This is a genomic window from Kastovskya adunca, from assembly GCF_059505785.1.
The window spans coordinates 20,509-78,179 of record NZ_JCACLG010000032.1 but is presented as its reverse complement, the minus strand read 5'-3'; the positions used below and the strand labels follow the sequence as shown (position 1 = coordinate 78,179).

The window sequence follows — 57,671 nt, the reverse complement described above, 5'->3', positions numbered from 1 at the left end:
AAGCAACCGGTACAAGCCTATTTACAAGGCAATCCTAAGGGAACGGTTGTCTTAAAAGCGGATAAAAAATTGCCCTATGAAGACGTTGTGCGACTTTTAGGAACCCTACAGGATATCGGCGGCGATCGCGTTTCTCTAGCCATCAACTAAAAAGGGTCAAAACGCACCTAGTAAGGGAATGACAATGTGGCTTGCCCCTAGGAGAGAATCAACGTTCTCACGTCTTGTGCGTAAGTCCTGATGGCGCTGAGGAGGTGAAGGGGGATTTGCAGAATAAAGTTATGGTTATCGGTGTAACTAGGGGCATTAGCTTCGCTGGCGTTCCCTAGTGAGCCGCAGGCGTTACCCAGGAAAATCAACATTGAATCGGAAAGTCACTAAACTTTTATGATATGGAACGATCTTCCTTGAGAATGACCTTTAGCGTTTGAAAAAGCGGCAAAATGACACCGCAGGTAAGCTCACAGGGGTGATAGTCCATGAAAATCGATCGCATTCACTTCTACGTAGAAGACGCCAGAGCCTCCCAAGACTGGTTTATCAACTGTATGGGTTTTCAAGCTCATGCCTCTGGTGCCAGCTACCATACCCAAACTAGGGTGGTAAAAAGTGGCTCAGTCTACATTGTTTTATCGTCTCCTCTGACGGCGGCAAGCCCTGTGGCTCAATTTTTACGTCGGTATCCTCCTGGTGTTGCGGATGTAGCGTTTCTCGTTGCCGATTTAGACTCTGTTCTAAAAAAGGCAATTACGAAGGGGGCAAAAGTCTTGCAGCCTGTTGAGCAACGACAGTTTGCTGACGGGAGCATGAAGTGGGTGAAAATCGCGGCTTGGGGTTCTCTGACTCATACCTTGGTTGAGCGTTGCGGCGTGGCTCCCCTGCTCCCCGACATCAATCTAGCCCCAGAGGATAACGCCGAGATTGCTGATACTTACAACGGTATCGATCATGTGGTGCTGAATGTCGCTGCTGGGGACTTAGAACGGGCGTTGTCTTGGTATGAAGGGACGTTAGGGTTTGAACGTCAACAATCCTTTGCGATTGAGACGGAGCAGTCGGGGTTACGCTCTCAGGTGCTGGTGCATCCTCGGAGTGGGATGCAGTTTCCCATTAATGAACCCACGTCAATAAATTCTCAAATTCAAGAGTTTCTCGATTTTAATCATGGCCCAGGAATCCAGCATATTGCGTTGCAGACGCCGCAAATTGTGCAGGCGATCGCGCGACTGCGGCAAGGTGGTCTATGCTTTCTGCCGATTCCCCAAACCTACTACACGCAATTGCAAGATCGGCATCGGGGGCTGTGTTTATCGCCAGAGGAATTAGAAGCGATCGCTATCCAAGAAATCTTAGTGGACTGGCAAGAGGATGCCTCAGATTCCCTACTGCTGCAAATCTTTACACAGCCAATTTTTGAGCAACCCACCTTTTTCTTTGAATTGATCGAGCGTCGCGCCCAAGCTCAGGGATTTGGAGAAGGTAATTTCCGCGCCCTATTTGAAGCAATTGAACGGGAACAACATAAGCGGGGAAGTTTGAAGTAGTAAATACCAGGGAGTAACAGCAGCGAGGAGAGTCCCTTCCTGAACTGGCAATTATCCCTGCATATAGGCAGGTGAGAATAAATTCAGTAAAGTGTTAAATAAACTTAATACTCGCAACCATTTTCGCCCTAAATAATGTTAAGAATTATCACAGATTTCGATGGCCCTATCTTAGACGTTTCGGAGCGCTACTACCGTGTCTATGAGTTTTGTCTAGAAAAAATACAACACCCAAACCAGCCTCTGACAAAGCTCTCGAAAGAGGAGTTTTGGCGAATGAAGCGTGCCTGCATTCCCGAATCCAAAATTGGGATGAAGTCAGGTTTGGATCAGGCACAAGGGCAAGAATTTGCCCAATTACGGCGTAAAACCATCCATACGCAGCCTTATCTGGTCTACGACCAACTGGCACCGGGAGTGTCGGAGGCATTAGAAAAAGTGCATCAAAACCCTAATCTAGACTTGGTGGTCTTGACGATGCGCCGGGTGTGGCAACTTTACTCTGCCTTTAACAGCTACAACTTAGAGCGCTTTTTCCCCAATGACCGCTGCTACTGCCTAGAAAACGACTATGTCAAAACCCGCGACATCGACGATAAGACAAGGTTGATGGAACGAGCGATCGCGGAATTACCTCCCGCCTCCGATATCTGGATGGTCGGAGATACCGAAGCGGATATGATTGCCGCCAAAAACCATGGGATTAAGGCAATTGGTGTGCTGTCTGGAATTCGCGATCGCGCCCATCTCAGCCGCTACGAACCTGAGGCAATCGTCAACAACCTCAGCGAAGCGATTGACCTTATCCTCTCTCCCAGCCTGTCTCACGTTGGAGAGGAATGCCTGCGCTAGGCGTTACTGGTGGGGCGGTATGGCGAGTGCCAGCGGCGAGCCTTGCTCCTTATCCCTACAAACTTCAGCGCAGAAAACTACTAATTAGCCAGAGAATCACAAATGTCACCAGGCTGGCAAACGTCTCCACCGTTAAATTGAAATTAGTAAGCTGTGTCTGCAACGCGCCGCCTAAAACGCTTCCGATTCCTATACCCACTACCAATCCAGCCAACGTCAGCAAAAGAGCGCGACCAAATTGCCGTTCTTTGCGATTGAGAAAGTAAATATTAAACCCAAAGCCTAAAGCGATCGCCAACGGCAAAATGGCTTCATCAGGGGCAGGATAAAAAATAGCTAAAGCGCTCAAAAGTAAGAACGCACCAGCCGACCAGAGGATGTCTTCCAAGGACGGAGTATCGACAAACCGTCGCAGCCAAGCTGGAGACTGGTTAGCCGCTGTCTGAGGAACACTCGGTGGTGTTTGAGACAACCGTTCGGGAAAACGAATCCGTTCTGGAACTTTAATTTTGCCTTCTTGCCGCATCCGCAGGCGCTCCATAATGATTGCATCATAAGCAGCTTCCACGGATTCCATAAGCTTTTGGTCGTCACGATGCTGTTGCATCAAACGTTTGCGAGCATCCTGAATTTCATCAAAGGAAGCATCTTCCGTAACTCCAAGCTTTTCGTAGTGATTTTGGTCACTCATCCCAAACCTCCTTTGACCTGCCTTCTTTTCACTGGTACTACAGCGGCTCTACACTGGTGGTGTGACATCTAGTGGTAACGTCCCTTACGATGCTGATATCGGCAGTAAAGTAAATAGAACAGTCGTTACCGATTGACATTACGACTCTCCTGCAAGCTAGTTTAGCTTGATCCTTAAACACACCGCTCTCCTGAATTAAACACTTTCACGCTCAAACTCTCTTTCATAGGGTTATAAAGGGTTATCTTCATAAAAAATTTACGAACGAGATCTCACCTGAGTATGATGTCAGTAGCTATTGGCATCGCTTAGTTCTTTGTCGATAATTGATTAGATGCTGATTACACCATTGGTGTCAACAATCTCCTCGTTCCATCAATGCTCCAGTTCTTCTTGAAAAGTTTATGACCATGGCTCCTGCCAAAATTCTTGTTGTGGATGACGATCCGGCGATCCGTAATTTAATCTTTCGCTTTTTAAGCCAAAAGAGCTATCAAATGGAATCGGCTCAGGATGGAAAGACTGCTCTGGCAATGTTTGAGCAATTCAACCCCGATCTAGTCATTCTGGATGTAAATTTGCCGGACGCCACCGGCTATGCCCTTTGCGAAGAGATGCAGAGCCGCACTGACGTGTTTGTGCTCATGCTCACCAGCCGAGCTGATGCTGCTGACAAAATAAAGGGATTTTCTCAAGGAGCGGATGACTACATTACTAAACCGTTCGATTTACAAGAACTGGAATATCGAGTAGGAGCGATTTTAAAGCGTCAGCGGATTGTCACTACCGCCGAACAACAGCGGATAGTCTTCAATCAACTAGTCATCGATCCAGGGCGTCGGGAAGTTACCCTCAACAACGAACTTGTGTTGTTGACAGCTTTAGAATTTGACTTGCTGCATTTTCTTGCCAGTCATCCCGGTCGAGTTTTGCGTCGCTCTGAGTTGATTCAACAGGTTTGGGAATACGACTATGTGGGAGATCAGCGGGTGGTTGATGTCCACATCGGGCAAATTCGCAAAAAGATTGAACTCGATTCCAGTCAGCCTTCCTTAATTCAAACGGTGCGGGGTGTTGGCTACAAGTTTGAGGCTCCCCAAGTTAAGCAGCCCAGCAATAAGTCTGAATCCTAAATCGCCAAAGTAACCCTCAGCCTAATAGGAACTAGGCTCAGGGTTGTTTGATTGGCTTCTTCTTAGGAAAATAGCAAGGGACTGGGGAGCAGGGGCGCAGGGGCGCAGGGGCGCAGGCTTCGACGTGAGACTTCGGCGTGAGGCTTCGACGGTGAGCTCAGCCGAACCGCGCTCAGTCGAACGCTCAGCCGAACGGGCGCAGGGGAGAGGAAGAGAACCAATAACCTCTTTCATCCTTCATACTTCACCCTTCATACTTCATCCTTCATACTTCACCCTTCATCCTCCACCCTTCACCCCTGATTACAAAATCTTCCTAGTTGCCAATTCCTAGCCTTGTCCAGAAGAAGTCGCTGTGTGATTGTTGGAATCAGCGGTTGTCGGCTCCGATGTGGCAGTATCTGACGCTTGGGGTAAGGAATTTGCCTGAACGCTTTGTTTTATCTGTTCAGCTTCTCGCTGAAACTCGTTCTCAAAATCCTTAGACGCGTCCTGAAATCCTTTGATTGCCTTACCAAGACTGCGACCAACTTCCGGCAGCTTTTTCGGGCCAAACACCAGTAGAGCAATGACTAAAATCAGTGCCATCTCTGGCAGACCAATCCCAAAAACGTTCATGGGTTCCTCTTGCAAACGTACAAATTCAGTATAAGACCTACAAAAAAACCCAGGACTTGACTTGCCTGGGACATCTCGCTGTTTTTTCAAAGAATGATGATGGATGCGATCGCTTACTGACCTAAGCTCGTCCAATCGACATCAATACCCCGAAGCAGCAAAGAGGAATTGTAGAGCTGCAAGATAATGAGAAGAAATACAAAAAATAGCAGCATGAAGACTGCCATCAGTGGGGTTGTACCCCAGCCCGGGGCAACTTTACCATACTCAGAATTGAGTGGTTTGAGGATCTCTCCCAGCCTAGTCCGTTGTGCCATGAGTCACCTATGATGAATCTAAATAGATTTTTTGTAATGTTCCGTAATATTATAGGGGGAACAGAACTCATAATTGAGCTAAATCATGGAACCCGCAACAGTTCTTAGCATTTGTATCGGCGCTTTCGTTGTCGCTATTACAGGCTTTTCGATCTATACCGCTTTTGGCCCCCCTTCTACGCAGCTGAGCGATCCGTTTGAAGATCACGAAGATTAATCTATCTCAAAAATCATCCGTTACTCCTTCAGTCATTCGTCTTCATCTTCATCAAGTGACGTTTCTTCCTGGCTCAATCGTCCAGGAAGAGCGGCAATGATAGCATCCAATACTTTGGCAACGGGAATCACTTCTAAACCAACCTCCGGTAAGGTCTGACCTTTAGGGACAATTGCCCGCTTGAAGCCTAGTTTGGCGGCTTCTTTGAGGCGCAGTTCCATCTGAGAGACTAATCGGACTTGTCCGCCTAGACCGACTTCCCCAATTAATACAGTGCGAGGATCGACAATGCGATCGCGAAAACTAGCAACCACAGCCACCGCAATCCCCAAATCGGCAGCGGGTTCCTCCACACCCAAACCTCCAGCCGACGCCACATAAGCATCCAGCTTCGACAAGGGAATCCCCACCCGCTTTTCTAACACTGCTAAAATTTGCTGCAAGCGGCTGTAATCAACACCAGTAGTGGCGCGGCGCGGGGCACCATAACTAGCCGGACTCACCAAGGCTTGCAGCTCCACCACAATCGGGCGCGTCCCTTCACACGCCACCACCGTCGCCGTGCCGGGGTTCATTTCCTCCCGGCTGCCTAGGAATAGCTCTGAGGGATTTGACACCTCCTGCAAGCCCTTATCGACCATTTCAAAAATGCCGATTTCGTGGGTTGCCCCAAAGCGATTTTTTACCGAACGCAACAGGCGATGAGAGGCAAAGCGATCGCCTTCAAAATACAGTACTGTATCGACCAAATGTTCTAATACCCGTGGCCCCGCGATCGCCCCTTCTTTTGTAACGTGACCGACAATGAGCAAGGTAATATTCGCCCGCTTTGCCACCTGCATCAGGGCTGAGGTACATTCCCGCACCTGTGCCACCGAACCGGGAGCAGAAGTCAAAGCCGCAAAGTATAGCGTCTGAATACTATCAATCACAGCGACTTGGGGTTTGAGCGACTCCAATTCCCGTAGGATCTCTTCTAAATCAGTTTCTGCCAGAACATAGAGATTAGAGTCAGGGTCTTGGCTGGCTGCTTCAGTTTGAGTGGCATTACCGTTTCCTTCCTTGCTTTTAGCCGCAGACTTTGCCTGCTTTTTCCCGTTCCCATTCGAGGTTTCCTCCTCAACTTGTTCCAGCCCCACTCCTAACCGAGCCGCTCGCAGTTTCACCTGCTGCCCCGATTCTTCAGCAGAGACATAGAGGATGCGGTGTTTGTAGGCAAGGAGATTGGCTACCTGTAGCAGCAGTGTAGACTTACCAATACCAGGATCGCCCCCAATCAGGACTAATGAGCCAGGAACAATTCCTCCTCCCAATACCCGGTCTAATTCTCCGTAACCTGACGGAAAACGGATCTGACCCTTATTAGAGATTTCTGAAAACTTCAGGGAAGACCTCGGCTGGGCGGGGGAGTTGTGAGTTGGGGTGGAACTGCTGTGAGTATTGGATTGCCAACCTCCCCGGCTGAGGCTCAAGGAATTAGTCGGAGCGGCGACCTGCTCTTCCAGGGTGTTCCAACTGTCACAGCCAGGACATTTACCTGACCATTGGGGGAATTCTGATCCACACTCGGTACAAACGTATAAAGTTTTAGGCTTAGGCATTCTGATAAAAATGTTAAAAAGTATTAATAATGGTCAACAATCAAACAAATATTAAAAAAAAATGCAATTAAGCGTCGGATAGGAAGTTTCACCCTTCAAAAACCTTCGCACAGCGTAATATCTTATATAGATAAGCTACTGATAAATTAATAATTTGCTATTTCAGTATTAGGAGTCTTGGGTCCGTTGGAAACTCATAAAGAAAAAATCCTCGTAGTCGATGATGAAGCCAGCATTCGCCGGATCTTGGAAACTCGCCTCTCCATGATTGGCTACGATGTCGTCACGGCTGCTGATGGTGAAGAAGCCCTTGATACCTTTCATCTCACTGAACCTGACTTGGTGGTTCTAGATGTGATGATGCCCAAGCTTGATGGCTATGGCGTCTGTCAGGAACTGCGGAAGGAGTCGGATGTGCCTATTATTATGCTAACGGCTCTAGGCGATGTTGCCGACCGGATTACAGGTCTAGAGTTAGGAGCTGATGACTATGTTGTCAAACCCTTTTCGCCGAAGGAGTTGGAAGCACGGATTCGCTCAGTATTGCGACGGGTTGACAAAGTCGGTGCATCAGGAATCCCCAGTTCTGGCGTCATCCATGTTAGCAGCATCAAGATTGATACCAACAAGCGTCAGGTTTATAAGGGAGATGAACGTATCCGTCTCACCGGGATGGAATTTAGTCTCTTGGAGCTGCTAGTCAGCCGCTCTGGAGAACCTTTCTCCCGTTCAGAGATTTTGCAGGAAGTCTGGGGCTATACGCCAGAGCGTCACGTCGATACCCGCGTTGTAGATGTCCACATTTCGCGACTACGGGCAAAGTTGGAAGAAGATCCTAGCAACCCTGAGCTGATTCTTACAGCACGCGGTACGGGTTATCTGTTTCAGCGGATTATTGAGCCTGGAGAGGAATAAATTCGTTGTGAGCTGTGAATGATGAGTTGAAGAAAACGTTCAGCTTTAGCGGGTTTCTTCCGACTCAGCACTTCATTACTCAGGATCAAGACAATGAAGAAACCGGATCAAAATTATGTATTGCGGCAATTACCCTTTGTGGTGGGTGGGTTGGTAGGCGTACTGCTGCTAATCAATCGTTTGTTGACATCCCAACTCACAGAATCTCAGTCGCGTTCTGATGCGCTGGGGGTAATTGCTAGCGCTGTGCTAATTTTGACGGGTTTGTTGTGGCAGCAGGTGCAGTCGCGATCGCCTGATGCTGTTATTCTCATCGGCGAAGAGGGCTTGGAGCTGGCACCAGATTTGCCGGATGAGGTAAAAACTGAACTCGCTTGGGCATCACACCTGTTGCTCACAAATACCGTAACGCGATCGCTCGTTGTTGTATATCAGGACAAAGTACTATTGCGGCGCGGGATTTTGGGCAAAAATCCAGAAGTCAAACCGGGTGCAATCTTGAAACGGGTACTGGAAAAACAAAAGCCTGTTTACCTAGTGGACTTGAAGGTTTACCCCGGACGGATTGAATTTGATTACTTGCCAGAAAATACCCAAGGTGTTATTTGTCAACCCCTGGGGATGCAGGGAGCGATAGTTTTGGGAGCCAATGCCCCCCGCAGTTATACAAAACAAGACGAGAATTGGATTGAGGGAATTGCTGAGAAACTTGCAGATACCCTCAGTCGTTACAAAACTGAAATTGCACCTGCGGAGATTTGATGTCTTTAATAATTCTCTATTGGGTATTAGTTGCCGTCATGCTGTTCGGCGTTGTCGGAGCAGTCGTACCAGGATTACCGGGTTCTGGTTTGATTTTGGCAGCAATCATCGTTTGGGGAGTCTTTAACGGGTTTTCCGGCGTTGAGGTGGCACTAGGCGTTACCCTTCTGGTACTACTGCTGAGTGTCGGGGTTGATTTTTTAGCCGCTAGTTGGGGCGCACAACAGGCAGGTGCCAGTAAGTGGGGACAGATTGGGGCAATTGTTGGTTTATTTCTGGGTTTTTTCGGTCTTTTGCCCGCTTTGCCTTTTGGGGGGCCGTTATTAGGAATCTTTTTTGGACCGATTGTTGGCGCATTTATTGGCGAGTTCTTCTATCGGAAAGACTTAGAGCTTGAACCGCGAGTGAAGTTGGCAACTAAAGCAAGTATCGGCATTGTGGTGGGTTCCCTAATCGGGAATTTAATTCAAGGAGTATTAGCGATCGCGGCGGTAGTTGTCTTTATCTTTACCACTTGGCCCCTAGGCACTGTGAGTTAGCTAGATTTAGATCTCCGACTTCTTGAAGAAGTCAGGGATCTAAGCAGCAAGTTTTATGCCTACCCTACGTTTAATTAGATCCTGCGACTAAGAAACGTAAACTTGGCGATAGTAAGTTTGATACTCCTCAGATAGCAGGGGTTCCCACCAATCGCGGTGAGTGAGATACCAGGCAACAGTTTTGCGTAACCCTTCTGCAATCGTGACAGAAGGAGTCCAACCTAGCTCCGTTTTGATTTTAGTCGCATCAATTGCATAGCGGCGATCGTGTCCTGGTCGGTCTTTAACAAACGTAATTAATTTCTCACAAGGACGCACAGGTAAATCCGGGGCTAACTCATCCATTAGCTGGCAAATCATCTGGACTAAATCAATATTTTTAACCTCATTGTTGCCGCCAATATTGTAAGTTTCGCCAGGTGCGCCATTGTGAATCACCACATCTAAAGCACTGCAATGGTCGCCCACATAAAGCCAATCCCGCACATTCTGACCATCGCCATAAACAGGTAGTTGTTTGCCGATTAAAGCATTGATGCACATCAGCGGAATCAGCTTTTCTGGAAACTGATAAGAGCCGTAATTATTAGAGCAATTAGTAATAATTGTCGGGAGTTTGTAGGTGTGGTGGTAGGCGCGGACTAAGTGGTCGCTACCTGCTTTTGATGCCGAGTAGGGGCTGTTGGGAGCGTAGGGTGTAGTTTCAGTAAAGGCAGGGTCATTGGGTGCGAGACTGCCGTAAACTTCATCCGTGGAGACGTGGAGGAACACTCCGGAAGAGTTGCAAGTTTCGTAGTGTTGGCGGAAGGCTTCTAAAAGTGCAAACGTGCCAACAATATTGGTTTGAACAAAAGCCTCAGGGCCGAGAATCGAGCGGTCAACATGGGATTCAGCGGCAAAATGGGCGACTGTATCGATATGTTCTGATTGTAAGAGAGAGTCGATCAGGGCGCGATCGCATATATCTCCCTGCACAAACCGAAAATTCTCTCGTTCCTCCAACCCCACTAGATTGCGACGATTCCCCGCATAGGTGAGCGCATCCAACACCACCACCCAGTTATCCGGATAACGTTGGCACCAGTAATGAACAAAATTCGAGCCAATAAACCCTGCCCCACCCGTCACTAATAATCGCCGACTTTCTCTCATAAAACTCTCTTAACTCCGCGTTCTCTGTTCCTGGTGTGTTTTATTAACTCTACTCCTTGAATAATGCCTGTAAGTTTTAGGCATAAACAAAGCGAGCAAAACATCAAGGCTTCATTATCTAGTTAGTGGTGTTTCCAGTAACAGTTTCTTAGTGAAAAAGGGATAGGGGAGCAGAGGAGAGTAGTACTTTGCCAAATGTCTCTTTAATTTCCCCTTGGCTTCCCCATTGTTCCTTGTTAAGACGAGAACACAAGGAACTGCGTTATGTCGTGTGCAGACAAACCCTATCCTTATTCTTCAGTTGAATCCTCAGTCTTCGCTGAGTCTGGAGACTCAGGAGAGTTCTGTAGCTCAGGAGAGTTCTGCGGCTCAGGGGCATTTATTGGTGCCGGAGCGTTCCGTGGTGCTGGAGAGTTCTGTGGTTCAGGAGCGTTTCTTGGTGCTGGAGAGTTCCTGGGTGCTGGAGAGTTCTGTGGTTCAGGAGCGTTTCTTGGTGCTGGAGAGTTCCTGGGTTCAGGAGAGTTCCTGGGTTCAGGAGAGTTCCTGGGTTCAGGAGCGTTCCTTGGTGCTGGAGCGTTCCTTGGTGCTGGAGCGTTCCTTGGTGCTGGAGCGTTCCTTGGTTCAGGAGAATTCCGTGGTGCCGGAGAGTTCCTTGGTTCAGGAGAATTCCGTGGTTCAGGAGAATTCCTTGGTGCCGGAGAGTTCCGTGGCTCAGGAGAATTCCTTGGTGCCGGAGATTCAGGAGTGTCTTGTGCCTCACGGGTGTCTTCGGAAATGCTGATAGCAGGACAAACTTCCTTGTTGTACTTAAAATCAACACTTACCCGATAGGCTTGTGGCTCGCCCGTTTTATTGTCAAAACTACGAGAATTAATTTGCTGACGAGCTTGGTCATTGAGAAGGGGATACTTTGAACTCCGGATTAAATCCACCTCACCAATCGGTTTCCCATTGGCACCCACCATCACACCATAGACAGCCGTACCTTCTAACTTCTTGAGGCAGGCAGTTTTGGGGTAGTTGCCAACAAAACTTACAAATTCGGGTTTTGCTTGTTCTACTTTTACCGCCCAAGCTACATAATTTCTCTGGGCTTCCTCTCGGCTGGTATTGCTGGTGTCTTCTCTAAGACCTTCTCTTAGCTGCCGTTGTTCTGCACGCAGTGCGTCTACCTTGGACTGCCGATACTGAGCAACCGTCATGGGAGTTTGAGACGGTGATGGTGATGGACTGGCGTTATCAGAGGGCGAGGGAGTTAGGGAACGACTAGCACTATCAGAGGGCGAGGGAGTTAAGAAAGGAATCGCATTATCAGAAGGCGGGGGAGCCAGGACAGGAGTCCGGCTAGGGAAAACGAAGGGAGTAACCGTCCCTTGGGAACCACGCGAGAGGTTGGAAGGAGGAGACTGAGGGGGCGAAAAATCAGGAGGCAGGGACGGCAGTCTGCCAGGAGACACAGATGGCAACGAGTTAAAGGACAGTGGCGGTAAATTCCTTGATGATGACCGCGCTTGAGGTAGTCGGCTTGACTGACGAGGCAGACTAGAGAAACTTGGAGTCTGACGCCGAGCTAGGCTTTGGCGGGGAATGCGAGTGGAAGTGGAGGGTATGGAGAACTCGCTTCTGCGGGGTGGAGGGAGGATGGACAAGTCGTAGAGACCGGAGTCCTTCGGCAGTGGTGGCAAGGAGGCAGAAAAAGACGGCGGCAAGGACGGCAAAGTCGGATTCTGATTCGGTGTAGGAAGTGTCGGCAGTGCTAAGGGGGGAGGGGCTGCTTGCGGTAAGCGGCTTTGTTCTGTGGGGGATAACTCTAGCAGTTGCACTGTGCGCCGTGCTCCGGGGTCTTCTTTTGAAAAGAGAGGCAACGTGGGCAGTGCCAGTGCTAAAAGCCCATGGATGCCGACAGAAGCTATGGCAGCAATACCACTCGGCTCACGTAATTTTGCAGGAATGCTCTTGAAGAAGGAAGCGTAGGACATAGCAGGTACGATAAGCTTTGTTGCTGGTAACCCGAAAAAAATCAAGTCAAGAGGTTTAATGCGATCGCGTTATGATGCATTTCAAACTTTTAATGATAGTCTCAGCCGTTCTAGAACGGACTGATATAGTTGCCAATTTTTTAGCTGGCTGGTGCTGAAATAACACTGATAGAAAAGCCGTTGAGCGATATCAAGAAAAGTTAAGGACAAGCGTCTGAGTTACTTGCACAATCAACAGAGAAAAGTAGGGTAGTTTCAAGTGAGGGCGATCGCGTAAGTTGGAGTAGATGACCTGATTGGGTAAAGTCGCCCGCTCCACCACAAAGGCGGTTTCTAATAGCTGATGCTTCTGCAACACTTCCCACACCTGCTCGTAAACCGAACTTACCTTCATTAGTACCACTACATCTGCCCAATCCAGAGCTGTTTCCAATTCTGCAACCGCATACAGTGCTGGCAGCACCACCAACCGCTGAGAACGCACCGTCAACGGCACCCCCAAAGCCGCTACGGCTGCCATTGGAGAACACACCCCCGGCACTGCTTGCACCACACACTCCGGATGCAACTCTTGCAGGGTCTGCGCCAAATAAGTAAATGTACTGTAAAAACTGACATCCCCTTCACAGGCAAACGCTACATCTTGCCCTTGCTGGAGATAGTGCCAAACTTCCTCAGCTGCCACCCGCCATGCCTGAGTCAGCAGCTCCTCATCCTGCACATAGGGAAACATTAACGGCAGTTGCTGCTGTTCCTCTCTCAGCCACGGCATAACAATACACTGCGCTACCCCTGGTTTCCCCTGAATACCCGCCGGGAAAGCCACAATCGGCACGCGCTGGAGCAAGCGCAAACCTTTGAGAGTAATTAACTCCGGGTCGCCCGGCCCCACACTAATTCCAAATAAAGTTCCAATTTGCACAACTTTGATTCAAATTCTCCCCAACGTAACCGAACAGACCGCAATCGGTAGTCTGACTCAAAAACAGAAATTAAATGCTAAGACCTTTAATTTTAATTGGCACAAGTGCTTAGTTTAGAGAGATGAGGAGAAGCGATAACCCCTAACCTCTCATACTTCATCCTTTCTCCCCTACTCACCGACTCAGCACTCACCGACTCAGGACTCCCTTCACTCTTCATTCCCCACTTGCGATCGCTAGGTCGGTGCGTAATGCTGGGTTTAAAACGCAACGTAGAAATCAATGTTACCGATCGTCATCTTACCGGGCTACTTTGCCGGAGCGACTGAATATTTAGAGTTAGAAAAATCTCTGAGGGAGCGAGGCTTTCCCACCACCACAGTACCCCTACGACGTGGCGATTGGTTTCCTACGGTTGGCGGACGCTCAATGGTGCCGATTTTGCGGCAAATCGATCGCACTGTGCAACACATGCTTTCATCTCACAACGCCTCGCAAGTGAACTTAATCGCCCACTCCGCAGGCGGTTGGATTGCCCGGATTTACCTAGGAGAAAAACCCTATGACATCCACGGCGACATGTCTGAGGAGGGATTGTGGAATTCTCGTTCTCGCGTTGCCAAGCTAGTCACCTTGGGAACTCCCCATATAAGCCAGGAACGCTGGACAAAACGCAATCTCAATTTTGTCAATAATAACTATCCAGGGGCATTTTATCCCGACGTACAGTATGTCTGTGTTGCGGGTAAAGCGATTTTCGGAAAGCAACGTCCAGGTCACTGGTTAGCCTACAACAGTTACCGTTTAACCTGTGGCGTGGGTAACTGCTGGGGAGATGGCATCACGCCCATTGTAGCCGCCCATTTAGACGGAGCAATTAATCTTACCTTAGATGATGTCTTACACTCTCCTAGACGCACTGGAATTTGGTACGGTTCGGATGCTCCTTTGCAGGAGTGGGTGTCTTATTTGGCATAAAGGGTGAAGAGAGTCCTGAGTCGGCAAGAAAGTATGAAGGGTGAAGTATGAAGGGTGAAGTATGAAGGGTGAGGTATGAAGGGTGAGGTATGAAGGGTGAAGTATGAAGGGTGAAATAGGCGATTGGAGTAATGGCTAATCGTCATCGATTTTTCTCTCCCTCGCACCCCTGCACCCCTGCACCCCTGCACCCCTGCTCCCCATCACCTCTTCCTTAGTGAATAGGCTTTAAGAACCATGGTCTTTCTAGATACCTTCGTTAGCTTGTAAAGAGATGTAAACAAAACTTTACAAATCAAAGGCTATGAATAGCGCACGCTACAGATTTATTCTGCAACGCCTGGCAACGATTCTATCAGTCTCGATTCTGGCTCTGAGTGTTACAGCAGGGGTGACTGGTATTCTGATTGCTTTTTTCTACGAGCCGACAGCAGGAGGGGCGTATGAGTCTCTGCGACGTATCAGTGAAGAAATTCCAAGTGGCGGGTTGATTCGGGATGTTCACAACATCGCCGGAAATTGGGTAATTGGTATTGCTCTAATTCAGATGGTGGTGATGTTTTTGGGGCGTCAGTTCCGTACCAGTTGGTTAATTGCCTGGATTAGCGGCATTGTACTCATCTTGAATGCGATCGCATTAGGTTGGACAGCCATGCTTCTGAGCTGGACTCAGGAAGGCTACTGGCGCTTAAAAATTGAGTTGGGCACCATCGAAGAACTACCTGTGATTGGGAATCAGCTTCGAGACATCCTTACAGGTGGAGGTGGTGTCGGGACAACCAGCGTAGAACACTTCTACACGCTGCATAGTTACATTTTGTCAGTCGGCGCGATCGCCCTCGCCATCATCCATTTAGGAGGACTCGTCTTGCAAGAAACCGCAGCCAAACGGCTTCAGAGCAACCTAGCAGCAATCCTTGCAGCTTCAGAGTCATTAGATCAACAAAATGCCACCAGTACAGACCGCAATTTTACAGGTAGTAAAACTCACTAACATCATTGCCCCAGGTTTCAACCCTGTGGGCAAAGAGTTGTTCAAGAGACAATTTCCTCAATTGCTGCATCAGAGATAGGACAAGAAATCGGAACTTCTTCCACTTCCGGCAACTTTTCTAAGGCAAGGCGCGATGAGGTATTTCCTCCAGATAAGCGTTTTAACAACTTTGGTCTGGGATCGTGAAGCAGGTAAATAATTTGATCCCCTATCTGCCAATCTTCAGTTGCAGGGACTACTTGAAATCGTGAGTCCCGTTCCACCAGCAAGGGTAGAAGTTCTCCTGAACGAATCAAGGCGCGTAAATGGGCTTGTTGGAAGGCAAATCCTGGCTCTCTAAGCGATGTTGTACCCAGTTTTACTTGCCCATCAGAAAGATATTGGTTCCAGGCTTTAATTGGCAGTTGGGGAATGAAAGCTTGACCGACTTTTGTCTTATTTAGGGCAGGACTGGCTTGGCGATCGCGAGGAAATACTGCCAGCACTCGCGGCGTCTGAAACTCCTCAGCCGCCCGTTGCGCTAACACAAGATTCACCTCACCATTATTAGTCATTGCCAGGAAAGTCCCCATCGACTCCAATCCGGCTTCTTCCAACACATCAATATCTAATCCGCTACTTTGAAAAACCCGTAGATTTTCCTTTTCGGCTTGCTTACAAGCTTCCGGATCGGTGTCGATGAGTACAGCTGTCTCGCCTCGTTCTTGGAATAAGCGAGCAATCAGACGGCTCAAGGGATTACACCCAATAATCACCGCCCCGCTTGCTTTTTCCTCTGGATTGAGTTGCAACCATTTCGCCACCCAACGCGCTGTTAATCCTTGGATAAATACCGTCATCATAATGGTGAGGAAGACCAACGCTTTAATCGAATCACCACCATTGATACCCCGGTCAGTCAGGATAATAGCAAACAGGGACGCCACAGAAGCACTGACAATTCCTTTGGGAGCCACCCAAGACAAAAACAGCTTTTGCCGTAAATTCATCCCACTATTCCACGTACACAAACTGATGCTGATGGGTCGCACCACAAACATCAGCGTGAATACGGTGAACACACTGCCGCGACCCAATGCGAAAATACTCGCAATAGATAAATCCGCCGACAGCAAAATGAACAGAACCGAGACACCGAGAACAGTCAACTGACCTTTAAATCGACGCAGTAAACGCTCTTCGGGAATCGCAGAGCCTCTCAGGACAATACCCGCCACCACCGTCGCCATCAGCCCAGATTCACTGCGAATCATCTGAGCTAACCCAAACAACCCCCACAACCCTGCCAGAACCACTAAATTTTTCAGGTCTTCTGACAAAAATTTGGCACGCTTGAGAAAGAAACCCAATAACCAGCCACCACTGATACCGATTCCTACTCCCAGCCCCAGTCGGATCAGCAGACCACTAGCCGCCACGATCGGCCCAGCGTCGCTGTTGACAATCGTGTCCAGCACAACGACGGCTAGAATCGCTCCTACCGGATCGATTAAGACGCCTTCTCCCTCTAAAAGGGTGGCAACTTGGCTATCGACCTTCACTTGTTTGAGCAAGGGACTAATGACGGTGGGGCCCGTGACAACCACCAAAGAGGCGTAGAGAAAGGCAATTGACCAGGGAAATTCTCCCAACCAGTGGGCTGCCATTCCTCCGCCCAGTAGGGTGATCAGCGTTCCTATGGTCACGAGATTGCGGAGGCTGCCGGAAACCTTACCCAACGCTCGCAGTTCTAGGTTAAGTCCACCCTCAAACAAAATTACTGCCACAGCAAGAGCAACAATTACCTCCAAGCCTGTTCCTAAGAGTTGGGGGTGTAAAATACCGAGTCCATCGGGCCCTAACAAAACGCCAAATAGCAATAAAAAGACGATGCTAGGCACTTGTAGGTATTCGGCGATGACTTGGGCACTGATGCCTGCAAGAACGGCGATTACTATCTGCAAGGTCAGTTCAAACGATCCTTCCATATGCGTTATGGTCGCAAGTGAGCAAGTCCAATCTCATACCTCAACTTTTTTGCCCAGAGGCAAGGTTTGTTAAGTAAACGGTACAGATGAGGTGGATGATTTGACATTAAAAAGGCGTTATGCCTGTCTCCTAAATAGGGTACAACGTTCAACCAGTTTAGGCATTCATACTAGCCTTATCAGAATAGGCGAAGAACAATCTCTCGATATACTTTTATCTAACTTGTTTAATTAACTGTTATCAGAACCTCTCTCCATCCGCTTCAATGTGAAGGCTAATTCAAGCGCCGACAAAATTGTTTGAGGTTCATTTGTGTCAAATTTTTCATAAGCCTGAGTTAATTTGCTGAATGCCGAGTGATAATTAGCCTGAGGAAGATTTTTTTGATATTGAAGCGGCAGGCGTTGGCGATCGCTCTCCAAGGGCAGCAAGTTGCTTGAGTTTATTCCGGGTATTCTAGCACTTGCTTTTTTGAGGAACAGTCCACTGCACAACAATTGCTAGTTAGGCTCCCTGCACTACAATCGCGTCAGCGCCAGCATTACCGCAGGCTATATTGGTTGAAAATGTTTGGTGTGAAACTGACTCCAAATCTCGGACTACTTTTCACTTCACCGCATCACTTTTTATTAAAACAAATCCCGTCCAAGCTACGATGACGCTACAAGGTGAGGGAATTTCTCCTTCATAATTGGTTAATGGCAGCGAGCAACTGCTAGTCGGGTGAGTTGAAGACTAAGCTAAGCCGCCCTTGACAGCAAGTAGCATTCTGGATTGTTGGTAAAGATGGATGAATCGTCAAACATTTGCATGGGGTCGCGCTGGAAATCAAATTCGTCAAACGGAACGTTGGATTGATGGGCTGTGGATTGGCGGATTATTCCTAGCGGCGTTGCTGCTAATGGGAATTAATCTGGGGACTCCACCACTGGGAGATTGGCAAGAAGCAACAGTGGCGTTAGTCGCTCGTGAAATCTGGCGGACTCCAGACCTATCTTGGCAGTGGCTTTACCTCACTCTTAATGGTGTTCCCTATTTTGAACACCCGCCACTGTTGCACTGGCTAATTGCTTGGAGTTATGAGATTGGCGGTGTCAATGAGTGGACAACACGCTTGCCAGGGGCGCTCCTCAGTGCGATTTCGGTGCCATTGCTTTATAAGGTTGGGCGAGAAATTTTCCCCTCCCGTCTGAGCGCCATTTTTTCGGGCTTGGTTTATCTGACGTTGTTGTCTTTTGTTCGTTATGGCAGGATGGCAATGCCAGAGGGCGCGATGCTGTGCTTTGGGTTGTTGACGGTTTGGTGTGTGTTGCGATCGCGTCGTGACTTACGCTTTTGCCTAGGGGCAGGATTCGGCTTGGCACTCCTGAGCCTGAGTAAAGGAATTGTCGCGTTGTTCTGGCTGGCGATGGTGCTGGGTTTTCTGGCTTGGGATACCCCGCGACTGCTCACCTCTGGCTTTTTTTGGAGTGGCTTGATTTTGGGAGGTATGCCAGCGATCGCGTGGTACGCTGCCCAATGGTTCCAATACGGTCAGGAATTTTTCAAAGAAGCGGTCGTTAACCACTCTCTGCGGCGCATTTGGGATTCTGTAGAGGATCGCCGCGCTCTGCCCTGGTATTACCTAGGAGAAATCCTTCTGTATGCAGCCCCTTGGTTGATCTTTTTCCCCTATGGATTACGGCTGGCGTGGGAGGAGCGCAATTGGAGCTGGGGAAAGCTAGTCCTTGTCTGGGCGGTGAGTTTCTTTGTTGCGATCTCGTTGATGGTAACTAAACTACCCTGGTATATCCTGCCCGTTTATCCTCCCTTGGCACTTGCGGCTGGTGCCAAACTTGCAGAAACCTGGAATCTGCCGAGTTATCAAACTTATCCTCGCGTCTGGCGCACGGGTTTAATGCTGCTAGCCCTGTGTGGTGTTGCCGGAAGCGTTTATTTTGGCGTCTTGGACTCAGCAGATCGGTCTTTATCGCTAATTTTTGGCTGCACTGCCTTAACAATGCTCACTGCCGCCTTTTTGGTTGCCCGTCGGGACTCGCAATTTATTTTGGTCTTGTTTTGGGGCATGTACGTCTCGTTGCTGCTGTTTATGACCTCTCCCCACTGGCTGTGGAAATCTCAGCAGTCTTACCCTGTTAAACAGGTGGCGGGACTGGTTTTGCAAGGTACACCTACGGGAGCGACTGTTTATACGTCTTTTGCCTATGAGCGTCCTTCCCTGAATTTTTATAGCGATCGCACAGTCACTCCCGCCTCCAATTCCGAACTGAAACAGTACTGGCAAGACACAGAACCTTACTTCCTCCTGAATATCACCTCTCTTGAACAACTGCACCTAGAATCAGTCAGACGAGTTGGTACTGCCTCAGACTGGGTATTAGTGACAAAAGAGACTCAGCCAGGAAGCTAAAGCGTCACAGTGGGAGTTGGGGGGATGAGGGGAAGGATGAAGGATGAAGGATGAAGTATGAAAAAAGTCCTGAGTCCTGAGTCCTGAGTCCTGAGTCCTGAGTCGGGGAGAAAGTATGAAGTATGTTCGGCGAAGCCGTTGCCGGAGGCTAGGGTGAAGTATGAAGTTAGGGGTTATCGATTCTCCCCTGCTCCCCTGCTCCCCTGCTCCCCTGCTCCTCGCCAACTCAGCACTATTCCCAATACAACCAGCAAAATAACGCAGATGATTTTGAGCATCATCCGCGTTTATCTAACTGGTTTTGTAGTTTTCAAAGCCAACTAATAGATAACGATAAGCAGGAAGTTGGGAGACTACAGAGCCTTAGCATCTAAATGGTTTTCACCGACTTATTTCAGGGGGCTAAGTGAGCAGCAATTAAGCGATTCATTAGCTGACACCGTTGCTAGTCTTCTCTCCCTCACTCCATACACCGCTGCGTTGATTGGATAGTTTGTCTTTTGACAAAGGGCGTGAATCAGACTTCCGCTAAAACTTCGCCTTTTTCATCCAGTTGCTTAAGATGAATGTGCTTTCTTCCTAGGGTGATTTCAAACTCATCCCCCGGATTTAAGCCCATCTGTTTAGTGTAAGCCGAGCCAATAAGCAGATTACCGTTGGATTGCACGCTAATTCGATAACTGGCGCTGCGCCCTCCACGTCCGTTGCCGTTAATTTTGCTATCTAACTCAATTCCCTCAGCATCAATTAAGGCATTGAGGAATTTCATCATATTAACGCGGTCTACTCCGTTTTTAGTGACGGTGTAGTAGCCGCAAGCTCTGGCTTTTTCCTCTTTACTGAGGTTTTCCAGCTCTTTGACTTTCTTGATCAGTGCTTCACCCTCTAACGGGTCCATTTTTTTCTTTTTAGCCATCAACTTGAATCGAAAATTAGAGAATTATATGTGGCAAGCGCGTTTGTCTTTGGCTGATAGAAGCAAAGATCACAAAATCGATGTTTAATATCAGCACATAGAACTATACAACTATATTATACAAAGAGCGTCAACTCGATTTATTTAAGTAAAGTTTCTAATATGCGCTCAACTTCTATGGACTCACAACAGATGATATTACTGATTTGCTGCATCACTGTCAGAAAAAAGTGATATAGACTTCTGCTGACACATTGAGTTAGCGTTATATTCAGACGACAGATAAATATAAGTCATTGAGATTGACACGATTACCAACCTTCTTTAAGGAAAATTACGGTAAGCCTTCAACACTTCTCCGGGAAAAGTACCAGTAAAGCCAATGTTGCTTATTTATATAGACTGTAGTTATACCAACCCTAGCTAAACAATCACTGAGAACAGCAATTTACTCAACAGGATGAAGCTTACAACTCGCGGACACTACAGCGTCAAAGCCTTGCTAGATCTAAGCCTTCAACCAAAGTTTGGGCCAACATCTGTAAATGCGATCGCTACTCGACAAGATTTACCTGCACCTTACTTAGAAAAGCTACTGATTGAGATGCGTCGGGCGGGTTTAGTACGCTCAGTACGTGGTGCCAGTGGTGGTTATCAATTAGCGCGATCGCCTGTACAAATTTCCCTCGGACAAATATTAGAAGCCGTCGGGGAAACCATTGAACCGCTCCCTCGACACACTCCAGATGCGGCTCAAGCTGAAGATTGGGTAACCTTTACTCTCTGGCATCGGTTGCACCAAAAACTGAAAGAAGCGTTGTACAGTATTACCCTTGCCGACCTCTACTACGATGCTCGGAGTTGGCAAGCTGCCCAAGGGGAAGAAACAAGCTTTGTTGTTTAGTTAGTTGTTATACCATTTCTGGATGTGATGGTTGATGGCGGCTTGTTAATTGCCAGGACTGCCATTAGCTCAGGATTAAAGCAAGTCCCTTTTTTAAGGAATATTTAGGGGATCTAAACAGGGGTTTATCCGTTTGCAGTACGTCAGTCCTAAGTCATTAGCCAACCCAATCATTTTTCCGGCGTCAAAGGAAATTTTGTGAGCGCCATTACTGTTTTAGCGATCGCGGCGGGCTTAGATTACATCATTGGCGATCCCTGGGGATGGTTGCATCCGGTGCAGGTGATGGGTGGAATAATTTCTCGCTACACAGCGTTTAGCCTCAATCACTGGCAAGGGCGCTACAGACGCCGAGTAGCAGGGATTGTATTAGGTGTCGGCTTAATCAGCGGGAGTGGGGTAGTAGGCTGGTTAATCGTGCAAGCAGCAAGCTGGATTCACCCGCTATTTGGCATGGCGATCGCAACTATCTTACTAGCCAGTTGTTTTGCGGGGCGGAGTCTAAGATTTGCCGCTATGGAGGTACTGCAACCATTGACAGCAGGACAAATTTCTGAAGCCCGCTCCATCCTCAGTCGCTATGTCGGTCGAGATACCGAAAACTTATCAGCCTCAGAAATCCTCCGGGCAGTCTTAGAAACAGTAACAGAAAACGCCACTGATGGCGTGATGGCACCGCTGTTTTATGCCATTGTCGGAGCCTTTGTCCCCCCAATTGGTAGCGTTCCCCTTGCCCTCGCCTACAAAGCAGCAAGCACCTTAGATTCAATGGTGGGCTACCGCCAGGAACCTTACACCGATTTAGGCTGGTTTAGTGCCAAGTTTGAAGATGTTCTCACCTGGTTACCTTGCCGCCTAACCGTCCTCACCTTAGCCCTGTTTTCAGGAAACCCCATCCAAGTTTGGCGTCTGTGCTGCCGAGATGCCCCGAAAGACCCCAGCCCAAATTCTGGTTGGAGCGAGTGCGCCTATGTAGCTGTCTTGGGAGTGCAGGTAGGGGGAATGAACTGGTATAACGGGGTCGCCAAAGAAAAACCCCTCCTAGGAGATGATCAGTCGGCAATTACTCCCCTGAAAATTTACCAAGCCTTGCGGCTAACGCGGTATTGTTTTTTACTTTGGCTGGGAGTAGCGTTAGCGATCGCCCTTTTAGGCTTTCTGTAATTTCTACCTAGTAGTATTTCGGAGTACCTTTCCATCCCCCTATAACCCAAATGGGTGAATTCATTGGGTGATGTTGTTTACCTTTGTCAAAGGATATAAATGAAAAGTAGCTCCAGCGTTTTCATAGTTTTCCTTACGGAATATACGGAAGAAAATTTCTTCAGTTTGCGGAATTCATTGAGAACGTTTTGAAGCTAACTTTCACAATCAAGCAACGCCTCAGAGCTTTAGCTTCTTGACCAAATGCCAACAGCTACAGTCTCCACAGCCGCACTTCTAGAGTATTTGATCTTCTTAAACGTCATCTCGTTTCTTTAGATGACAAACAATCTTTCCAACAATTTTTAGGACGAAAACCCATGGACACTCTCGGCTACCTTCATCTTTCTTCCGCTTACGAAAATTCCGAAACTATTAACGTTCCTGCCCAAAATCTAAAACTATTTACCAACCTGAGCCGGAAAAATCTTTCTAGCTCTGCCTGGATTCGTGTCATGTCAGTGGCTCTTGCCCTCAGTATCATGAGTGTAACCAGTAATGCACTGGCGATTCAAAGAGGCGACAAGGGAACCTCGGTCACAAACTTGCAACAGAATCTGATCACAGCAGGTTACTACAACGGCCCTGTCACAGGCTTCTATGGCTCCCTCACCCAATCTGCCGTAGTGAAATTCCAACGCGCTAATGGACTCACGCCCGATGGCATTGCAGGTAGCAGAACCCTGGCAGCTTTAGAAAATCGTGGTGGAGCCACACCCATACCGAGTAATCCTGCTCAGGGTTCCCTGCGGCGTGGTAGTAACAGTCAAGCCGTGGCGAATCTGCAAAGAAGCTTGAAAGCATCAGGCTACTATAACGGGCCTGTCACAGGCTTCTATGGCAGCCTAACCGAGGCAGCCGTAAGAAATTTCCAGGCATCGCAAGGACTACGGGTAGATGGTATTGCTGGAGCTAGCACCCTTACCGCTCTCCGAGATCTTCCCAGCGGTGGCGGTAGCGGCGGTGTCGGTGGAACTTTCCCCGGCAGCCTGCGACGCGGTAGCAGCGGGCCCGATGTCGTCAATATCCAAAATCGGATGCGTACCCTCGGAATTTATGATGGACCTGTCACAGGCTTCTATGGCAGCCAAACCGAAGCAGCGGTGAGAAATTTGCAACTCAGAAATGGTTTACCTGTTGATGGCATCGTTGGACGCAACACATTTAACTTACTCTACTAATTTGACTGAGTTGTAAGTTAGTACTTTAGATCCCTGACTTCTTCAAAAAGTTGGGGATCTTGCTTTATAAGTGGGCGAGTAATCACTTCCTTCTCAAGAGCTAATTCGACAAGATATAGACTAGACAGATCTATAGCTGACATATTGCCTCCATGCCTGCCAACGTCGTTGAAATTCTCTCAGCAGAAGAACTCCGCCGCACCATCACCCGTCTTGCTTCTCAGATTGTTGAACAATCGGGCAATCTTTCAAAGCTAGTACTGTTGGGCATTTACACCAGAGGTGTACCCCTAGCACAGTTACTAGGGCGACAAATTGAAGTCTTAGAGCAAGTACAAGTCCCAGTGGGGGCGCTAGACATTACCTTTTATCGCGACGATTTAGATCAAATTAGTATTCGGACGCCCGCGAAAACCGAGATTCCCTTCGACCTCTCTGGGAAAACGGTTGTGTTAGTAGACGATGTGATTTTTAAAGGACGAACTATCCGCGCGGCGTTAAATGCCGTGACAGAATATGGCAGACCAGAGGTGATTCGGTTAGCCGTTTTGGTGGATAGAGGACATCGCGAGTTACCCATTCGTCCAGACTTTACAGGTAAGAAGTTACCCACCGCCAAGGAAGAGCAGGTGAAGGTTTATCTGCAAGATGTGGATGGACGAGATGCGGTGGAGTTGACCAAAGAGCTGAGTTTAGAGTTGTGAGTAACGTGATTAGGAAACGATTTGCCACTCTATTAGGAGACGTTCTCAAGGGTGGGACAATCAAGATTGTCAAGTTAACCTGCGAGAGCTAATGAGAGAAACCCAGACGCGGAAGGCAGACCACCTGAGGATTTGTCTGGATGAAGATGTACAATTTCACGCCAATACAAATGGATTGGAGCGTTACCGATTTACCCACTGTTGTTTGCCAGAACTGAACCGCAGTGAGATTAACCTCACAACAACGTTCTTAGGGAAAAAATTAGGCGCACCGCTATTAATTTCCTCGATGACTGGCGGTACGGAACAAGCGCAGATGATCAACTATCGCCTAGGGGAGGTGGCGCAACGCTATCAGCTAGCAATGGGGGTGGGTTCTCAGCGGGTAGTGGTGGAAAATCCCCAAGTGGCGGAAACTTTTGCTGTGCGATCGCTTGCCCCTGATATCCTCTTATTTGCTAATCTCGGTGCGGTGCAACTCAACTACCAATACGGCATTGATGAGTGTTTGCGCGTTGTCGATCTTCTGGAAGCGGATGCTTTGATTTTGCACCTCAACCCTTTACAAGAGTGCATTCAACCTCAAGGTGATACAAACTTCCGAGGTTTGCTAAATAAGATCGCTCACTTATGCCAGCAGTTACCCGTACCCGTGATTGCGAAGGAAGTGGGCAACGGTATTTCCGCACCGATGGCACAAAAGCTGATCGAGGCTGGAGTCACAGCAATTGATGTGGCGGGTGCGGGAGGCACTTCTTGGGCAAAGGTGGAAAGCGAACGGGCATTAAATGTCCAGCAGCGCCGATTGGGGCTAACCTTTGCCGACTGGGGTTTACCGACAGCCGAGTGCATTACTAGTATTCGTGCGATCGCTCCTACAGTTCCCTTGATTGCGTCGGGCGGCTTACGGAACGGCATGGATGTGGCAAAGGCGATCGCGTTAGGATCTGATTTAGCTGGGCTAGCTTTACCGTTCCTTCAAGCCGCCTCTGAATCGACAAATGCCGTTGACGCGCTAGTACAGCTCCTGATCGCTGAAATTACTACCGTTCTCTTCTGCACAGGCAACGCTACTCTGTCGCAGCTTAAACATAGCAAAGCTCTCCAGCGACTAGGATAAAAGTACCGGGTTTTAAGAAATCAACTTTCTTTCCGTAGCCATCACAGGGTTTGGTGAAGCGATGGAGATAGTGAAGGTTCTGATTGTTGAGACCAATTCACTAAATCTCTCTTCCCAATCCCTAATCCCTACTCCCTAATCCCCCTCCCATGCGTCAATTCCTCAAACAAACCTTTGCTAGCCTGGTTGGTAGTCTTGCGGGTCTAATATTATTCTTCGGTTTAGGAACCAGTGGATTAATTTTTTTAATCATCGCGGTGGCGTCTCGTGATGATGGCCCGCAGGTGAAAGACAAGTCAGTGCTGGTTTTCGATTTAGCCATGACGATCACTGACACCGACCCCACTCTCAGTACTACAGAGGCGATTGGGGAGGTTCTCGGCGGGAGCAATGAAAGCCGTATCGCCTTACTTACCCTTCTAGACACCATCGATAAGGCAACAAAAGACCCGCGCATTACTGCTCTCTATCTGGATGGTACTCAGACCTCCACAGGCCCGACGGCAGGTTTGGCAACGTTGAAGGAAGTGCGGGGAGCCTTGGCACGTTTCCAAGCCGCAGGCAAACAAATTATTGCCTACGATGTCGATTTGGGAGAACAGGAATACTATCTCACCTCCCTGGCAGATAAAGTCATTCTCAACCCCGCCGGAGCAATAGAATTCAATGGATTTAGCTCCCAACCTCTATTTTTCGCTGGGGCTTTAGAAAAGTTTGGCATTGGGGTACAAATCATCCGCGTTGGGCAGTACAAGGCGGCGGTTGAACCCTTCACTCTCAAACAAATGAGTCCCGAAAATCGGCAGCAGATGGAGAAGCTGTTGGGGAGTCTTTGGTATGAGTTTATTGCTACCGTTGGCAAGAGTCGTGAATTAACCCCAACTCAACTACAGGAAATTACCAATAATCAAGGGTTATTATTGGCAGACGAAGCTCTTGAGAAAGGTCTAGTAGACCAGCTTTCCTACCAAGACGAGGTAGTGACAGAACTCAAAGCGCTCTCCGGTCGTCAGGAGGAAAACGAGTCCTTCCGGCAAATTAGTTTAGCTTCTTATTCCAGAGTTTCTAGTCAGCAAAGCGAGATTGGCGTTTCTGACAACAAAATAGCTGTTGTTTACGCCGAAGGTGAAATTGTCAGCGGTAAAGGCGGCGTCAACCAAGTAGGGGGCGAGAGCCTTGCCAGACAACTGCGGAAGCTACGGCAGGATAAAGCGGTGAAGGCGGTGGTGCTGCGCGTCAATAGCCCTGGTGGAAGCGCCACGGCATCAGAGGTGATTGAGCGGGAAGTACGGCTAACTCAAAAAGAGAAGCCAGTGATTGTTTCCATGGGGGATTTCGCGGCTTCTGGAGGCTATTGGATTGTGACGGGGGCAGATTATGTATTTGCCGAACCCAACACGGTTACAGGTTCAATTGGTGTTTTTGGTCTGCTGCCCAATGTACAGGAACTGGCGAATAATAACGGCATTACCTGGGATGTAGTGAAAACTGGACGCTACGCCGATAGTCAAACTGTATCGCGCCCGAAGACGCCCCAAGAATTAGCGATCGCTCAAAAAGCCGTCAACAAAATTTATGACCAGTTCCTAGAAAAGGTGGCAAATGCCCGGAAGCTACCGAAACAACAGGTTGCCCAAATCGCTCAAGGACGAGTTTGGTCGGGTCGAGATGCCCAGAAAATCGGCTTGGTCGATGAACTGGGGGGATTTGAGCAAGCCGTGCAGTACGCAGCAAAACAAGCCAAGTTGGGCGATGACTGGGAACTGCAAAAATCTTCAAAATCTGGCGGTTTTGAATCACGGTTTTTAAAACGGTTGGCGGGTGAGGAAAGTACGCAAGCGAAGCCAGAGATTGACCCCATAACCGCAGAATTTGAGAAATTCAAGGCAGATTTAGCCGTTTTACAAACGATGAATGACCCCAGAGGGGTTTATGCTCGTTTACCTTTCAATTGGCGTATGGAGTAGGAGAAAGGCGTTGGAGGTATGGCATAAGGAGCCGGGAACCGAGAGTTTTAGGCTTCGTCAGCTAGGAAAATCAAATTTACTTCTAGCTACCCAAACCTCCGCCGCTCAATACGGCTTAGGAATCGAGTTTGCCAGAGTTATAGAAACTTTTCTGGTAAAAACGACTTTTTGAGCAAAAGTTTTTTCAAAAACTGTGACTTTTTATCTCAATATGGGTAGTCTAGATAAAAGCCTTGCTCAAACCTACAAAAGTTGTCATCTACCTATGGTTAGAAAAAGCAACCGTCTTATCGTCCTGATTACCGCCTGTAGTGCTGCTGGCGCTATTATTGGAGGCACCTCTAACTGGATAGACAGCCATACATGTCTGCAAGCTGCCCAGGTTACTACGAAGTGTCTAACTCAAGATCCGTTAGTTAGCACGATTCAAGGGATGAGTATTGGCTTGGTTGCTGGCGCTGGGGCGGCAGTTGGTGCTAGCCGTCAGGTGAAGCAGAGAGACTAGCCTAGCGGTTGGTTTTGAGTGGTTAGAAGCATTTCTCGACGGATTGGTAGCTCCCGTTTCAATGATATTGCAGGAATCTCTCACAACCAACAACATTTGATTAGGATTGAGTGAGAAACCCGTATCTTTGCTAAACTTCAGCTTACGGGCTGGTATTTCCTGGAACGTCATGACTACTCCTATTGCTACCCTTCCGCTGAGAGCGATCGCACAACGCACTCGCACCCATGCACGGCAATTAGCTGTGCTATCTACGGCTGAAAAAAACCAGGCGATTGAAGCGATCGCCCAAGCGTTAGAAATTTCGGCACCAGATATCCTGGCAGCCAATGCCGCCGATTGCGAAGTCGCGGCAGCAGAGGGAATTCCCAAGCCACTGCAAGCAAGGCTGAAGCTAGATGAGACCAAACTAAAAAGCGCGATCGCCGGGGTTCGCAATGTCGGCAAACTTGACGATCCTGTTGGCAAGATACAAATTCACCGAGAACTGGATGAAGGGCTGATCCTCAAGCGGATTAGCTGTCCTTTAGGAGTCCTCGGTGTAATTTTTGAAGCCCGCCCCGACGCGTTAATTCAAATTACTTCTCTGGCGATCAAATCGGGCAACGGCGTGATTCTCAAAGGTGGGAAAGAAGCGGCACGCTCTTGTGACGCCTTAGTCCGTGCCATTCATGCAGGACTCAAAGAAACCGCCGTCGATCCAGCCGTCGTGCAACTGCTGACCACCAGAGAAGAAACCCTGGAGTTGCTGAAGCTAGATGAATCGGTGGATTTAATTATCCCCAGAGGTTCCAACTCCTTTGTCCGCTTTGTACAGGAAAATACTCGCATCCCAGTACTCGGTCATGCAGATGGAATTTGTCATCTTTACGTTGACGCTGCGGCTGATCTGCAAAAGGCAACAGACATTACTGTAGATGCCAAAACTCAGTATCCCGCCGCCTGTAATGCGATTGAAACCTTACTTGTCCACGAAGCCATTGCCCCAGCCTTTCTCCCTCTAGTTGCTACCGCCTTACAAAAGCGCGACGTGGAATTGCGAGGGGATCAGGCAAGCGTAAAAATTCTTAATATCGCGGCGGCTACCGATGCTGACTGGTCTACCGAGTACAGCGATTTGATTCTTGCTATCAAAGTTGTGGACTCCCTAGACACTGCCATTGACCACATCAACACCTATGGTTCCCGGCATACGGAGGCGATTGTCACCGAAGACCCAGCCGTTGCTGACACCTATTTGTCTCAAGTTGATGCCGCGAATGTCTTCCACAACTGTTCCACTCGCTTTGCCGATGGTTTTCGCTATGGCTTTGGTGCAGAAGTGGGTATCAGTACCCAAAAAATGCCGCCCCGTGGCCCGGTTGGGCTAGAAGGTCTGATCACCTATAAGTATCAACTGCAAGGGAATGCTCATATTGCCGCTACCTACACGGGCGAGCAGGCAAAACCCTTTACTCATCGAGATCTGTAGTTTAAATCCTATCCCTTTTTATTACTTAAGAACCAGTCAGGCTTAGGTGTCTGACTAATACCATCCTTAAGAATTGGGGAGTAAGGAAAAAAGCGATCGCTACCCTTACAGGCAAAGAGAGTCAAGTACATTTAGCTGTAGGGAGGGCATTGCCCACCCTACTCCCTCGGACGTCAGTCTCTATTCAACTGCCAAGAGCGATAAAGCTTAATAGCGGCTAGAGAAGTTATTATTACTCCGTCCACCACCACCAGCGCGATCTTCACGCGGCTTGGCTTTATTAACTCTCATCTTGCGTCCCATCCATTCTGCGCCGTCTAGTGCATCAATGGCAGCCGTTTCTTCATCATCGCTGCTCATTTCCACAAAACCGAATCCACGCATACGTCCGGTTTCCCGGTCAGTTGGTAGTTGTACGCGTTTTACAGAGCCGTATTCTGCAAAAACTGCGCTCAACTCTTCTTGGGTGACGTCGTAAGAGAGGTTCCCTACATAAATTGACATAGATAGACTGTCTCCAAAATCAGAGGCACGTAGTAATTGAGATTTCGGAGAGAAGCCTGCCAATACTAAGAGGGGGAATCCTTTTAATACTAGGCACAAACACTACCACCGAATCTGTTCTTTCGTTAAATTAACACAGCATTTAATTTCCCAATCCAGGGTAAAAAAATTGTTATAAAAATTAACATAGAGTCAAAAACAGACATCTTTGACCCCAAAAAAGTCACTTTTACTGATGATTTGAAAAGAGCGATCGCCCTCTTCTAGAGCCTCGATGTAATGGAAGCCAACACACCCTAAAATAAGGGAAGCCGACGACAGACTAACTTTTCCAGAAAAATCTGTTTTTAGCAAACATATCGTTAACAAATAATCTAGAATGAGGCATTTTCAACGACTAGCGGCAATCCTATTGTTGGTACTACTGCTGGTGAGCGTTCCCTTATCAGCACAAGCGGCAAGTTCTTCTTCCATTTCTCGTTCAGCAGACAGCAACCAACTCAGCGCCAAGGATTTTTCTAATCAAGACTTAGAAAAAACAGAGTTTACCAATGCCAGTTTGGAGATGACAGACTTCAGTAACGCTAACTTGCGGGGTGCCGTATTTAACAGTACTACCCTCAATCAGGCAAACCTGCACGGAGCAGACTTTACCTACGGAATCGCTTATTTAGTGGACTTCACGGGAGCCGACTTAAGCGATGCAGTCTTTGAAGAAGCAATGCTGCTACGTTCTCGTTTTGATAATGTAAACATCACCGGAACTGACTTTAGCAATGCAGTTTTAGATGGGTTGCAAGTGAAAAAACTCTGTTCCCAAGCAACGGGAGTCAATTTGAAAACCGGAGTGTCAACGAGGGAGTCATTGGGTTGTCGGTAATGGATTTTATTCAACTTACAGGAATTCGCAGCTACGGCTATACAGGCTACCTGCAGGAAGAACAAGTCTTGGGACAGTGGTTTGAAGTGGATCTTACCCTGTGGTTGGATTTATCACATCCTGGTCAAAGTGACAATATTGAAGATACTCTTGACTATCGCAGGGCGATAGAAATAGTCAAGCATTTGGTTAAGACCTCAAAATTTGCCCTCGTTGAAAAATTAGCCAGTACGATCGCCGAAGCAATTTTGAAATTAGACAAAGTGCAGCAAGTCCAAGTCCGCCTTAGTAAACCGGCTGCCCCCATCCCTGACTTCGAGGGTAAGATTACTCTCGAGATCACCAGAAGTAATCTCCAATCCGGTGAGTTGCATTAGTTACTCAGAAAATTTATTAATTGCTACAGGACTCGATCAGGGTCAATCTCGTTGGTTCTCAACAACCCTGCTAGCCGTCTGACCAAAAATAATGGGATACAAGCCCCGTCCTTCGACAGGAGTTCGGCGAGGCTCACTCGAGCCGCTCAGGAACACCTTCTAGGACGGCTTTTCTTGATTTTTGATGTATTTAATTAGCACTTCAATAGGGGCACCTCCAACAGACACAGCAAAATAACTAGGACTCCACAAGGCTGTTTTGCTTTGCGGTTTTTTAAACCCTGCTTGCCCATAGCGTCTACTTGAAACACCCTTCAGTGCGTTTACGATCTTCGACACAGAAAGTTTTGGAGGGTATTCGATCAGCGCGTGGACGTGTTCATCCTCCCCATTAATTTCTAAAATGTTAAAGTTCATCTGTGTTGCTACATGGTGAAATACTTTTTCGATCAATTTCATTTCCTCCCCACCAAAAATCTCATCTCTGTATTTAGTTACACAAACCAAGTGAATCTTAAGGTCTGTAACGCTATGTCTTTCTCTCCGAAATTGAGTAGTCATTTTTTGGAGACCAATATATAATCAAGAGCAAGATCAAGATACAGACCAATTTTAACATGACAGATGAAAGCAAGATACCAGTATCGTTTTTACCCAACAGACCAACAGCAGCAGAGCTTGGCTCGGTTGTTCGGCTGCGTTCGTGTTGTGTACAACGATGCTCTTGCAATCTGTAAACAATCTGAAAAGAAACCTAAATCTGCTGAACTTCAAAAGATTGTTATCACTCAGGCAAAAAAGACCGAGCAAAGAGCTTGGCTAGGTGAGGTATCAAATATACCTCTGCAACAGTCTGTAGCTGACTTAGAGATAGCTTTCAAGAACTTTTTTGATTCTTGCAAAGGAAAAAGGAAAGGTCGCAAAGTTGGCTATCCCAAATTCAAAAAGCGCACATCCAGTCAAGCGGCAAGACTTACTCGTGGTGGGTTTTCTTTGAAAGGGGAAGGTGTTTATCTAGCCAAGATTGGGATTGTTAAACCAGTTTGGTCTAGAGATCTGCCGTCAGAACCTAGCTCAGTCACGATAATTAAAGACTGCGCTAACCGTTACTTTCTGAGCTTTGTGGTAGAAGTAGAACCGGTTCAAGCTGATACCAAAAACCAAAGCATCGGCATAGACCTAGGGATTAAAACTTTTGCTGTGATCAGTAACGGTGAAAGGGCTGTGAGTCCCAGCTGCAAGGCGCTAGACTTTAGAGTGCGTAAGCTTCAGCGCCAGTTACCCCGTCAGCAAAAAGATTCAAGCAGGAGGCATAAAACTAGGATTCGGATAGCCAAGATTCACAACAAAATTGCAGATACCCGCAAAGACTTTTTGCACAAATTGTCAACCAAAATCGTTAGTGAAAACCAAACTATCGTTTTGGAAGATTTGAATGTGTCAGGGATGGTTAAAAATCGTAAACTTTCTAGGGTAATTAGTCAGCAAGGCTGGAGAGATTTCCGGATTTTGGTTGAAGCAAAGTCTGAAAAATATGGGCGCAAGTTCGTAGTCATCAGCAGATGGGAGCCAACTAACCAAGTCTGCTCTGATTGTGGCTACAAATGGGGCAAGATTGATTTGTCAATACGCTCGGTACTTTGCCGGAATTGCGGTACAGAACACGACAGGGATGAGAACGCATCAAAAAATATAGAAATGGTCGGCATGGGGCATCGGCACGACCTTAAATGTACGTTGAGGAACTGTAAGACTACTTCGGTAGCACGATCCAATGAAGCGTAAAGAATCACCGTGGACTTCGGCGTGAGCGCGGTTCCTGAGCCTGCCGAAGGGCAGTCGAACGCTCAGTGTTCCACCTGCCGAAGGGCAGTCGAACGCTTCAGCCCGGTGAGTATGTCAAACTAATTCCTCTTTAAAGTGAGAAGGGATCAGCATTCGTTAAATTCCTCAAATGTTTGAGGAATTTAACTGAATTTGCTTGGCAGCATCTCTAAGGATATGTAGAAAGGACAATAACTCGTGACTTATCGGATTTTGAGTTTGGATGGCGGTGGGATTCGGGGTGTGATTGCGGCACGAATTCTCATAGAAATCGAACGGCAGATCGATCAGCCTTTAAATGAGTATTTTGACTTGATTGCGGGAACCTCTACGGGGGCAATTTTAGCCGGGGCGATCGCTATTGGGCGCAAAAGTCAGGACATTCTCAATCTCTACCGGACAAAAGGGCAACGCATCTTTCCCTACAACAGTCGTCTGAATCTGCAGCGGTTAGGGTTGGTGAAGCAATACGGATTGTCAGCTCCCAAGTACTCCGATCAAGGATTGATCGCCGTTCTCAAAGAAGAATTGGGCCACAGACCCTTAGCCGATATCGGGCAATCACCCCGTTTGTTAATTACGTCCTATGACACAATCAAGCGCGAACCGCTGATTTTTAAAAGCTGGCAACAATATAAAGATACCGTGAAGACTCCGTTGTGGGAGGCTTGTACCGCTTCAGCCTCAGCTCCTAGCTATTTTCCTGCCCATCTTTTGCAAACAGAGGAGAGACGCTACTCACTCATTGATGGCGGTGTAGGAGCAAATAATCCTTCTGCCTGTGCCGTTGCAGAAGCCCTGCGGCTCGATTATCCCATTAAAGAGATCAGTATGCTCTCCATTGGAACGGGCAGTTCTAGTCGTTCTCTTCCCTGGGAAAAAGTACGGGGGTGGGGAATTTTGCAATGGGCATGGAATGGGCGCATCGTTGAAGTTTCCTTTGATGCTCCCTCTGATATCCACAACTACATTACCCGCGAAGTGATGAGTGATCCAGATGCAGACGGGGAAGAATGCTCCCGTTACCTGCGTATGCAACCAGAAATCACCAACGATAAAATGGATGACGCTAGCCCTGAAAACATTGCCAATTTAGAGCAGATTGCTGAAGATTACCTGGCTCGCAATCAACACTTGGTTAAGCAGTTTCTTGAGAAGAGTTGTTGAAGCAACTGAAGGCGAGATCAGATCTTTGACTTATTGAAGAAGTCGGAGATCTGAGCCACTCTAGCCGTTGTAATCTGTGATATATGACTCCCAAAGCACGTAAACAATTTGGTCAACACTGGCTGCGGAGTGAGAAGGCTCTAAATCAAATCATCGCCGCTGCCAAGTTGCAAGAAGGCGATCGCATTTTAGAAATCGGCCCCGGTACAGGCATTCTCACACGCCAGTTATTACCCCTGGTTCAGTCAGTGGTAGCGGTAGAAATTGACCGTGACTTGTGCGAACTCTTAGCCAAAAAGCTCGGTCAGCGTGAGAACTTCTTGCTTTTACAAGGCGACTTCCTGGAAATGGACTTGAATGCCCAGCTTGCCCACTTTCCCACCTTCCAAAAACCGAACAAAGTTGTCGCCAATATTCCCTATAACATCACAGGCCCAATTTTAGAGAAACTGCTGGGAACGATTAGCCAACCGAACCCGAAACCTTTTGACTCTATCGTGCTGCTTGTCCAAAAAGAAGTGGCAGAACGCTTGTATGCTCAATCCGGTTCTAAGGCATTTGGGGCATTATCTGTGCGGGTGCAATATCTGGCAGAGGTAGAGTTTATTTGCAACGTCCCAGCAAAAGCCTTTTCTCCACCCCCCAAAGTTGATTCTATGGTTGTGCGGCTGCGTCCGCGAGACACTGACCCCCCTGCCCATGATATTAAATACCTAGAAACCCTGATAAAACTTGGCTTTTCTAGCAAGCGCAAAATGTTGCGGAATAATTTGAGATCTGTAATCGATCGCGATCGCCTCACCGATTTGCTGGAAGAATTAGAAGTAAACCCCCAAGTCCGCGCCGAAGACCTAAGCGTTGCCAAGTGGGTAGAGTTGAGTAATTTGCTAAGGAATGATGCACGCCGTTAACGAGCATTTCCCTTCATACTTCATCCTTCACCCTTCATCCTTCATCCTGCCAACATGCGCTCTTACTCCCTGATTGCCCCAGCCAAAATTAATTTGTATCTAGAAATCATTGGCGATCGCCCAGATGGTTATCACGAACTTGTGATGATTCTCCAAAGCATCAACTTAGCTGATCATATTGAGTTGCGCTCAATTAGTACCGACACCATCCGCGTCCATTGCAATCATCCTCAAGTCCCCTTAGATCAAAGCAATCTCGCCTATCGTGCCGCTGAATTAATTACCTTAGAATATCCCAACGCTTTTGCTCAGTATGGCGGCGTCGAAATCACCATCAACAAAAAAATCCCTGTCGCGGCGGGGCTAGCCGGGGGGTCTTCTAATGCAGCGGCTGTCTTAGTCGGGCTAAATATGCTCTGGCAACTCGGACTTACTCAGCCAGAATTACAGGATTTAGCCGCCCAACTTGGTTCCGATGTTCCCTTTTGCATTTCAGGGGGGGCAGCTATTGCTACAGGTAGAGGAGAACAACTGTCTTACCTCCCCACGATGGATTCTCTTTATGTAGTGTTAGGAAAATATCGTAGCATTGCTGTTTCCACTGCCTGGGCTTACCAAACCTATCGTTCTGAGTTTGGTAGCGAGTATGTCTACGATGCTAAAACTCTGGAATCCCGCGCCTCTAAGGTGCATTCGAGTCCCTTAGTGAACGCAATCTTTCACAAAGATAGTCAGCAAATCGGGCAGTTACTCCGCAACGATTTAGAGCGGGTAGTATTACCAGTCGAGCCAAAGGTGGCGCAGTTACGCGAGGTATTCGCGAGTACTGATGTTTTAGGTACGATGATGTCAGGATCAGGGCCAACTATTTTTGCCCTCACTGAATCTGAAGCCCAAGCGCATCAAGTCCAGCAAGCTGTAAGAGCAGCCATTCCCGATCCCGATTTAGAGTTGTGGGCGGCTAAATTTTCCAATCACGGCGTTCAGCTCAACTCTAAAACTAAGCACCTATAAGCGTTGATGCCTCCAAGTCCTCAATTAAGGATGGCTATAGTGACTAATGACTAATTCCAACGAAAAAACTTCCCCAACGGAAACTTCCCCCTCCCTACCGAGTCCTCTGCAATGTCTAACAGCAGCACTAATTTCTGCGGCATTTGCGATCGGTGGCTACTATCTCACCTCGGCTATTTTTCAAAGCTTTGCAGCTAAACCGATTACTTCAACTAATCCAACGGCGATCAATATTGCAGCGGCGGTGCGGACTCTGGTTGTTGGCGTCAGTAGCCTAGCTACCTTTGTTTTTGGGTTTGTCGCTCTAGGTTTAGTGGCGTTAGCGATTCAAGTAACCATTCAACAATTGAGAAATCGTAACAACTCACCCTCTGATACTTAGTAAGAAGCAAACATTGAGCTAAACCTTGCTCGAGTTTCACTACCTCCGCTTCCCTGGTTGATTTACCAGATTGTTGATAAATCAAGGACAAAACCCGGTAGAAGTGGGTCGCCACTGAGGGTAGAGGGATTATCTAGACACTCGACCTTTTGTTGAGGACGATAGATGTAAACTTCGCGATTTTTGCGGTCAATTAGCCAACCAAGCGATGCGCCATTATCGATGTATTCTTGGAGTTTATCTTTGAGGGGTTGGAGGCGATCGCTGGGAGAACGTAACTCCACGACGAAATCAGGACAAATGGGAGCAAATTTCGCTCGTTGTTCTGGGGGAATATTCTCCCATCGCTTTAGTTTAATCCAGGCAGCATCCGAGGATTTAGTTGCACCATTGGGGAGAGTAAATCCAGCAGAGGAGTCGAAACCGATTCCTGTCCCATCTTGTCGCGTCCAAATTCCCAGTTGCACGATTAAATCAAAGTTACGGTTTCCGGTTTCTGACCCTGTGGGGGGCATAATAATTAATTCTCCCTTGGCGGTGCGCTCGATGCGTAAGTTTCGGTTGAGTTGACAAAATTCAAAGAATTGGTCATCTGTCATCTCAATGGCTGGAGACATTTTTAGCACTAAAGGGGTAATTTCACTCGGTGCAGTCGCTTGTGTCATTGTCTTTCACCTTGGGAGTTAAGTTCGTGGGTTGCGTCCCTACAAAAGACTAGTTTTTTCGTCAGACCAAACTTTACATTCTTTCCCTAACTTTTCATGGTTTCTATAAACAACTGACAGCGAAACAATGTTAGTGATATAGCAGGGCAGTAGTCGCTCTTTGTTAGTGCCTTAGGGGTAAAGCGGTGAACTAAGTGGGTGGAATAGATTGGTAGTTCAAGGTCAACTGTTACTGCCAGTTATTTTGCCAGGGTTTCCTGGCTGAAGTGTAGCGAGCGACCGCCTCCATCTATCTGCATGACTACGATTTTTCATTATTTACTCCTCCCAAATCATGAACCGCGAACGTAAAAAACTTGGCTTGGCTGATACTGAGAGCGTTGAACTGATCGAGCAACTTTTAGCGATTGGTACTGCCCTTTCTAGTAGTAGCGATTTGGAGGAATTGCTTTGCCTAATTTTATCCAAAAGTCGGGAAATTACTAATAGCGATGCGGGAAGCGTTTATTTAGTTGATCGTAGTGAGGCGATCCCAAAGTTAGGCTTTAAAATTGCTCAGAATGATTCTTTACCTGAAGTCGGCTTTCAGAAATTTGAAGTGTCTCTGAATCCCAAAAGTCTAGCAGGGTACGTGGCGATAACTGGTGAAAGTTTAAATCTGCCGGATGCCTACAACTTGCTGCCGGGAGTACCTTATCAGTTTGATCGCCGCTTCGATCAAACTATTCCTTATCGTACTTGCTCGGTGTTGGTGTTGCCGATGCAAGACCAAGAAGGAGAAGTGATCGGGGTATTGCAGCTGATCAATCGCAAGATTAAACCGGATGTGGTGATTACTCCCGAAAATGCTTTAGCCGTGACTCAGCCTTATTCCCAATGGGAAGAGCGGATCGTGCGATCGCTTTCCTCTCAAGCGGCAATTTCCATTGAACGCAACCAACTGCAAGGTGCAATTGAAAACCTCTTTGAAGGCTTCGTCAGAGCCTCTGTTCAGATCATTGAAGTCCGCGATCCGACAACATTCGGGCATTCAGAACGAGTAGCTGACTTAACGGTGCGCCTTAGTGAAGAAGTGAGTAGTGTCAGTTCCGGAGCATTGCGGGCAATTCAATTTAGCGATCGCCAAATTCAAGAAATTCGCTACGCCGCCTTATTGCACGACTTTGGCAAAGTTTGCGTTCCCGAAGCCATTCTTAGTAAGCGTAAAAAACTCTATCCCCAACAACTAGAAGTTATCCGTCACCGTTTTGCTCTAGCACAGCGCACCTTAGAAATGGAAGCCGTGCAAGCTAAGTACCAATACTTATTGAGTACGGCTAACCATCAACACTTGGATAACGTGCTGAGTAACTGTCCTCACTGTCAGCACATGCAACAGCACGACACCCAGTTGGTACAAGCGATCGAGACACTGGATCGCTACTGGCAATTACTCCTGCAACTAAACGAACCAGAAGCCATCGAAACCAAACAATTCCAAGCCTTATCTGAAGAGGCATTGTCAGAACTAACGGCACTCTCTCAATACACCTACCGGAACATCGATGGCAAACTCAATCCGCTCATCACCCCTAGTGAGATAGCGCAATTGATGCTCCCAAAAGGGAACTTAACCCCCAAAGAGCGCTTAGGTATTGAAGCCCACGTCAAATACACCTACAACTTTCTCCAGCGGATTCCCTGGACAAAACACCTGAAAAACGTCCCCGCGATCGCGGGAGCGCATCACGAAAAACTTGATGGTAGTGGCTATCCTCAAGGCTTAAAGCAGCCGGATATCCCGGTTCAAACGCAAATTTTGACGATTGCAGATATTTATGACGCTCTCACGGCTAGCGATCGCCCCTACAAACGTCGTTTACCTGTCGATACCGTCCTGCAAATTCTCAGGGGAGAAGCTGCCAAAAACAAGATTAACACCGACTTAGTAGAGCTATTCGAGCAGCGCCAAGTCTTCACCGTTTTGGGACACGCCTTACCCATTGACAACCACTCCGCCGCCTAAACTCCTCTCTTGCTCCTTTGCGCCCTCTGCGTCAAAAATGAATCAAAGTTGTAGGAAAAATTAGCTCAACCCAGATTTGGATCAATCGCCAATTTCTATAGCGCTTCATCTGGATCAATTCCCCTAGCTCTCAATAGCTCTGCCAACCGCTCGGCACGTTGATGTTCCTGTTCGGCGCGTTGACGTTCTTGTTCGGCGCGTTGATGTTCTTGTTCGGCGCGTTGACGTTCCTGTTCGGCGCGTTGACGTTCCTGTTCGGCGCGTTCGTCGCCTGTCAGTAACAGATTGCCACTGCGATCGCACCAGCGCAGCCAGGTATAGTGCTTGCCTTCAAAGCTTCCCTCCCACAAAGTAACCCCAAGTTCGATCTGCTCCATCCAACAATCATCTAACAACCTGTAGGAGGTTCCCTGTAGCTGGTGGACTCGCAGCACGACATCGTCTAAAAACTGTAGCGGATCAAACACTATGTAGTAGGCAACTCCCGCACGAGCATAGTCTCTCAATTTGCTGCCTAGTTCGTTTCCTACGGTGTTGGAGACAATCTCAATCGCCACTTCCGGTGGCTTACCAAAGTGCCAGACAAAGTAGGAGCGATTTTGTTTTTGACTCCAATCTTCAGGAACAGAGACTTCTAGGCTGAGAAGAACATCCGGTACGAGCGGCGGTTGCTTGATGCCATAGAACAAGCCGACATTGGCTGTAGCTAAAAAGGGTACGTCCCCTGATCGGGAACTATAAAGGCAAGCCGTCAAGAGCCGCTGCTGTTTCTCTGAAATTAGGTTGTCCACAGGAGTGTCATCTTCCGTGACTAGATGACTGATATCGGGAGCAGGAACTTCCACCCACTCTTGTTCGGCTTGTGGGAAAATCTCGTTACCTGTTGTTACAGATTGTGACATGGACTGGGGTGCAATTAGAAACAGGAAAGAGTGCGTCTTCTCGTATGGTAGCTAGTTTAAATTGATTTAAATCAGCTTAAAAAGAAGGCGAGGCATTTACATCCCTTGTCATTACGGTGCCCCACACTCGGCAATTGTAGAGAGCTTGACGATAATAGGTAACAGTAAATACATCAATTGAAAAAGATTCAAGCACGGCACCGGATATATAGAAACTTATGAGTACCAACGCTACGATCGCAGATAATCCTTTACTCGTTGGTAAAGGACTACCGCCCTTTGAGGCGATCGCGCCGGAGCAGGTTGTTCCTGCCTTTGAAAAACGGCTCCCCGAACTCGACTCTGAACTGGAAAAACTAGAGTCTACCGTCACGCCAACTTGGAGCGGATTAGTAGAACCTCTCCAACAACTAGAAGAGCGCCTAACCTGGAGTTGGGGCATTGTCAGCCATTTGATGGGGGTGAAAAACAGCCCAGAATTGCGGTCAGCTCACGAAACGGTACAGCCTCAGGTTGTGAAGTTCTCCAATAAACTCAGCCAAAGCAAACCGCTCTATGAAGCGTTTAAGGCACTCCGAGACAGCGAAGAGTGGAACAGCTTAGAGTTGGCTCAAAAGCGGATTGTTGAAGCCGCGCTTCGTGATGCCGAATTGTCTGGTGTTGGCTTAGAAGGTGAAAAACGGGAACGATTCAACGCCATTCAACTAGAACTCGCTGAACTTTCCACAAAGTTTGGTAACCACATCCTCGATGCGACGAAAGCCTTTAACCTGACGCTTACCAGTAAAGACGAAGTGGACGGTTTACCCCCCAGCTTGCTGAGTCTGGCAGCTCAAGCCGCGCGGGCAGAAGGGGCAGAAAATGCCACCGCAGAAAATGGCCCTTGGCGGATCACGCTGGATTATCCTAGCTACGTTCCCTTTATGCAGCACAGTACCCGTCGCGACTTGCGCGAAAAGCTGTACAAAGCCTTCCTTAGCCGTGCTTCCAGTGGGGAATTGGATAACAAGCCGTTGATTGAGCGGATTTTGGAGCTGCGGAAGGAAAAAGCGGCACTGCTAGGGTTCAACAGTTACGCGGAGTTGAGTCTAGCGCGGAAGATGGCTCCTGATGTTGAGGCAGTGGAGGCACTTTTAGAGGAGCTGCGAAGTGCTAGCTATGAGGCGGCGGTTAAGGATTTAGAAGCCTTAAAAGCGTTTGCGGCGTCGAAGAATGCAGAAGAAGCTAGCGACTTGAAGCACTGGGATATCAGCTTCTGGGCAGAACGCCAACGGGAAGAGAAGTTTGCCTTTAATGATGAAGAGTTGCGTCCTTACTTCCCGCTTCCTCAAGTGTTGGATGGCTTGTTTGGTTTGGTGAAGCGACTCTTTGGCGTCACCGTGACGGCGGCGGATGGACAAGCCCCCGTCTGGCATCAGGATGTGCGGTACTTCCAGATTGCGGATGAAACCGGGGAAGCGATCGCCTACTTCTATTTAGACCCCTACAGCCGCCCAGCCGAAAAGCGCGGTGGTGCTTGGATGGATGACTGTGTCGGTCGTGCCAAAATGACCGTTGAGGGTAAGACCACAACGCGCCTACCTGTGGCATATCTGATCTGTAACCAAACGCCTCCCGTCGATGGTAATCCGAGTTTAATGACCTTCTCAGAAGTGGAGACGCTTTTCCACGAATTCGGTCATGGCTTGCAGCATATGCTGACGAAGGTGGATTATGTTGGCGCATCTGGCATCAACAATGTTGAATGGGATGCGGTAGAATTGCCCAGCCAATTTATGGAAAACTGGTGCTACGACCGAGCAACCCTCTTCGGCATGGCGAAGCATTACGAAACCGGGGAACCCTTGCCAGAGCATTATTACCAAAAGCTCCTCGCTGCCCGGAATTACATGAGTGGTAGCGGCATGTTGCGACAGTTGCACTTTAGCTTTGTAGACATCGAGTTGCACCACCGCTATCAACCGGGGGGCAAGGAAACGGCGGCAGATGTACGAAATCGCCTCGCCAAAACCACAACCGTGTTGCCACCTTTACCCGAAGATGCCTTTTTGTGTGCCTTTGGTCACATTTTCGCCGGAGGTTATGCGGCAGGTTACTACAGCTACAAGTGGGCTGAGGTTCTCAGTGCCGATGCGTTTGCCGCCTTTGAAGATGCAGGCTTGGAGAATGAGGAAGCGATCGCCTCTACAGGCAAGCGCTACCGGGATACAGTACTTGCCCTCGGTGGCAGTCTGCACCCGATGGAGGTATTTAAGTCCTTCCGGGGACGCGAACCCAGCACAGAACCCTTACTGCGTCATAGTGGATTAGCCGTAGCCGCGTCTTAATTCGTTAATGCTTTTAACCCCTCGCTACTGCGGGGGGATTTTTTTTATAGAACCTAGCAGCCTTCGAGACCTCACAGCAACTCTTTTCTGATTGTTTGCAGTCTAAATTCCCCAGCATTCCGCTACATAGCGGTCTAATGGTGAAATTGTGCGGCGGCAGATAACCTCGAATGCCCATCAGTAAACTCCGTTCGTCCGCACCAACGCAGTGTTAGCCTGCGTCATCTGCCAAAACTTTATTATGGATATAAACAAACTGATATGCTGCCACCTCCTCCACTGACTGATGATCATTCTGGCGTTCAAATCCAGGTGAATTTAATTTATTCCCATACACCTTTTTGAGAGTTTCTATTAATAACTCAGCATCAACAACAGAAACAATTGCATCATAAGTGTTTCGTTTAAGTGTACCTTTGGAAGGTAGTCCTACACGATAAGGTGGTTCCATACCCATTGACCAAACTGTTGGAATATAGCATTTGATAAAATCAACAGCACTATTAGGATCTTGCTCAAAGCAACTTCTCAGATAGTTATTAGTCTCTTCTTTTGAAGACCAAGACGCCCAAAAGCTAAGTAACTCACGGGTACTTTCAGGAGAGTTAAGATAAATAGCTTTTTCTTGAGCTACATCCCTAATTCTATGGATAACCACTTCTGCAAGGACACTAATATCAGATTCAGAAAATAGATCTTCGCTATCTTCCTTTTCATCATCTTTCTTACTTGCCCGTATCCATTTAAAACATTCAGGCGCAAAGCAAATGGGGTTTGCAATTTGCAGAACCTGTTTGGCAAGAATGAGCCTCTTATCTGATTCATCAATCTTTTGGATCAAGTGGCTAACCAAAATTCCCGCTCTACTAAAGGCACTCTCAAAAGAGTACAGTGTTTCAGGTTTCGGAAAATAACTTCCCATTTCTGCTAAAGCTAGAGCCAAGTTTTGAGAAGCCAAATTTGATAATTGATAAATTTTTCTGAAAATTTCAGCAAGAAATGAGTCTGTACTTGAACTTTGATAGTTTGTAATTCTTTTAATTTCATTGCTGATGCTGCTGCCATCAGCTTGCTCCAGTTGATTCAAGAAAACCAGTAAATTTTGATCTGAAATGTCATCTTCAGGAATACTATACGCAAAATATCTTTTAAAATACTTTAAAGATGCTATACGTTTTTGCTGAGTCCACTCTATTTGCCAATCTGAGCCATGATGAATATTTCCTAGTACTCCAGTAAGGTGAGGAAATAACTCTTTTAATAAATTTTTTGCATATATCTGAGCTTCTTGGCTTAAATCAGAAATACTTTGCTCAATATACTCAATTACCATATTCTTGACTTGTTCAAAATTTCCACCTTGGTCTAAAACTTGACCAAGGAAATAGCTCGGCTTATCTTTTATAGAACTGTACAATTTAGGATAAAAGACCTTAACTCCTTCAATAAGTAATAAGTCAACTATGTTTACCTCCCCCTTAAGAAGAGGAATAGAGAAAGTGATAGTATTACCATATCTCTGGGCTACTCTTGGTGTCTTCAGTTGAATTGCTAATCCTTCCGAAAAGCATTTAATAAATCTTCTAACATCCTCTTCGGTCAACTCTAAACTGATATTTTTTAGAGCTTCATCAACACACTCAAAACAAAATTTCTGCAAAGAACCATAGCTTACCTGTGGCAGAGTCAACGGTACTTGAATAATTTTTTCTAGAAAGCTACGTCCTGCTTCTAAATCTCCAGAACCGTATTTCTCGGAAATTGCTGATGCAACTTTCTCTTCGTCAAAAGCCAAAAGGTAAGTAGTATTCTTAAAGCCAGCAGAAAGCTTCACAAGCTTAAAGATACTTTGTATTTCAGATTTGTCTAGTCTATCAATATCGTCTATGAATATTACAAGTCGTTTATTTTCTTCTTCAAGTATCTTCTCAATACGCTTTTTATTTTCTTCTAGCTTGACTTGAGAAAAAAGATTGCCTAACTTTTCAAAAATTTGACCAGAGCCTCGAACAGCCCCAGTGGGATCAGCCAAAGATAAAGGTGCAAGAATCTCCCCAGATTTTGCAAGCCATCCTCCAATATCTTCCGCTCTCGTCGTCAACTTTCGCTTTAAAGCATCTGCTAATGTCTGGAAAAAACTTAAAAGTAGCTTTTCTTCATCTCTAAAGAACCAAGGATTAAAACGAACACAAACAATATTTGAATCCTTTTCAAGAATCTTTTCTATGAAGTTAAAAACAGTTGTCTTGCCTTCACCCCAAGCACCATAAATACCAATCACAATGCTGCTTGAATCATGCCTTGATGATATGACTTCAGCGATCCGCTGAGAAAACGGGAATCGATTAAACTTGTCCAGGTAGGGATCTAATACTGGATTATCTGGAAACATCATCACTCTTGTAATTCACCAAGAATAATTCTAGCTCTCGAAAATTGCTCTAGAGGCTGACTAGCACTTTGGGACTGTTCCTCACTAGTAACCTAAGCCATCCAACTATGTATTCAATGTCAGAAGTGAGGGATAACACCCTAGTTCTAAGGAATGAAACAGAAACTTTGCTGCATAGGTGTGACGGGAGTCCTCTCGTGGAAGAAAGATAGACATCCCACCATCTTTCATGCAACGGCTCTACTATCTTTGAAATACAACTTGGTATTAGGAGGCTGCCGACTCATGAGCGATCGCATTCTGAAAGTTGTCACCTACGCCGATGAGCTAGACGCCATTCAAAGGGTGCGGAAGACGGTGTTCCAACAAGAGCAAGGAGTCGATCCCGCCCTAGAATTTGACGGTCAAGATGAGGCAGCTCAACACATTGTTTTGTATTTAGACGGGCAGCCTGTGGGCACCGCACGCCTGCGGTATATTAGCGATCGCCTCGTCAAAATTGAGCGAGTTGCGGTAGTAGCCGACTACCGAGGACGCGGTTTAGGTAGACAAATCATGGAAACAGCCCTCTGTGTTTTGCGATCGCAGCCAGTGTCAGTGGTGAAAATCCACGCTCAACTTACGGTGCAACCATTCTACGAAAAACTAGGGTTTGTCCCCCAAGGGGAAGTGTTTGAAGAAGCAGGTATCCCCCACATCGAAATGCGTAAATCCTTAGCCAAGGCTCCTTAAACAGCTTTTTTTATATCGATTGCGACCGGGTAGGCAGCATTCTTGTCCACCGTGATCACTCGTGGAGCTTGAGTGTGCTGAGCCTTGAGAATATTGCAAAAAACTGTGCCTATCCTTGCCCTCCCGCTCCGCACTCATCATAAAATCCCAGGAGTAGGCTTTCCCACTTACCATTGACCTGTTGTTGCGACACAACCGTTTAGACTATTAAGAACCTTTAGACGAATAGGATGCGCCATGCCGACCTATCGCTCCAAAACCTCCACCCAGGGACGCAATATGGCCGGGGCCCGCGCTCTCTGGCGAGCCACCGGAATGCACACCGAGGATTTCGAGAAGCCAATCATTGCCGTCGCCAACTCCTTTACCCAATTCGTACCCGGACACGTTCACCTAAAGGATCTGGGACAACTGGTGTGCCGTGAAATTGAAGCCGCCGGGGGTGTCGCCAAGGAATTCAACACCATTGCCGTGGATGATGGCATCGCCATGGGTCATGACGGGATGCTCTACAGCCTGCCCTCGCGCGAGATCATCGCCGATTCAGTCGAGTACATGGTCAACGCCCATTGTGCCGACGCCCTAGTCTGCATTTCCAACTGTGACAAAATCACCCCCGGTATGTTGATGGCAGCCCTGCGTCTCAACATTCCTGCCGTATTTGTTTCCGGTGGCCCGATGGAAGCGGGCAAGACGAAGCTCTCGGAACACAAACTGGATCTAGTGGATGCCATGGTGGCTGCCGCGAACGACCGTATCAGCGATGAGCTAGTCGAAGAGTATGAGCGTTCCGCCTGCCCAACCTGTGGCTCTTGCTCCGGTATGTTCACCGCCAACTCCATGAACTGCCTTACCGAGGCGATTGGTCTCTCCTTACCCGGCAATGGCACCACGCTAGCGACCCATTTCGACCGTAAAGATCTGTTTCTCAACGCCGCGCGAACCATTGTCAGCATTACCCGCCGCTACTACGAGCAGGACGATGAATCGGTACTGCCACGCTCTATTGCCAGTTTCAAAGCGTTCGAGAATGCCATGATGCTGGATATCGCCATGGGCGGCTCCACCAACACCATTCTGCACTTACTGGCTGCTGCTCATGAAGCCGGGGTCAATTTCACCTTGACCGACATCGATCGCCTCTCGCGTCAGGTACCACAACTCTGCAAGGTGGCACCTAACACCCCCCAGTATCATGTCGAGGATGTCCACCGGGCGGGCGGTATCCCCGCTATTCTCGGTGAGCTGGATCGTGCCGGACTGCTCCACACGGACTTGCCAACAGTCCACAGTCAGACGCTCAAAGAAGCGATCGCTCACTGGGACATCATGCGTACCGATGACGAAGCCGTCCACACCTTCTTCAAAGCTGGCCCGGCGGGGATTCCAACTCAGCAAGCGTTCAGCCAATCGACCCGCTGGCCCTCCCTCGACTTGGATCGAGAAAACGGCTGTATTCGCCGTGTCGAAAACGCCTACAGCACCGAGGGCGGACTGACTGTACTCTACGGCAACCTGGCTGAGCGCGGTTGTATTGTGAAGACGGCAGGCGTAGACGAAAGCATTCATGTGTTTGAAGGCAAGGCACGGATTTATGAAAGTCAGGATGCCGCTGTCAAAGGAATTCTCAACGATGAGGTGGAACCGGGCGATGTGGTAATTATTCGCTATGAAGGGCCGCGCGGTGGGCCGGGTATGCAGGAAATGCTCTATCCAACCAGTTACCTTAAATCCAAGGGTCTGGGCAAGGCTTGTGCATTATTAACCGATGGTCGTTTCTCCGGCGGGACTTCAGGACTCTCGATTGGTCATGCCTCCCCGGAGGCAGCGGCGGGCGGCAATATTGCGCTGGTTCAGGGCGGCGATCGCATCCTGATCGACATCCCCAATCGCCGCATCAATGTGGAGCTATCGGCGGAGGAATTAGCCAACCGTCGTGTGGCAATGGAAGCGAAGGGCAAAGATGCCTGGAAGCCTGCACAGCAGAGGCAGCGTCGGGTGAGTGCGGCGCTCAAGGCTTATGCACTGCTGGCGACTAGCGCGGATCAAGGCGCGGTACGAAACCTGGAAATGCTGGAGTAAGAGAAATACGCAGACACAACCCTACCAGAAGCCTCTTAATGGCTGCCTGCTGGGTTGGATTAACTAACAGATGGCGATATTAACCGATTGCGATCGCATAGGTGTTGTCAAATCCTGCACCTAAATCCCAGGATTCTATCCACTGCGGCAACACAGTAGAGAAAATTGACTGTACTTTTATCTACCAATATCCTGTTGAAAAAAGAGCGAGAGTATTACCCCCGCTCTGTATTTTTTCCTCTAACTTCTAACTACGCCTGATTTACCACTGAGGTTTGTACCCCCACTTGCCTGTCTACAGAAGTTGGCTGAAAGCCGTTCTCCGGTTGAGGGTGACGTGCCTCAATCAGGCTGATGGCACGGCTGACGGATTCAGGTAAGATGACCACCAAGCTGCCTTCAGAAGCTTGGTCTAAACCTGTATTAACCGCCTCAACTTCATTCAGGATCACTTCATAACGGCAATCAGGATTGACCTGCTCGATGCCCTTACTAATTAACGCGGCGGCTTCACCACTGGCACGACCGCGCAAGTCATCATCTTCTTTAATGAACAGACGGTTAAAGAACTTAGCAGAAAGTCTACCCAGTTCGATGAAGTCTTCATCTCGGCGATCGCCGGGGCCTCCCACCACACCAATTCGCTCACCGGGCCAATTGTTGACAAAACCCCCCAAAGCTTCATAGCTAGCCGCATTGTGAGCATAATCAATCAAGGCATGGTAATGACCGAGGTTAAAGAGATTCATCCGCCCTGGAGTCTGACTTGCAGATGCCCGGAAGGTGCCTAAAGCAGAGCGAATCGCCTCAATCGATACCCCTTGAGCAAAGGCGGCCAAACTCGCCGCCAGAGCATTGGCAATCTGGAAAGGAGCGCGTCCTGACATCGTCACCGGGATATTCACCGCCTGATCGATCCGTAGCGTCCAATCTCCCTTCAAAATCGATAGATAGCCGTTCTCATACACCGCCGCCAAGCCGCCTTGCTGGGTGTGCTTGCAAACTAGCTGGTTATCGGGATGCATCGAGAAATAGGCGACCTGACCTTGCACGCGATCTGCCATTGCTGCCACCAATGGGTCATCCGCATTCAGCACAGCATACCCTTTAGCACTGACCGATTCTGCCACCACACTCTTGAGGTGCGCCATTTGCTCAATCGTTTCAATGTCCCCAAGTCCTAGGTGGTCGGCTGCCACATTCAAGACCACCCCAACATCACAAGTCTCAAACGCCAAACCTGAACGAAGAATTCCACCCCGTGCGGTTTCTAGCACAGCCACTTCAACTGTGGGGTCTGTAAGAATCACCTGGGCGCTTTGAGGACCAGTAGTGTCGCCTTTTTCGATTAGATATTCACCGATATAAATACCATCAGTGGTGGTGTAGCCAACAACCTGTCCCGTCTGACGGTAAATATGGGCAATCAATCGAGTCGTGGTAGTTTTGCCGTTCGTTCCCGTAATCGCCAAAATCGGTACCCGACTAGGTTGTCCTGAGGGAAACAGCATTTCTAGGACGGGAGCGGCAACGTTTCTGGGTAAACCCTGACTGGGACAGACATGCATCCGGAAGCCAGGAGCAGCATTCACTTCCACAACAACGCCATCGACATCTCGTATGGGTTGGGTAATATCTGGTGTGACTACATCAATACCAGCAATATCTAAACCAATAATTTTGGCGACTCGTTGAGCCGTCCAAATATTTGTCGGGTGAATATCATCAGTGCGGTCTACGGCAATTCCTCCGGTGCTGAGGTTAGCCGTGGCTCGGAGGTAACATACCTCCCCGGACTCTAGAACTGTTTCCAGGGTGTAGCCTTGGCGTTCTAACAGCGATAAGCTGGTGCGGTCTACAACTATTTTGGTGAGAACGTTATCGTGTCCGTCGCCGCGATTGGGGTCGCTATTGACTTCCTCTATCAGTTCTGCCACCGTAGACTTGCCATTGCCAGCCACGTGCGCCGGAACCCGTTCTGCCACTGCCACTACTTTGCCGTTGACGACTAAAATCCGATGATCGCGACCCTGGTAGTAGCGCTCAATAATGACGGCGCGGGAAATATCTCTAGCCACGTCATAGGCTTTCTCTGCCTCTTCCCAGCTATTGATATCGATAGTGATGCCACGTCCGTGATTACCATCTAGGGGCTTGATCACGATGGGGAAGCCCCCCACGTCTTTAATGGCGATTTCCAGCTCGTCGAGATACTGAATCACGGTGCCCCGTGGCACGGGAACTCCGGCATCACGGAGGATTTGTTTAGTGCCTTCTTTGTCACAGGCAAGCTCAACGCCTAAAATTCCAGAGTAGTTACTGAGTGTGGCTTGAATCCGTTTTTGGTGGACGCCGTAGCCAAGCTGAATCATGGCACGAGCGCTCAGAGGTATCCAGGGAATGTTGCGGGCTTCTGCTTCTTTGACAAGGGTTTCTGTACTCGGGCCTAAGGCGGCATCACGAGATAGCTGTACCAGGTCTTTTAGGTCTTGCTCTAATTCGCTTTGGGGATAGCTCCCTGTATCAACAATGCTTTGGCACAGTCGTACTGCTGCTCTGGCGGCGTAACGTCCAGCTTGTTCTTCTACGTACTCAAAAACAACTTGGTAAATTCCTGGTGTCGCTGTCTCTCTAGTACGACCAAATCCTGCGCGCATCCCTGAGAGTTCTTGCAGTTCCAGAGCGACGTGTTCAATGATGTGACCCATCATTGTGCCTTTGGCAACGCGGCTGAGAAAACCACCCCGTACCCCAGGGGAACAAAAGTGTTCTTCGAGAGAGGGCAGTGCGGCAATGAGTCCATTGTAAAACCCTGGAATTTCATTAGAGGGCTTTTCTGCCAGATCCTCTAAATCAAGACGCATAACGATGAGCTTGTTGCGTCGAATGCTCCAGTAGTTGGGACCGCGTAACGTCTGGATTCTCAGAATTCTCATAGCAGATGATGAAGGATAGTGATTCACACTCTTCGAGCAAAGGCAACTGCTTTAGTAGCAATGCCATTTCTTTAACCACCCAACGGTAGCGGGAAATTAACTGACAGTATAAGGCAATGAAATTCTTCTGCATTCTGGCAAAAGTTAGGGGTTATCCCCTAAAACCTGATGAATTTTGACGCTAAAGTGAGTGCTCTTTGACGACTGCCAGTGGGGAGTGGGGAATACTTGTGTTTGGGGATAACGAAGCGCCGGAGTTAGGTTGGGTGATAGCTAGAGACGGTATATTCGACCCCGCTCTTGGTGCTTGAGAAGAGAAAAATCTTTGATTTGAAACTAGTTACTGACTTCATGGTAAGTAGTATTGGACTGAGGTTTGAATTTTAGACCTTAACCCCTGGCAGATGTTGAATTCAGCCTGAGCTAGGTCACTCCTGACCGGGTGTATTAAGTCTGAATCTAGTTTCTATCTTCAAAAAGCACACAAACTGTTCTCAGTGAACAATTTCTTGAGAGAAGTTGACAGGAACTAAACTCAGAGGAACTTCCTGATTTGGCCAAGGGCTAAACAGGCATTTTGCTCAACAAATTGTGACTTTAGCAGTTTGAGACCAGCGATCGCTTGTGCAAGTGGTAGCAATCGCCGTGGCTGAGAATATGCACTCGGAGATTGTGCAGGCTAATGGGATCTTCGGCTCCAATCTCGGAGTGGTTGGTGTATACCATTTCCCCAGGATCGACAATGGTGACATTTCCTTTACCCATCACCAGCAACAATCCGTCTCGTTCAAACAAAGCGCAGGTATCTTCATCAATGCCCATCCCCAAGCGGTCAGGATGAGCCGCCACCGCACTCATTAACCGTGCCATGCGATTGCGGTTGTGGAAGTGTTGATCGACAATCACTTCTGGAATCATGCCTAGTCCCATTGCCAGATCGACCAAAGAGCGATTGGGAGACTCGCCGCTTCCGCCACCAGCAATCATATGATGTCCCATTACCGCTGCGCCAGCACTGGTGCCAGCCAGGGTAATTTCCCCCAAATGCGCCCTTGTGCGGACTTTTTCCATCAACGGCGTATCGGCTAGTAACCCACACAACCGCAACTGATCGCCCCCGGTCATGAATACCCCAGTACACTGTTCGATGTATTCCTGGAAAGAGAAATCTTCGGCTTGGGAGCGATCGCGGATATCCAAAACTTGGATTTCTTTGGCTCCCATATCTTCAAAGATATTGCGATAGCGATCGCCAATCAACGTCGGTTCGCGAGATGCCGAAGGAATAATGGCAATACGAGCATCACCAGAACCTGCACGACAAAAAAAGGTTTGCAGGATCTCACGTCCATGAACCTTGTCTTCTGCACCGCCGATCACTAAGATGGCTGTCTTTGTGGATTGGGGCATCCTAGTTCTTGAAAATTGAGAGTCTAGCTGCAGCATAATGTCGATTTTTGCCATACGGTGAAATCAATACTTAATTTTTGCGGCTGTTGAGGATTACCACGAGACAGAAAATTTAGGTGTTCGTCCTGACGGCATGGCAACACTCCTGCATCCCTTAACGACTCAGGCTGTGGCTTTTGTCAAGCCAGTCAAGGCTTGAAGTCTGTTTAAGGACTGCTAGCTGCAAAAATCCAGCAGTCTCGGCTTCGGTAGCAATAAACCATCTGCGTCTTTTTCTTGAGAATCCGCCTGGAGAAACTTTAAGCAAAGCGCGATCGTTTAGCTTTGAAGCCGCATCATTTCTGCAATAATGCCAGATTCTGTAAACAATTGCTTCTAAAATCTTTAGGGTTCTCTAACTTTTCACACCGAAAAACTCCCTTGTTTTTAGTGTTGGTGAGTGACGGGGAGAAAGAAAAAGTCTCAAGGGTGAAGCCTGAAGCAACAGGGTTTTTCGGCAGCAGGGAGAGGATGTCAACAGCTCCTCAATCGCCGCCAAGAGAACGAAGAGTGGCTTTAGCCTCCGTTGATGTCCCGCTCAGGCGCGAGTCACTTCAGGATTCGATACTGGCAAATAGACCCTGAAATAAAATTTGGGATTGCCTCGATTGCTGCCGAAGTTGCTACCTTCAATCACAACAACCGTACTGGGAGTCTCTTGGCGGGGCTTGGCTGCTGTCAAATAAGCCTCTTGTGTCTCCAGTGCGCTGGAGAGTTTAAAATGTAGTTAGGGATCTTATTGAGCAGAGGAGCAGCTAGGTATGTTAGTTCAAGAAGCGCCAAAACTTATTGGTTTAGTTGCCAAGGAAAGCGGCGTACCGATTAAGACCATTCGCTACTACGAGGAGTTAGGTCTACTCACGGCATCAGGTAGAACCGAGGGTGGATTTAGATTGTTTGATTCTGAAGTTTTAGCTCGCCTAAGCTTTATCAAACGTGCCCAGAGCCTGGGATTGAGCCTGTTAGAAATCAAAGAATTTTTGGATGTTCACGATGAGGGTGACTTACCTTGCGAACAGATAAAAGTTAAGCTGCAAGACAAGGTGGGAGCCATTGACGAACAAATTCAACAACTCCTGATTCTGAGGCAAGAGTTATCAGGACTACTTTCAGGCTGGCAAATGACGCCTGAACAGTCTGAGTCAACGATTTGCCCGATCATTGAACAGAGTTAGAAAATTAGGAATGTCAATGACTGACTCGATATATACACTCATTTAATTAATGAGTTTATGTGCCGAATTCTCGTGGGAATTATCCTGGAAAAGAATTTAGTGTATTTTTACCAAGCCTTCGCATCAGGTAGGGACAAACTAAGTTCGGGGATATCTAATTGGAGCGATCGCCCCGATGATAGGCTGTACTGAAACCTTAACCGCCGTTGGGAAAGACTTTACTTCGCCTCAGAAACCTCGTCATGAGCGGCGGGGTAGTTCATACATAAGCGATCGCTAGCCATTTTATTGACTAGTCGGCACCTCAAATCTGTAAGTATCACCAGGATTTTAGGTACCTAACCCGATTTTCTAACCCGGCTTGAGCTACCGCCTCTATAAACTTCTCCAGTGGCGACTTCACGACTGTGTAGTCGTTGAAGTGAATGGGTATGGCTTGGCTGTGCGCGGAGCAAGGATCTCAGTGAAGTAGAACGTCCACTTTAAACTTTTACAAGTAACTTGATCCTTTATCCTTATAGTCTTTCTTTCAAGTTAGGCTGGAGTAGAGTTGTCTTACGCAGGGTGCCCTGCCTTTATTAATTTGTTGTAACTTATAGCCATGTCGATTTCTGAGATATTGGCTACATTGAAAACTATCAATCGTAAGAAAATTTGTACATGAGCGGAGGGCGTTGGTGTGTAGTTTCCGCTCACCGACGGGCACAGGGAACAGGTGCCCAAAACATTACTCGCAACTCCTTGAGGGATACTGGCTATGCAGTCGGAACAACAGCAGCGAATTATGGGCTACTTCATTGAGGAGGCAAAAGATCACCTCAATACTATCGAGCAGGGTTTGCTGAGTCTGCAAAGCACGATAGAAGATACAGAAATGCTCAATGAAGTCTTCCGTGCGGCTCATTCTGTCAAGGGTGGGGCGGCAATGTTGGGACTCGATAGCATTCAGCAAACCTCACATCGATTGGAAGACTACTTTAAGGTTTTGACTGAGTCACCAGTCAAACCCGATCATCAGCTCGAATCGCTGTTGTTGCGAGTGTTTGATACCCTTCAGTCCCTCGTCGAACACCTGCAAAGTCCTTTTGGGCTGACTAAAGAAGTCGCCAACAGCATCATGTCAGGGGTTGAGCCAGTTTTTCAAGAACTGAATACTCATATGAAAGGACTTGCAAAAGGAAAAAACGGTGCGGCGGCGGAAGCAACCCCTACAGATGCCAAAACGACTGAGAATGACGAAAAAAACCTGCATTCAACCTTTAAACGGGATGTGCTGGTGCAGCTTCGGGAGATGTTACAGCTATTCAAGCAAGCTGACTGTCTAGCTCATCGCCAGCAATTGCAAGAGCATTGCCAGCATTTAGAACGTCTAGGCGAACAATTTAACTTGCCGACTTGGTGCGAGTTAATCAACACTTCCTCTGCGGCGATCGCGACGCCTACCAATTCTTACCGCAAGTTGGCTGGGATTGTCATCAAAGACATCAAACAAGCCCAAGAACTGGTAGTGGAAAACCGTGCTGCTGAGATTACAGTCAGCGATGAACTCAAAGCCCTGGTATTAAATGGCGCTTTCTCTGTCTCCTCAGAAGCGATCGCTGTAGATTCCCAAGCCGTAGAAACTCATACATTTTCCCCCCGTAATGGGCAAAATGTTACAACTATTTACACTACAGAAACTTATATCCAAGACAGCGACGATGAATCCTTCTCAGAAGAAATCGATACCGCTGCTATTTTCTCTACTTCACCGCCACCTGCTTCTACTCAGCCAACGCGATCGCACTCCCTATCTCGCAATGCCGATCCGAGCGGGCCAGAAGTGGGGATGGCAGAACTGAACAGCTTGGCAGATCTCTTTGAAGGTGAAGCGCCTGAACTTGATCAAACCTGGCAAGAAGAGGAAATCATCAACCTGAGCGACAACCCCTTCACTATTGATACGGTTGACTTTTTAGATAGTGACGAACAAAGTGACTTCTCTGACTTACTGGGAGACTTGGACACCCCAACCCCAACCGCTCCTAGGGAATCTGCCACCGATGAACTCAGGGGTCTGTTCGGGGATGATTTTTTGGAAGAGGCACCTCAAAACTCAGAAAACAGCTTGTTTGGGGATGACTTCTTAGAAGATGCTACCCCGCTCATGAGCGAGGGAATTAATGAACCGGAAGCCGAAATGCTCCTCAGCTCTACAGATGAGTTCGCGGATCTACTTTTTGAAGATGAGATAGTAGATTTAACCGCAGCGGATGTTCCTGACTCAGAGAATCTAACTGATTTGTTTGGTGACAGCTTCTTTGAAGAGGAAGCTGATAGCGCCCAATCCACAGACGATCTACTCGACTTGTCTTTCGATGGTGACTTCAATGAGGCTGAAGACGATCTTCTCGCCGTCGAGTCATTAGAGGATGCGGCAGAAACAACCGCAACTCCTAGCCGTGAGGAAGCCTCTGATGATTGGTTGACTGATTTAGACAGTGATGGGTCGTTTGAGGTTGATTTAGCCAACTCTGACTTGGAACTGAATGAGTTAGAACAGTCAGAACCTGAATACTTAGAAGCTACTCCAGAAGGGGAGTTAGTGGCGGAGTTGGAAGACTTGCTGGATATCTCTAGCGAGGATGAGGCGGACTTGAGCTTGGGTGAGGAACTGCTCTGGGATGAGACAGCAGAAGCTTCAGAACCTGACTTATTAGAGACAACGCCGAGTGAGGACTTGCTGGATATCTCTAGCGAGGATGAGGCGGACTTGAGCTTAGGTGAGGAACTGCTCTGGGATGAGACAGCAGAAGCTTCAGAACCTGACTTATTAGAGACAACGCCGAGTGAGGACTTGCTGAATATTTCTAGCGAGGATGAGGCGGACTTGAGCTTGGGTGAGGAACTGCTATGGGATGAAACAACAGAAGCCGACTCTTCCAGTGAATCCTTTGATTGGGAGACAGATTTATCCACCTCTGGAGAAGAGGAACAAGGGGATTTATCCCTATCCTTTGATGACGATTTGTTTGCTGACTCAACAGTGGGCACTGACGAGTTTAGCTTAGATGGAGATTTAGGAGAGGTTCTGGCTACCGAGGAGGATGAGTCATCACTGTTTGAGGAAACAAGCAACGGCATCACCTCAGAATCAGAGACGGCAGATTGGGATTTGTTTGGCACCTCAGAAGAGCCAGGTTTAGAAGAGCCGGAGTTGGTTTGGGATGATAGCAATTCCCTCTTTGAGAGCGAAGAGGAGGCTGAGTTTGACTTAGACTCGACCTTAATTGGTTCCTTAAGCTTTGATGAGGAGGAGGAAACAGCCCTCTTAAGTGACTCCTTGATCTCTGATGAGGAGGAAACCGCGCTCAATGAGCCGGAAGTGACGGCAGAAGCAGAGGCAGATTTGTTTGGCTTCGACCTAGATACTAGTGACGCGAGCGCAGCAGAGGCAGATTTGTTTGGCTTCGAGCTAGATACTAGTGACGCGAGCGCAGAATTTGCCCAAAACGGCAGCACCGGGCTGTCGTCCGATGCCATTCCTGAGGCAGACTTTAATGCGATTGACGAACTTTTCGCTAACGACGATACAGAAGCCAGTGAGCAATTGTTTGAGCCGGATAGCAGCTTGGACTTTGACGAGTTCTCCTTACCATCTGTTAGCGATGATGCCGATGAGCTAGCGCAAGATGACTTCGACTTTTCAGCGTCCTTCGGAGATAGCGAAGACGAGGCAGATTTATCCCTTGACTTTGGCAGTGACGAGGTAGATGACCTTTCAGAGTTGATGTCCCTCACGGATGACGAAACTGCTCTAGAACTGCCGTCAGACGAACTCTCTGCCCCGGAACTTGAGACAACGGAAGACTTAGATGCCCTGTGGTCAAGCGACCTAAGCGACACTCGTGTCTTAGACTGGGATGAGGCTGTAGAAGCGCAAGAAGAGGCATTGGATGAAGAGTGGGGCTTCGATCAAAACGCAGAGGTTGCAGCACTACAGTACTTAGAAACCACGGCGACGCCAGAGGAAACAGCGGCAGACTTCGATAGTCTCAACGAAGTGCTGTTAGAGGATGAGATAGAGAGCCAAGGAGATGACGATTCTATTTCCTTAGAAGGCTTAAACCTAGAAGAAGACGCACCCGACGACGAGTTAGAACCGCCTGCCTTTGGGGAGACTAGCGACTCAGCCAACGACTGGGAGTCTCTCAACGACTTTTTGGAAGTCGAAAACGAAGACTCTGCCTTTGACGAGGAATTCTCTCTCGATATCCCAGAAGCGGAACTAGCTTCCTTAGAGGGCTTAGACCTAGAAGAAGACGCACCCGACGACGAGTTAGAATCGGCTGCCTTTGGGGAGACTAGCGACTCAGCCAACGACTGGGAGTCTCTCAACGACTT

General features: G+C 48.0%; 50 protein-coding genes (1 of these 50 running past the window's edge). 32 read left to right on the top strand and 18 right to left on the bottom strand.

Going from position 1 to position 57,671, the window contains the following annotated elements; translation table 11 throughout:
* Positions 1-150 carry the end of an ExbD/TolR family protein gene (locus AC5JR3_RS11975; RefSeq protein ID WP_495846219.1) on the top strand. Its footprint begins 261 nt before the window's first position, so 150 of the gene's 411 nt are visible here — the last part of the coding sequence; its start codon lies off the left edge, out of view; its stop codon occupies positions 148-150.
* Between the two features lie 47 nt (positions 151-197).
* On the opposite strand, the gene AC5JR3_RS11970 is transcribed toward AC5JR3_RS11975, so the two are convergent.
* Positions 198-362, bottom strand: coding sequence for a hypothetical protein (locus tag AC5JR3_RS11970; RefSeq protein ID WP_495846217.1), 165 nt, complete (start codon positions 360-362; stop codon positions 198-200).
* Positions 363-479: 117 nt separating this feature from the next.
* Here AC5JR3_RS11970 and hppD point away from each other — a divergent pair, with 117 nt between their 5' ends.
* Positions 480-1,544, top strand: a complete 1,065-nt coding sequence (gene hppD, locus AC5JR3_RS11965; RefSeq protein WP_495846215.1) for a 4-hydroxyphenylpyruvate dioxygenase — start codon at positions 480-482, stop codon at positions 1,542-1,544.
* A 135-nt stretch (positions 1,545-1,679) separates the two neighbouring features.
* Positions 1,680-2,396 carry an HAD family hydrolase gene (locus AC5JR3_RS11960; protein WP_495846213.1) on the top strand — a complete coding sequence of 239 codons (717 nt, stop codon included), beginning with the start codon at positions 1,680-1,682 and terminating at the stop codon, positions 2,394-2,396.
* A 64-nt stretch (positions 2,397-2,460) separates the two neighbouring features.
* Here AC5JR3_RS11960 and AC5JR3_RS11955 read toward each other — a convergent pair whose 3' ends face one another.
* Positions 2,461-3,087 carry a CPP1-like family protein gene (locus AC5JR3_RS11955; protein ID WP_495846211.1) on the bottom strand — a complete coding sequence of 209 codons (627 nt, stop codon included), beginning with the start codon at positions 3,085-3,087 and terminating at the stop codon, positions 2,461-2,463.
* Between the two features lie 410 nt (positions 3,088-3,497).
* On the opposite strand from AC5JR3_RS11955, the gene AC5JR3_RS11950 reads away from it, so the two are divergent.
* On the top strand, positions 3,498-4,220 hold the full coding sequence (locus tag AC5JR3_RS11950; protein WP_495846541.1) for a response regulator transcription factor: 723 nt from the start codon (positions 3,498-3,500) through the stop codon (positions 4,218-4,220).
* Between the two features lie 330 nt (positions 4,221-4,550).
* On the opposite strand, the gene AC5JR3_RS11945 is transcribed toward AC5JR3_RS11950, so the two are convergent.
* Complete coding sequence (locus AC5JR3_RS11945; RefSeq protein WP_495846209.1) at positions 4,551-4,838, bottom strand: TatA/E family twin arginine-targeting protein translocase; 288 nt, start codon at positions 4,836-4,838, stop codon at positions 4,551-4,553.
* Positions 4,839-4,951: 113 nt separating this feature from the next.
* The gene (psbH, locus tag AC5JR3_RS11940; protein WP_495846207.1) at positions 4,952-5,155 is read right to left on the bottom strand and encodes a photosystem II reaction center phosphoprotein PsbH; all 204 of its coding nucleotides are present in this window, start codon (positions 5,153-5,155) and stop codon (positions 4,952-4,954) included.
* 85 nt (positions 5,156-5,240) lie between these two features.
* On the opposite strand from psbH, the gene psbN reads away from it, so the two are divergent.
* Positions 5,241-5,372: a photosystem II reaction center protein PsbN gene (psbN, locus tag AC5JR3_RS11935; protein WP_495846205.1), complete on the top strand. Its 132-nt coding sequence runs from the start codon at positions 5,241-5,243 to the stop codon at positions 5,370-5,372.
* Between the two features lie 32 nt (positions 5,373-5,404).
* Here psbN and radA read toward each other — a convergent pair whose 3' ends face one another.
* Positions 5,405-6,973 carry a DNA repair protein RadA gene (gene radA, locus AC5JR3_RS11930; RefSeq protein WP_495846203.1) on the bottom strand — a complete coding sequence of 523 codons (1,569 nt, stop codon included), beginning with the start codon at positions 6,971-6,973 and terminating at the stop codon, positions 5,405-5,407.
* A gap of 186 nt (positions 6,974-7,159) precedes the next feature.
* Here radA and rpaB point away from each other — a divergent pair, with 186 nt between their 5' ends.
* The 3 genes from rpaB (at position 7,160) to AC5JR3_RS11915 (ending at position 9,189) form a co-directional block, all read left to right on the top strand.
* Positions 7,160-7,888 (top strand): response regulator transcription factor RpaB, encoded by a 729-nt coding sequence (gene rpaB / locus AC5JR3_RS11925; RefSeq protein WP_495846201.1) that lies wholly within the window; start codon positions 7,160-7,162, stop codon positions 7,886-7,888.
* A 93-nt stretch (positions 7,889-7,981) separates the two neighbouring features.
* The gene (locus AC5JR3_RS11920) at positions 7,982-8,650 is read left to right on the top strand and encodes a cofactor assembly of complex C subunit B (protein WP_495846199.1); all 669 of its coding nucleotides are present in this window, start codon (positions 7,982-7,984) and stop codon (positions 8,648-8,650) included.
* Positions 8,650-9,189, top strand: coding sequence for a DUF456 domain-containing protein (locus tag AC5JR3_RS11915; RefSeq protein ID WP_495846197.1), 540 nt, complete (start codon positions 8,650-8,652; stop codon positions 9,187-9,189). The genes AC5JR3_RS11920 and AC5JR3_RS11915 overlap by 1 nt, the downstream gene beginning before the upstream one ends.
* Positions 9,190-9,276: 87 nt before the next feature.
* Here AC5JR3_RS11915 and rfbB read toward each other — a convergent pair whose 3' ends face one another.
* The 3 genes from rfbB to AC5JR3_RS11900 all read right to left on the bottom strand — a co-directional run bounded on the left by rfbB (position 9,277) and on the right by AC5JR3_RS11900 (position 13,242).
* Positions 9,277-10,341: a dTDP-glucose 4,6-dehydratase gene (gene rfbB, locus AC5JR3_RS11910; RefSeq protein ID WP_495846195.1), complete on the bottom strand. Its 1,065-nt coding sequence runs from the start codon at positions 10,339-10,341 to the stop codon at positions 9,277-9,279.
* A 290-nt stretch (positions 10,342-10,631) separates the two neighbouring features.
* Complete coding sequence (locus AC5JR3_RS11905; protein ID WP_495846193.1) at positions 10,632-12,320, bottom strand: energy transducer TonB; 1,689 nt, start codon at positions 12,318-12,320, stop codon at positions 10,632-10,634.
* A gap of 190 nt (positions 12,321-12,510) precedes the next feature.
* Positions 12,511-13,242, bottom strand: a complete 732-nt coding sequence (locus tag AC5JR3_RS11900; protein WP_495846191.1) for a precorrin-2 C(20)-methyltransferase — start codon at positions 13,240-13,242, stop codon at positions 12,511-12,513.
* Between the two features lie 283 nt (positions 13,243-13,525).
* Here AC5JR3_RS11900 and AC5JR3_RS11895 point away from each other — a divergent pair, with 283 nt between their 5' ends.
* Complete coding sequence (locus tag AC5JR3_RS11895; protein WP_495846189.1) at positions 13,526-14,221, top strand: esterase/lipase family protein; 696 nt, start codon at positions 13,526-13,528, stop codon at positions 14,219-14,221.
* A 304-nt stretch (positions 14,222-14,525) separates the two neighbouring features.
* On the top strand, positions 14,526-15,215 hold the full coding sequence (locus AC5JR3_RS11890; RefSeq protein ID WP_495846187.1) for a cytochrome b N-terminal domain-containing protein: 690 nt from the start codon (positions 14,526-14,528) through the stop codon (positions 15,213-15,215).
* Positions 15,216-15,256: 41 nt separating this feature from the next.
* Here AC5JR3_RS11890 and AC5JR3_RS11885 read toward each other — a convergent pair whose 3' ends face one another.
* On the bottom strand, positions 15,257-17,182 hold the full coding sequence (locus AC5JR3_RS11885) for a cation:proton antiporter (protein ID WP_495846185.1): 1,926 nt from the start codon (positions 17,180-17,182) through the stop codon (positions 15,257-15,259).
* Positions 17,183-17,973: 791 nt separating this feature from the next.
* Between AC5JR3_RS11885 and AC5JR3_RS11880 the strand changes: the two genes are divergently transcribed.
* Positions 17,974-19,593, top strand: coding sequence for an ArnT family glycosyltransferase (locus AC5JR3_RS11880; RefSeq protein ID WP_495846183.1), 1,620 nt, complete (start codon positions 17,974-17,976; stop codon positions 19,591-19,593).
* 517 nt (positions 19,594-20,110) lie between these two features.
* Here AC5JR3_RS11880 and AC5JR3_RS11875 read toward each other — a convergent pair.
* On the bottom strand, positions 20,111-20,509 hold the full coding sequence (locus AC5JR3_RS11875) for an AbrB family transcriptional regulator (protein WP_495846181.1): 399 nt from the start codon (positions 20,507-20,509) through the stop codon (positions 20,111-20,113).
* Between the two features lie 460 nt (positions 20,510-20,969).
* Between AC5JR3_RS11875 and AC5JR3_RS11870 the strand changes: the two genes are divergently transcribed.
* The 8 genes from AC5JR3_RS11870 to AC5JR3_RS11835 all read left to right on the top strand — a co-directional run bounded on the left by AC5JR3_RS11870 (position 20,970) and on the right by AC5JR3_RS11835 (position 29,564).
* Positions 20,970-21,413 carry an Rrf2 family transcriptional regulator gene (locus AC5JR3_RS11870; protein ID WP_495846179.1) on the top strand — a complete coding sequence of 148 codons (444 nt, stop codon included), beginning with the start codon at positions 20,970-20,972 and terminating at the stop codon, positions 21,411-21,413.
* Positions 21,414-21,611: 198 nt separating this feature from the next.
* On the top strand, positions 21,612-22,577 hold the full coding sequence (cbiB, locus tag AC5JR3_RS11865) for an adenosylcobinamide-phosphate synthase CbiB (RefSeq protein ID WP_495846177.1): 966 nt from the start codon (positions 21,612-21,614) through the stop codon (positions 22,575-22,577).
* A gap of 359 nt (positions 22,578-22,936) precedes the next feature.
* On the top strand, positions 22,937-23,797 hold the full coding sequence (locus AC5JR3_RS11860) for a peptidoglycan-binding domain-containing protein (protein WP_495846175.1): 861 nt from the start codon (positions 22,937-22,939) through the stop codon (positions 23,795-23,797).
* Positions 23,798-23,949: 152 nt separating this feature from the next.
* On the top strand, positions 23,950-24,501 hold the full coding sequence (gene pyrR / locus AC5JR3_RS11855) for a bifunctional pyr operon transcriptional regulator/uracil phosphoribosyltransferase PyrR (protein WP_495846173.1): 552 nt from the start codon (positions 23,950-23,952) through the stop codon (positions 24,499-24,501).
* Between the two features lie 91 nt (positions 24,502-24,592).
* Positions 24,593-25,621, top strand: coding sequence for a type 2 isopentenyl-diphosphate Delta-isomerase (gene fni / locus AC5JR3_RS11850; protein ID WP_495846171.1), 1,029 nt, complete (start codon positions 24,593-24,595; stop codon positions 25,619-25,621).
* A 149-nt stretch (positions 25,622-25,770) separates the two neighbouring features.
* On the top strand, positions 25,771-27,588 hold the full coding sequence (sppA, locus tag AC5JR3_RS11845; RefSeq protein WP_495846169.1) for a signal peptide peptidase SppA: 1,818 nt from the start codon (positions 25,771-25,773) through the stop codon (positions 27,586-27,588).
* Between the two features lie 265 nt (positions 27,589-27,853).
* Positions 27,854-28,093 carry a hypothetical protein gene (locus AC5JR3_RS11840; protein ID WP_495846167.1) on the top strand — a complete coding sequence of 80 codons (240 nt, stop codon included), beginning with the start codon at positions 27,854-27,856 and terminating at the stop codon, positions 28,091-28,093.
* Positions 28,094-28,262: 169 nt separating this feature from the next.
* Positions 28,263-29,564: a glutamate-5-semialdehyde dehydrogenase gene (locus AC5JR3_RS11835; protein ID WP_495846165.1), complete on the top strand. Its 1,302-nt coding sequence runs from the start codon at positions 28,263-28,265 to the stop codon at positions 29,562-29,564.
* A gap of 207 nt (positions 29,565-29,771) precedes the next feature.
* On the opposite strand, the gene rbp is transcribed toward AC5JR3_RS11835, so the two are convergent.
* A complete protein-coding gene (gene rbp, locus AC5JR3_RS11830) occupies positions 29,772-30,068 on the bottom strand; it encodes an RNA-binding regulator (RefSeq protein WP_495846540.1) in 297 nt (98 codons plus the stop codon).
* 379 nt (positions 30,069-30,447) lie between these two features.
* On the opposite strand from rbp, the gene AC5JR3_RS11825 reads away from it, so the two are divergent.
* Together AC5JR3_RS11825 and folB are read left to right on the top strand one after the other, a co-directional pair.
* The gene (locus AC5JR3_RS11825) at positions 30,448-30,948 is read left to right on the top strand and encodes a pentapeptide repeat-containing protein (protein ID WP_495846163.1); all 501 of its coding nucleotides are present in this window, start codon (positions 30,448-30,450) and stop codon (positions 30,946-30,948) included.
* Positions 30,948-31,325, top strand: a complete 378-nt coding sequence (gene folB, locus AC5JR3_RS11820) for a dihydroneopterin aldolase (RefSeq protein WP_495846161.1) — start codon at positions 30,948-30,950, stop codon at positions 31,323-31,325. Before AC5JR3_RS11825 ends, folB begins: the two co-directional genes overlap by 1 nt.
* A 159-nt stretch (positions 31,326-31,484) precedes the next feature.
* On the opposite strand, the gene tnpA is transcribed toward folB, so the two are convergent.
* Positions 31,485-31,886: an IS200/IS605 family transposase gene (gene tnpA, locus AC5JR3_RS11815; protein WP_495846159.1), complete on the bottom strand. Its 402-nt coding sequence runs from the start codon at positions 31,884-31,886 to the stop codon at positions 31,485-31,487.
* 63 nt (positions 31,887-31,949) lie between these two features.
* On the opposite strand from tnpA, the gene AC5JR3_RS11810 reads away from it, so the two are divergent.
* The 5 genes from AC5JR3_RS11810 to AC5JR3_RS11790 all read left to right on the top strand — a co-directional run bounded on the left by AC5JR3_RS11810 (position 31,950) and on the right by AC5JR3_RS11790 (position 36,623).
* The gene (locus AC5JR3_RS11810; protein WP_495846157.1) at positions 31,950-33,110 is read left to right on the top strand and encodes an RNA-guided endonuclease InsQ/TnpB family protein; all 1,161 of its coding nucleotides are present in this window, start codon (positions 31,950-31,952) and stop codon (positions 33,108-33,110) included.
* A gap of 237 nt (positions 33,111-33,347) precedes the next feature.
* Positions 33,348-34,316 carry a CBASS cGAMP-activated phospholipase gene (locus AC5JR3_RS11805; RefSeq protein ID WP_495846155.1) on the top strand — a complete coding sequence of 323 codons (969 nt, stop codon included), beginning with the start codon at positions 33,348-33,350 and terminating at the stop codon, positions 34,314-34,316.
* Positions 34,317-34,399: 83 nt separating this feature from the next.
* The gene (gene rsmA, locus AC5JR3_RS11800) at positions 34,400-35,227 is read left to right on the top strand and encodes a 16S rRNA (adenine(1518)-N(6)/adenine(1519)-N(6))-dimethyltransferase RsmA (protein WP_495846153.1); all 828 of its coding nucleotides are present in this window, start codon (positions 34,400-34,402) and stop codon (positions 35,225-35,227) included.
* A 54-nt stretch (positions 35,228-35,281) separates the two neighbouring features.
* Positions 35,282-36,241 carry a 4-(cytidine 5'-diphospho)-2-C-methyl-D-erythritol kinase gene (gene ispE, locus AC5JR3_RS11795; protein WP_495846151.1) on the top strand — a complete coding sequence of 320 codons (960 nt, stop codon included), beginning with the start codon at positions 35,282-35,284 and terminating at the stop codon, positions 36,239-36,241.
* A 46-nt stretch (positions 36,242-36,287) separates the two neighbouring features.
* Entirely contained in the window at positions 36,288-36,623 is a 336-nt protein-coding gene (locus AC5JR3_RS11790) for a DUF3082 domain-containing protein (protein WP_495846149.1), read from the top strand.
* Between the two features lie 62 nt (positions 36,624-36,685).
* Here AC5JR3_RS11790 and AC5JR3_RS11785 read toward each other — a convergent pair whose 3' ends face one another.
* Positions 36,686-37,288 (bottom strand): Uma2 family endonuclease, encoded by a 603-nt coding sequence (locus AC5JR3_RS11785; RefSeq protein WP_495846147.1) that lies wholly within the window; start codon positions 37,286-37,288, stop codon positions 36,686-36,688.
* A 334-nt stretch (positions 37,289-37,622) separates the two neighbouring features.
* Between AC5JR3_RS11785 and AC5JR3_RS11780 the strand changes: the two genes are divergently transcribed.
* Positions 37,623-39,293 (top strand): HD domain-containing phosphohydrolase, encoded by a 1,671-nt coding sequence (locus tag AC5JR3_RS11780; protein WP_495846145.1) that lies wholly within the window; start codon positions 37,623-37,625, stop codon positions 39,291-39,293.
* Positions 39,294-39,388: 95 nt separating this feature from the next.
* Here the strand turns inward: AC5JR3_RS11780 and AC5JR3_RS11775 are convergent, their stop codons facing one another.
* Positions 39,389-40,195, bottom strand: coding sequence for a Uma2 family endonuclease (locus AC5JR3_RS11775; protein ID WP_495846143.1), 807 nt, complete (start codon positions 40,193-40,195; stop codon positions 39,389-39,391).
* Between the two features lie 218 nt (positions 40,196-40,413).
* On the opposite strand from AC5JR3_RS11775, the gene AC5JR3_RS11770 reads away from it, so the two are divergent.
* A complete protein-coding gene (locus tag AC5JR3_RS11770) occupies positions 40,414-42,522 on the top strand; it encodes a M3 family metallopeptidase (protein WP_495846141.1) in 2,109 nt (702 codons plus the stop codon).
* A 211-nt stretch (positions 42,523-42,733) separates the two neighbouring features.
* On the opposite strand, the gene AC5JR3_RS11765 is transcribed toward AC5JR3_RS11770, so the two are convergent.
* Positions 42,734-44,917 (bottom strand): KAP family P-loop NTPase fold protein, encoded by a 2,184-nt coding sequence (locus AC5JR3_RS11765; RefSeq protein WP_495846139.1) that lies wholly within the window; start codon positions 44,915-44,917, stop codon positions 42,734-42,736.
* Positions 44,918-45,067: 150 nt separating this feature from the next.
* Here AC5JR3_RS11765 and AC5JR3_RS11760 point away from each other — a divergent pair, with 150 nt between their 5' ends.
* A complete protein-coding gene (locus tag AC5JR3_RS11760) occupies positions 45,068-45,646 on the top strand; it encodes a GNAT family N-acetyltransferase (RefSeq protein ID WP_495846137.1) in 579 nt (192 codons plus the stop codon).
* Between the two features lie 237 nt (positions 45,647-45,883).
* Positions 45,884-47,728, top strand: a complete 1,845-nt coding sequence (ilvD, locus tag AC5JR3_RS11755; protein ID WP_495846135.1) for a dihydroxy-acid dehydratase — start codon at positions 45,884-45,886, stop codon at positions 47,726-47,728.
* A 251-nt stretch (positions 47,729-47,979) separates the two neighbouring features.
* Here ilvD and cphA read toward each other — a convergent pair whose 3' ends face one another.
* From cphA to AC5JR3_RS11740, 3 genes are all read right to left on the bottom strand, one after another.
* Entirely contained in the window at positions 47,980-50,664 is a 2,685-nt protein-coding gene (gene cphA / locus AC5JR3_RS11750; RefSeq protein ID WP_495846133.1) for a cyanophycin synthetase, read from the bottom strand.
* A gap of 597 nt (positions 50,665-51,261) precedes the next feature.
* On the bottom strand, positions 51,262-52,110 hold the full coding sequence (locus AC5JR3_RS11745) for a cyanophycinase (protein ID WP_495846539.1): 849 nt from the start codon (positions 52,108-52,110) through the stop codon (positions 51,262-51,264).
* A 541-nt stretch (positions 52,111-52,651) separates the two neighbouring features.
* Positions 52,652-52,795: a hypothetical protein gene (locus tag AC5JR3_RS11740; RefSeq protein WP_495846131.1), complete on the bottom strand. Its 144-nt coding sequence runs from the start codon at positions 52,793-52,795 to the stop codon at positions 52,652-52,654.
* Positions 52,796-52,874: 79 nt separating this feature from the next.
* On the opposite strand from AC5JR3_RS11740, the gene AC5JR3_RS11735 reads away from it, so the two are divergent.
* Positions 52,875-53,288 (top strand): heavy metal-responsive transcriptional regulator, encoded by a 414-nt coding sequence (locus tag AC5JR3_RS11735; RefSeq protein WP_495846129.1) that lies wholly within the window; start codon positions 52,875-52,877, stop codon positions 53,286-53,288.
* Positions 53,289-54,045: 757 nt separating this feature from the next.
* A partial coding sequence (locus AC5JR3_RS11730; RefSeq protein ID WP_495846127.1) for an Hpt domain-containing protein occupies positions 54,046-57,671 on the top strand: 3,626 nt, incomplete at its 3' end.

Bases quoted from the DNA above. Each gene is read 5' to 3' on its own strand.
- AC5JR3_RS11970 (WP_495846217.1), bottom strand. From the start codon at position 362: ATGTTGATTTTCCTGGGTAACGCCTGCGGCTCACTAGGGAACGCCAGC.
- hppD (WP_495846215.1), top strand. From the start codon at position 480: ATGAAAATCGATCGCATTCACTTCTACGTAGAAGACGCCAGAGCCTCC.
- AC5JR3_RS11960 (WP_495846213.1), top strand. From the start codon at position 1,680: ATGTTAAGAATTATCACAGATTTCGATGGCCCTATCTTAGACGTTTCG.
- AC5JR3_RS11955 (WP_495846211.1), bottom strand. From the start codon at position 3,087: ATGAGTGACCAAAATCACTACGAAAAGCTTGGAGTTACGGAAGATGCT.
- AC5JR3_RS11950 (WP_495846541.1), top strand. From the start codon at position 3,498: ATGGCTCCTGCCAAAATTCTTGTTGTGGATGACGATCCGGCGATCCGT.
- AC5JR3_RS11945 (WP_495846209.1), bottom strand. From the start codon at position 4,838: ATGAACGTTTTTGGGATTGGTCTGCCAGAGATGGCACTGATTTTAGTC.
- psbH (WP_495846207.1), bottom strand. From the start codon at position 5,155: ATGGCACAACGGACTAGGCTGGGAGAGATCCTCAAACCACTCAATTCT.
- psbN (WP_495846205.1), top strand. From the start codon at position 5,241: ATGGAACCCGCAACAGTTCTTAGCATTTGTATCGGCGCTTTCGTTGTC.
- radA (WP_495846203.1), bottom strand. From the start codon at position 6,973: ATGCCTAAGCCTAAAACTTTATACGTTTGTACCGAGTGTGGATCAGAA.
- AC5JR3_RS11920 (WP_495846199.1), top strand. From the start codon at position 7,982: ATGAAGAAACCGGATCAAAATTATGTATTGCGGCAATTACCCTTTGTG.
- AC5JR3_RS11915 (WP_495846197.1), top strand. From the start codon at position 8,650: ATGTCTTTAATAATTCTCTATTGGGTATTAGTTGCCGTCATGCTGTTC.
- rfbB (WP_495846195.1), bottom strand. From the start codon at position 10,341: ATGAGAGAAAGTCGGCGATTATTAGTGACGGGTGGGGCAGGGTTTATT.
- AC5JR3_RS11905 (WP_495846193.1), bottom strand. From the start codon at position 12,320: ATGTCCTACGCTTCCTTCTTCAAGAGCATTCCTGCAAAATTACGTGAG.
- AC5JR3_RS11895 (WP_495846189.1), top strand. From the start codon at position 13,526: ATGTTACCGATCGTCATCTTACCGGGCTACTTTGCCGGAGCGACTGAA.
- AC5JR3_RS11890 (WP_495846187.1), top strand. From the start codon at position 14,526: ATGAATAGCGCACGCTACAGATTTATTCTGCAACGCCTGGCAACGATT.
- AC5JR3_RS11885 (WP_495846185.1), bottom strand. From the start codon at position 17,182: ATGGAAGGATCGTTTGAACTGACCTTGCAGATAGTAATCGCCGTTCTT.
- AC5JR3_RS11880 (WP_495846183.1), top strand. From the start codon at position 17,974: ATGAATCGTCAAACATTTGCATGGGGTCGCGCTGGAAATCAAATTCGT.
- AC5JR3_RS11875 (WP_495846181.1), bottom strand. From the start codon at position 20,509: ATGGCTAAAAAGAAAAAAATGGACCCGTTAGAGGGTGAAGCACTGATC.
- AC5JR3_RS11870 (WP_495846179.1), top strand. From the start codon at position 20,970: ATGAAGCTTACAACTCGCGGACACTACAGCGTCAAAGCCTTGCTAGAT.
- AC5JR3_RS11860 (WP_495846175.1), top strand. From the start codon at position 22,937: ATGGACACTCTCGGCTACCTTCATCTTTCTTCCGCTTACGAAAATTCC.
- pyrR (WP_495846173.1), top strand. From the start codon at position 23,950: ATGCCTGCCAACGTCGTTGAAATTCTCTCAGCAGAAGAACTCCGCCGC.
- fni (WP_495846171.1), top strand. From the start codon at position 24,593: ATGAGAGAAACCCAGACGCGGAAGGCAGACCACCTGAGGATTTGTCTG.
- sppA (WP_495846169.1), top strand. From the start codon at position 25,771: ATGCGTCAATTCCTCAAACAAACCTTTGCTAGCCTGGTTGGTAGTCTT.
- AC5JR3_RS11840 (WP_495846167.1), top strand. From the start codon at position 27,854: ATGGTTAGAAAAAGCAACCGTCTTATCGTCCTGATTACCGCCTGTAGT.
- AC5JR3_RS11835 (WP_495846165.1), top strand. From the start codon at position 28,263: ATGACTACTCCTATTGCTACCCTTCCGCTGAGAGCGATCGCACAACGC.
- rbp (WP_495846540.1), bottom strand. From the start codon at position 30,068: ATGTCAATTTATGTAGGGAACCTCTCTTACGACGTCACCCAAGAAGAG.
- AC5JR3_RS11825 (WP_495846163.1), top strand. From the start codon at position 30,448: ATGAGGCATTTTCAACGACTAGCGGCAATCCTATTGTTGGTACTACTG.
- folB (WP_495846161.1), top strand. From the start codon at position 30,948: ATGGATTTTATTCAACTTACAGGAATTCGCAGCTACGGCTATACAGGC.
- tnpA (WP_495846159.1), bottom strand. From the start codon at position 31,886: ATGACTACTCAATTTCGGAGAGAAAGACATAGCGTTACAGACCTTAAG.
- AC5JR3_RS11810 (WP_495846157.1), top strand. From the start codon at position 31,950: ATGAAAGCAAGATACCAGTATCGTTTTTACCCAACAGACCAACAGCAG.
- rsmA (WP_495846153.1), top strand. From the start codon at position 34,400: ATGACTCCCAAAGCACGTAAACAATTTGGTCAACACTGGCTGCGGAGT.
- ispE (WP_495846151.1), top strand. From the start codon at position 35,282: ATGCGCTCTTACTCCCTGATTGCCCCAGCCAAAATTAATTTGTATCTA.
- AC5JR3_RS11790 (WP_495846149.1), top strand. From the start codon at position 36,288: ATGACTAATTCCAACGAAAAAACTTCCCCAACGGAAACTTCCCCCTCC.
- AC5JR3_RS11785 (WP_495846147.1), bottom strand. From the start codon at position 37,288: ATGACACAAGCGACTGCACCGAGTGAAATTACCCCTTTAGTGCTAAAA.
- AC5JR3_RS11780 (WP_495846145.1), top strand. From the start codon at position 37,623: ATGAACCGCGAACGTAAAAAACTTGGCTTGGCTGATACTGAGAGCGTT.
- AC5JR3_RS11775 (WP_495846143.1), bottom strand. From the start codon at position 40,195: ATGTCACAATCTGTAACAACAGGTAACGAGATTTTCCCACAAGCCGAA.
- AC5JR3_RS11770 (WP_495846141.1), top strand. From the start codon at position 40,414: ATGAGTACCAACGCTACGATCGCAGATAATCCTTTACTCGTTGGTAAA.
- AC5JR3_RS11765 (WP_495846139.1), bottom strand. From the start codon at position 44,917: ATGATGTTTCCAGATAATCCAGTATTAGATCCCTACCTGGACAAGTTT.
- AC5JR3_RS11760 (WP_495846137.1), top strand. From the start codon at position 45,068: ATGAAACAGAAACTTTGCTGCATAGGTGTGACGGGAGTCCTCTCGTGG.
- ilvD (WP_495846135.1), top strand. From the start codon at position 45,884: ATGCCGACCTATCGCTCCAAAACCTCCACCCAGGGACGCAATATGGCC.
- cphA (WP_495846133.1), bottom strand. From the start codon at position 50,664: ATGAGAATTCTGAGAATCCAGACGTTACGCGGTCCCAACTACTGGAGC.
- AC5JR3_RS11745 (WP_495846539.1), bottom strand. From the start codon at position 52,110: ATGCTGCAGCTAGACTCTCAATTTTCAAGAACTAGGATGCCCCAATCC.
- AC5JR3_RS11735 (WP_495846129.1), top strand. From the start codon at position 52,875: ATGTTAGTTCAAGAAGCGCCAAAACTTATTGGTTTAGTTGCCAAGGAA.